The organism is Brucella daejeonensis (genome assembly GCF_014199265.1).
In the GTDB taxonomy this organism is placed as follows: domain Bacteria; phylum Pseudomonadota; class Alphaproteobacteria; order Rhizobiales; family Rhizobiaceae; genus Brucella; species Brucella daejeonensis.
Map to the genome: position 1 here is coordinate 1 of NZ_JACIJG010000020.1, position 57,671 is coordinate 57,671.

Sequence of the window (57,671 nt, forward strand, 5' to 3'; positions counted from 1 at the left end):
CATCGGCCATCTCGTCACAACCATCGAACCAGCAGAATGCGCAAACTACTTCGAAAGCGCCGGATACGCTTCCGTCAAAACCTGAAAGGCTCTAGTCATGGCAGCTAACGTCCATCTCGCCTGAGACAGCCGCAAAAATTGCAACAGATTCTTGGACAGCGCTCGAAATGTCGGGACGACTTGTTATGTCGCCAGTGAATAACCCAGATCGCGCAACGGCAGACGGCGGACACGTTCTCCGGTTGCCATGAAAATGGCATTTCCCAGTGCCGGCGCCAGTGCCGGGAAGGCCGGCTCGCCCATGCCAGTCGGCGGGTTGTCGGACTGAATGAAGAAGGCATCGATGTTCATCGGCGCGAACGGCATACGCAAAATCGGATAGGCGTTGTAGTTCTGTTCTTCAATCTCACCGTTCTCAATATTGATCTTGAGGCCCAAAGCCGTGGAAAGCGCGTCCGTGCTGGCGCCCTGCGCCTGCGCTTCGGAGCCGGCCAGATCAATGATCGGGCCGACGTCGAGCACGACAACGATACGATCGATCCTGATCCGCTTTTTGGCGTCCACACTCAGTTCTACCGCCTGCGCGGCATGGCCCGCGTGGGAATAGCACCAGGCCAGCCCCATGCCTTTCCCCTTCGACAGCGTTTTGCCCCAGTCCGCCTTGTCGGCACACATTCTGATGACGTCCGTGGCTCGCCTGGGGCTGAAATTGGCAATCGTGCCGTTGGCTCCCGGTTGGGGCGCCAGCTCGGGGACGTCGCGATTAACCGCGTCGATCAGAAACTCAACATGGTCACGGTCTGCGGCCAGCGACAGTTCATGCATGAAGCTTTGCGCGGCAAAGACCTGAACACAATCGCCCGGCGCTCGCCAAGCGCCGGTCGGAATTCTCAATGGAAACATCGTGGTGCCGCGACGCAGGTTCGGCGCCTTGATGGAGTATTTGATATTCTCGGTAAGCCCCGAGGCCGCAGCTTCCTTCTTTCCGTCCGCAGTGAAGGTGATGAAATGCTCTTGCCAGGCGTCGAGCCTGCCATTTTCATCAACCGCTCCCTTGAACTGGTGATAACCGGAGGGGCGAAAAAAATCGTGGCTGAAATCGTCCTCCCGGCTCCATTGCAGCTTGACCGGAGCGTCGACTTTACGCGCGATGGCCGCAGCCTCGCAGGTATAATCGTTGACCAGCCGCCGCCCGAATGCACCACCGACGCGGGTCTGGTGCATCACGATTTTTTCCTGCGCTATGTTCGCGACTTTCGCCACCAATGGCAAAGCGCGCACGGGCTGCTGGGTCGGAACCCACATCTCCATGATTCCGTCGTGCCAGTGCGCAGTCGTATTCATCGGCTCCAGCGGCGCATGGGCCACAAAGGGATATTCGTAATAGGCCTCGATGGTTTTCGCCGCGCCGGCAAATGCCTTATCCACATCGCCGACATTATCGTCGGCCTGGCTGGGGAATAGCGCCGCGGCCTTTCTGGCATCCCTTGAGAACCGGGATGTCGAATCCTTCGATGCTTCGCTTCGGTCCCAATCGACCCGGAGTTTCTTCTTGGCCTGAAAGGCGCTCCATGTATCTTTGGCAATGATGGCGACACCCGGCATCACTTCGGCCGGAATACCCGTGCCCTCCAGAATGAAAGCATCGAGCACACCGGGTTGCGCTGTGATCTCGTCGCGATTGAAGGATAGCGCCTTCCCGCCTGCCGCCGGACATTTGGTGTAATTGGCATAGACCATCCCGGGAAGCTGGACATCGATCCCGAACAGGGGCTGGCCAGTGACGACCTTGGAATCGTCAACGCCGTGATGGCGTTTTCCGATGAGGCCATATTCATTGCGGGCTTTCAGCTTCAACGCCGCGGGATCTGGCACCGGCATCTGCGACGCCGCAACCGCAAACTCTCCGTAGGTGGCGGATTTACCGCTTGCGGCATGGGACAGAACCGATTCCCTGGCGACGATCTGCGATGCATCGACGCCCCATTGTCCGGCTGCCGCGGCAATCAGCATCGCCCTGGCGCCGGCCCCTGCCTGGCGCAACTGGTTCCAGGCAAGCGGGATCGATGTCGAGCCGCCAGCCCCCTGATTGCCATAGACATCAGGTTTGATGGGCGCCTGCTCAACCACGACATTGTTCCAGTCGGCATCGAGTTCCTCGGCAATAATCACACCAAAGGATGTCTTGATGCCCTGACCGATTTCCGGCGCTTTGGAGAAAATGGTGATCCTGTTGTCAGGCGCAATCCGGATGAAAGCGTTTATCGCCCGATCATCGCCATTTTCGGTATTGTCCTGCGCTTCCTCGGCAAAGGCCGTATCACCAAGATGAAATCCGAGCACCAGCCCGGCAACCCCCATGCCCGCCAGCTTGAGGAAACCCCGTCGGCCTGTGGTAAATCCCGAATTGAGGGAGAAGTCGACGGCCGGTCGAGACCGCACCTCGCTTATAAGCGCGGAGAGATAAGCATCGGACTGTGCAAAACCGGACTGCGTATCAGTCATTATGCACCACCTCGTCGGATTTTGATTGCTGGGGTGCCTGCTTTCGCAGGCTGGCGATATCCTCACCCGTCAAACCTGCGCCCTGGGCACCGAAACGGGCTGTAACATAATTGGCGACGGCCGCTATATCTTCGTCGGAATAGCCCTGCCCGAAGGCGGGCATGAAGACAGGGCCTGCTTCCGTCTCGCGGTTGACGCCGTTGATGACAGCCTGCGCGACATTGGTGGCGCTGGGATCGTTGACTGCACGAATACCCGTCAGTGTCGCATGGTTGTTGACCGGGCTTATGCCAGTCCAGCTATGACAACTCGCACAGGCGCTGGCGAAGACCAGTTCGCCACGCCGATCGGACGTTCCTGTTTTCACGCCCTCCTTATAGGATACCGGCGCGGGCGTGGTGACAGGACGCGGCAAGCCGCTCGAACGGGCGGGAATGCTGCGCAGATAGGTCACCAGTGCCTTGGTATCCTGCGGCAACAGATAGGTCAGGCTGTTATCATAAGCCTCGCCCATCGGACCCGTCGGACTGCCATGACCGTCAGCATAGCCGGTGGAGAGATAGGCGCCGAGATTTTCAGCGGTCCAGTGGCCCAGACCCGAATCCGGATCGCTCGTGATGTTATAAGCGTGCCAGCCCGCAGTGATCGCACCGGCAAACTTTCTCGAATTGTTCAGAGCGAAGGCAATATTGCGCGGTGTGTGGCAGTCGCCGCAATGGCCCAGCGCCTCGGCAAGATAGGCACCGCGATTCCATTCCGCGCTTCGGTCAACATTGGGGCGAAAGCGCTCATCGGGGTTGAATACGAGGTTCCAGATCGCCATCAGGCCGCGTTGGTTGAACGGCCATGACAATTGGCTTGTCTTCGCTGGCTCGTGCACCGGCGTCAGGGTCAGAAGATAGGCCTTGATGGCCAGCACATCGGCATCGCTCATCAAGGTGTAGGACGTATAAGGCATGGCGGGATAAAGATGCGATCCATCGGCGCGAACGCCATTCCTCACCGCGGCCAGAAACTGGGCGTCGCTGTAATTGCCGATACCCGTTTCCTTGTCGGCGGTAATATTGGTGGAATAGATCGTGCCGAATGGCATGACGAAAGCGAAACCGCCTGCGAAGGGAGCGCCACCCGGAGCCGTATGACAGGCCTGACAGTCCGCCGCACGGGCGAGATATTCGCCGCGCTTCGCAATGTCCGCATCGGCAAGCTCAGGGGGAACGCCGGTGACATTGCCACCTTTGTAATCCTCCAGCGCGACCGTCGCTCCTCCGGCAAAAGACATCGGATCGCGGTCCGCATAAAACCACCCCGCAAGACCGATTGCGGCAACTGCGATGACAACGACGATAGCGGCGACGATTTTCTTCATCGGTCAGGCCAATTTGGATGCAGCGCTTTTGATAGCCCGGCGGATGCGAATATAGGTTCCGCAGCGGCAGATATTTCCGGCCATGGCGGCGTCTATGTCGAGATCGTCGGGATGAGGGGTCGTATTCAATAAAGCTGTCGCGGACATGATTTGGCCAGCCTGGCAATAACCGCATTGCGGAACGTCGGCTTCCATCCAGGCCTGCTGCACGGCGGCGCCGCTGGGCGTATCGCCAATTCCCTCAATGGTCACGACCTGGCGGTCGCCAATATCGCCAATCGTCAACTGGCAAGAGCGCACCGGCGCGCCGTCCACATGCACGGTGCAGGCGCCACACTGCGCAACACCGCAACCGTATTTGGTGCCGACAAGACTGAGATGATCGCGCAGCACCCACAGAAGCGGCATATCTTCCGGGACATCAACGCTGAAGTCTTTCCCATTGACAGTAAAGGTAAACATGCCTCGCTTCCTTCAAAGCGGTGAAATCGATATGCCAATGGCATATTATGTCAATCTGCACGGAATTCGGTGTTCAATTTGTATTGCAACAATATTACTGGAAAGTTTCGATTATTTTATTATAAAATGCTGAAATACAACCGTTTGCTTCGGTGCCGCGATTTGCCCCGACGCAAAAAAAACGGCGGAGCCATCAAGGCTCCGCCGCTTGTCTCTTCAAAGCCCCGATTTCACCGGGGCTTTATTGCGTTTACGCCAGATCGTAGCGGTCGGCGTTCATGACCTTCGTCCAGGCGGCGACAAAATCCTTCACGAATTTTTCCTTGCTGTCGTCCTGGGCGTAGACTTCCGCATAGGCACGAAGGATGGAGTTGGAGCCGAAAACCAGATCGACGCGGGTGGCGGTGAACTTGACGGCTCCGGTTGCGCGGTCGCGGATTTCGTAAAGACCATTGGCGGTCGGTACCCACGAATAGGCCATGTCGGTGAGCGTGACGAAGAAGTCGGTGGTCAGCGCCCCCTTGCGGTCCGTGAAGACGCCATGCGCCGTATCGCCATGATTGGTGCCGATCACGCGCATGCCGCCGATCAGCGCCGTCATTTCAGGCGCGGTGATGCGCATCAACTGGGCGCGGTCGAGCAGCATTTCCTCGGCTGAGACGACATAGTCCTTCTTCATCCAGTTGCGGAAGCCGTCGGCAAGCGGCTCCAGCGGCGCGAAGCCTTCCACGTCGGTCTGCTCGGCTGTCGCATCGCCACGACCCGGTGCGAAAGGCACTTCGATATCGAAACCTGCGGCCTTGGCGGCCTGTTCCACACCGTAATTGCCAGCCAGCACAATCGTGTCGGCAAGGCTTGCGCCGGATGCCGCCGCAATCGGTTCGAGCACGGAGAGAACCCGCGCCAGACGTGCCGGTTCGTTGCCTTCCCAGTCCTTCTGCGGGGCAAGACGGATGCGTGCGCCGTTTGCGCCGCCGCGATAATCTGAGCCGCGGAAGGTGCGCGCGCTGTCCCAGGCGGTGGAAACCATATCCGACACGGAAAGGCCCGATGCCGCGATCCTGGCCTTCAGGGCCTTGACGTCATAGCCGGTGCTTCCAGCCGGGACCGGGTCTTGCCAGATGAGGTCTTCGGTCGGGGCATCCGGGCCGAAATAACGCGATTTCGGTCCCATGTCGCGATGGGTCAGCTTGAACCATGCGCGCGCAAACGCGTCGGAAAATGCCTCGAAATCATCCTTGAAGCGGAGCGAAATTTCGCGGTAGATCGGGTCCACCTTCATTGCCATGTCCGCATCGGTCATGATGGGCAGGAGGCGGATCGACGCGTCTTCCACGTCGACCGGCTTGTCCTTGTCGGCAATGGTGATCGGCACCCATTGCGAGGCGCCTGCCGGGCTGTGGCTCAGTGTCCATTCGTGATTGAACAGCATTTCGAAGAAGCCGTTGTCCCATTTGGTCGGCTCGGTCGTCCATGCGCCTTCGATGCCCGACACAACCGTGTCACGGCCAATGCCGCGGCCCTTGGTGTTCATCCAGCCAAGCCCCTGATATTCCGGGCCTGCGGCTTCCGGATCTGGGCTGAGATCGGCCGCGCTGCCATTGCCGTGGCTCTTGCCGATGGTGTGGCCGCCAGCGGTCAGCGCGACGGTTTCCTCATCGTTCATGCCCATGCGGGCGAAGGTTTCGCGGATCTGCGCGGCGGTGGCCATCGGATCGGACTTGCCGTTGACGCCTTCCGGGTTGACATAGATCAGGCCCATCTGCACGGCGGCGAGCGGGTTTTCCAGCGTTTCCGGCTTGCTCACATCGCCATAGCGGCCATCGCTCGGCGCAAGCCATTCTTTTTCCTCGCCCCAATAGGTGTCCTTTTCCGGGGCCCAGATGTCTTCGCGGCCAAAGGCGAAGCCGAAGGTCTTCAGGCCCGCAACGTCATAGGCGATGGTGCCCGCGAGCGCGATGAGGTCGGCCCAGGAAATGCGATTGCCGTATTTCTTCTTGATCGGCCACAGCAGGCGACGGCCCTTGTCGGTGTTGACGTTATCCGGCCAGGAATTGAGCGGCGCAAAACGCTGGTTGCCGGTGCCGGTGCCGCCACGTCCGTCGGTGTTGCGGTAGGAACCGGCGGCGTGCCAGCTGACGCGGGCCATCATGCCGACATAGCTGCCCCAGTCCGCTGGCCACCATGGCTGGCTGTCGGTCATCAGGGCGCGCAAATCGGCCTTGAGCGCTTCCACATCGAGCTTCTTGAGCTCTTCCCTGTAATTGAAATCCTTGCCCAGCGGATTGGTCTTGGTATCGTGCTGGTGCAGAATGTCGAGATTGAGTGCATTGGGCCACCATTCCATCACGGAATTGCCAAGAGCGGTGTTGCCGCCATGCATGACCGGACATTTCCCGGCCTGTTTCGTCTTTACGTCCATGATTTTTCTCCGGTAGTCTTCTTCAAATAGCTTCGCTGATAAAGTGATTGGTTGAAAGTAAAATGCATGTTGCGACAAGGCGGCTGTTCCCGCCATGTTACATGGCAATAGTGACAGGATAACGAAGCTATCGATAATTTCCAATTGTATATTCTAAAGGCTGCGATATGATTATCTTATGATAGGATTATCGATGAAACATCTGCGCTATTTCGATGCGCTTGCCGGAATCGGTCATTTTGGGCGTGCGGCGGAGGCGTGTTCGATTTCCCAGCCGGCGCTGTCGGTGCAGATAAGAGAGCTGGAGGAACTGATTGGCGCTCCTCTGGTGGAGCGGGGCGGCAGGCAAATCCGCCTGACGAGTCTGGGCGAGGCATTTGCGGAACGCGTTCGCGGCATTCTGCGTTCGGTCGATGAATTGGAGGAACTGGCGCGCGCCACGCAAGGGGCGTTCACGGGAAAGCTTCGCCTCGGTATCATCCCGACGGTTGCGCCTTATCTATTGCCCGAAATCATCAAGACGCTGAACGTGACCTATCCCGGTCTGGAACCCCGGCCGAAGGAAGCGATCACGCAAAAGCTGATCCACGATCTTCTGGAAGCGCGTCTCGACGCGGCGATTGTCGCCCTGCCTGTTTCCGAACCTGCCTTGACGGAAATTCCACTCTTTGACGAGGAGTTTGTCCTGATCCGGCCGCTGGAAGATGCTGACAAGCCTGTTCCCAGTGCCGACAAGCTGCATGAGATGAAGCTGCTTTTGCTGGAGGAAGGGCACTGTTTCCGCGATCAGGCGCTGTCGTTCTGCAATATCGCCGCCGCGCCGCCGCGTGAATTCATGGAGGGGAGTTCGCTTTCCACCCTCGTCCAGATGGTGGGCGCTGGCATCGGCGTGACGCTCGTTCCACAAATGGCCCTTGATATGGAGACGCGCTCGGCAAGAATATGCATGTCGCGTCTTGGCCCGCCGCACCCGGTGCGGACCATCGGCATGGTGTGGCGCAAGACGAACCCCCTGTCGTCGCAATTGGCGGAGATTGCACAACTTGTCCGTCAGGTCGGGCTTGGCAATCAGGAAAAGACGGAAGGTCTGCTGGCCCCGACCAACGTTCAGGCCGGCAAATGAAGGTTCTTGCCGTTCCGATGTTTGATATGGGCTGAAATTCCGGTCCGTTTTTTCAAACTGCTCGCTATCTGTTTCGGCCCCATGAGGCTGAAAGCCGTGGCAAGCGCATCCGCCATCGCGGTGCTCGGCGCGACCACCGTCACCCGCTCATAGAGTGATGCGGAATAGCCGGTCTTCGGATTGAGAAGATGATTGAATCGACCGCTTTCCTCGAACTGAAAGCCCTCGAAGCTCGATGTCGCAAGCCCCCGATCTTCAATGTCGATAAATTCTTCCGGGCTGGAACCGGCTTCCAGATCGGCAATGCCGATGCGCCATGGCCTGCCGTCCGGCCCGGTGCCGATGGCCCGGTATTCTCCCATATCCACCAGCGCATGTTTCACGCCGCCCGCCTTGAGCAGAGCCGTGACCCGGTCGGTGACAAACCCTTGAGCAATACCGTTGAGCGTCAGCGCCATGGCCGGTCTTGCAAAGGCGATGCGGCTTGCATCGAACAGGACATGGCCGAAGCCGACCTGCGCCAGCGCCTTGTTCCATTCCTCCCGCGAAGGCCCGCTCGGGTCGGGATTCGGCTTGGAGAAATGGCTCTTCAGGCATTCCCAGAGCGGTTGCACCGTCGGGTCGAACAGGCCGTCGCTCAATTGCCAGCATGTGCGGCAGATGCTCAATAGCTCGACCAGTTCCGGCGAAGGCGATGCCAGAGCGCCAGCCCGGTTCAGTCGGGAAAGCTCGCTATCGGGACGATAGAGCGTAAAAATATCCTCAAGCCGCCCCGCTTCTCGGACGCTCTCGCGGATCAATCGTTCCGCGGTCTTCCAGTCCGGGTGATAGACGATAATTCTGGCTGGTGCGCCCATTGCCTGCCCGCGCCATGTTACGGGGTCGGGAGCCGTCAAGGCCGAAGCAAGACGCGGAGCGCCATAAAACGCCGCGGCTGCGATGCCACCGGCAAGCACAAGACGTCGATTGACAGGCATGGCGGTTTCCTCAATGGTTTTCGGCGACGGAACCCGTTTGTGGAACGCCCTGATCGCCCAGCACATAATCTTCCGGCATATCCTTGAAATTCACGATACGCCCACCCTTGTCGGCAACGAACCGTTCAGCGGCTTCCTGCGTCGAGAACGGAACGGCTTCCTTTGCGCCCATACCGCCAAGCACGGCGCTTTCGATCACGAAAAACGCCTTGCGCGCATCGACCCAGTTTTCCGCCCCCGGTTCTTCCCAGCTTGGCGCCTTGCCCATGTCGGAAACATAGATGGCGGCGATAGTCTTCGGTTCTTCCGGCAGCATGGTGAAGGCGAGCGTGTCACGCGCCGACGAAAACCAGACCGCTTCATTGGCGGGTGCGAGAATGATCTGTCCCTTGGGGCCGGGATGCTCCAGAACGTTCATGCCGCAATAGCGCCCCATTGCCGTTTCGGTCAGCGCGAAAGGCGCAATTGTCTCAACCTTCTTCTCCTGCGAGCAGCCAGCCAGAACGGCCACGAGAAACGCGGAGGCGACAAGCCAGGACTTCTTCATAGTTCTTTCCTCGAAAAGACCAGCATGGAAAGCGAAAGCGGCAGCAGGGTCCAGAGGCCGAGCGCCAGCGTGAGGCTGAGGGTTCCAAGCGTTGCATTGCCCGCCACGCCGCCCATGCCGGTGAGTGCACCGGCCTGACCGGTGCCGAAATTGAGAAGACGATAGGAATCCGCCGGATTGAACAGCAGAAAGCCGTTCAGCACGTGTGTGCCAATCATCCGGCCCTGATCGAAGACCAGCAGCGCCAGCAGGGCCGCATCGTAGATCAGGACAAAGAACAGCCAGACGCCGATGGCCACGCCCGCCGCCGTGCTGCGCTCGCGCACCAGCGTGCTGGCGAGAAAGCCGATGGCGATGAACACCGCACCGAGCAGGATCGACGAGCCGATCAGCTTGAGAAGCGACAGCCAGCTTCCCGCATCCACGCCCGCTCCGGTGGCGATCAGTGCGAGGGCCGCTGCGCCATAGCCGAACAGGGTTGCAAAGGCCAGAATGGCAAGCTGGCCGAGAAACTTGCCGAGCACCATCTGCGTGCGGCTCAGCGGATAGCTTAGCAGCAGGAGCATGGTGCCCCGCTCCATTTCGCCGACAATTGCGTCGTGCGAGATCAGAAGCGCGATGAGCGGGATGAGGAAAATGGTAAGGCTGGAAAGACTGACGATCACGATGTCAAGCCTGCTTGCGCCGATGGAACTGCCGGTCGGCGCGCTGCCAAGAAACGTCATGCTGAGCGCCAGCGCGGCCAGCAGCAGCGTGGTTGCCAAAACCCAGCGATTGCGCAGGCCTTCCTGAATTTCCTTGGCCGCGATAATGGCGATATTATTCATTCCGCCGCCTCCTGTTGCGCCGCATCGCCCGCATTGAGGAAATGGGCATAAAGTTCGTCGAGTGTCGGCGGGATGATGTCGAGTTCCGAAAGATTGTCGTTCATGGCCACGATGTCGCGCACGAGCGCCATCTTGCCGTCCGCCGGGGCTTCGGTTTCAAAGAGATCGGGGCCGAGACGATGCCAGCGAAGAGCGGTGTTTTCGCTCCCCGCAGGCAGACGTGACACGTCATGGGTCTGCACGCGAATCCGCAGCGGTAATTGCGAAATCCGACGCAGCGCATCGATGGAACCGTCGGCGATCACCCGGCCTTTATTGGCGATGATGACGCGCCCGACCTTGGTTTCCAGCTCGGTCAGCGCGTGCGACGACATGAGGATCGTCGCGCCGTCCTGCCGCAAATGCTCCAGAATATCGTAAAAACTCTGGCGGAGCGCCGGGTCGAGGCCGGTCGTCGGCTCGTCTAGAAGCAGCACCGACGGTTTTCCGAGCAGGGCTTGCGCCAGCCCAAGTCGCTGGCGCATCCCCTTGGAATAGGTGCCGACCCGGCGACGCGCAGCCTCAGCCAGTCCGACGCGCTCCAGAAGCTCTCCCGTCTGTTTGAGCGGAACCTGTTTCAGACGCGCATAAAACCTGAGCGTTTCGGCTCCCGTCAGCGCCATGTTGAAAGAGACGTGTTCCGGCAGGTAGCCAAGCCGCAGCCGAGCCGCGAAAGCACCCGATGCCGGGTCTTCGCCCAGCACGCGCACCTGGCCGTTCGTCGGGCGGATCAGGCCGAGCATGAGCTTGATCATCGTAGTTTTTCCGGCCCCGTTGTGACCGACCAGCGCGATGTTTTCACCGCCATGGAGCTTGAAACTCGCCTCGCTGATGGCGTTGAAGCCGCCATAGGACTTGGTGACCCGGTCGAGAATGACAGTCTCAGTCATTTTGTTTGCTTTCCTTGTCCTCTGCTCGGGCCAGCGACAGGGCAGGGGGCTTCATAAGGGGATGGCTGTCCACGACCCCGCCGGGAAGAAGTGCGGGGAACTGTGTCTGCGCCCAGCGGATCGTTTCGACAGCCGGGCTATTGATAAGGATTTTTGCCTGCGGCGCAGTCCACAACACCCGGTCGATGAGATCGTTGGGCCGGTAAGGGCTGTCCGCGATGCCGTCGCCGTTCAGATCGAAGGCCGGATTGTCGCTCCAGTAATTGCCGCGTCCTCCGACCGACCAGTCGAGATTGCGCGTGCCCACATATTTCACCTGATTGCGGTTGTTGATGAAGGCGTTGCCGCTCATGGCATTGCCTTCGGAACCCGCGGTGAAATGGATGCCGATGCTGCAATTCTTAAAACTGTTTCCGGTGAATGTGTTCTTGTTGGCATTGTAGATGAAGACGCATTTTTCCGGGCCGAGCCGCGCAGTTTCTCCCGCTACTGCTTCCGTCTGGTCACTCGCGGGCATGCCATGCTCGCCCGTCTGCACGCCTGCATCAAGCCAGCGGTCGATGGGCTGCATCCGACCGATCACACGGTTGCCGGAAATGGCGGAATTATTGGCATAATTGAGCAGAAGGCCGTGGTCGCGGTCGCCCTCGGACAGATTGTCCAATATTTTCAGCCGCTTGGTATACATGATCGCGAAACCGACAGAATTGTTGCGCGAAATATTGCCGATCACCGAACTGTCATCGGTGTACATGTAATGGACTGCGAAGCGCAGATCCTCCATCACGTTGTTCTTGAAGACATTCTTGCGGCTGGCATTGGTATAGATGCCGTCGCGCCCGTAGCGTATCGTATTGCCGATCACTTCGGCACCAGGCGCATTCCAGATCGACACGCCGCTGCCGGTCTGGGCCATGCGCACACCGCGCCGCCCGATGATCGTGTTGCCGCTGGCAACCGAATCCGCCGCGCCATGCAGATAGATGCCGTAAAGATTGTCCACCAGCCGGTTGTTCTCGATACGCGCGCCGGTCGCCGTCTTGGAGACAAAAATGCCGGAATGGAGATCGGGCATGTTATCGCCCGATCCGCGCACTTCCAGTCCGCGCACGATTGCACCCGGCGCATCGACCGTGATGGCGTTACCGGAACCCAGCCCGTCCAGAACTGCGCCCGGTTCGCCTTCGAGTTCGATGGCGCGATCGACAGTGACCGCGCCATCGTGCTTGCCCTTCAGGAGCCGGACGACATCGCCCGGCTCCGCTTGTGCAACAACCGCCTGCACGCTGTCTCCGACAGCCACGTCGATCTGCCTTGCTGGCACTGCATTGGAAAATGCAAGCACAGATACGACACTGGCACACAGAGACAGCGAGAGACGGAAGAGCATCATGGCATTCAGGCCTTCTTCGGTTCCACGAGCATCCGGCCCTTCATTTCCATGTGCATGGCATGGCAGAACCATGAGCAGTAATACCACCACACGCCGGGCTTCGAGGCCGTGAAGGTGACGGATGCCGTTGCCTGTGGTCCTACTTCCATGTTGACGCCGTAATTGATGATGGCGAAACCATGGGTCAGGTCTTCGATCTCATCGATATTGGTGACATAGACCGTTACTTCGTCGCCCTGCTGGACGGTGAAGTCGGTGAGGCCGAAGGCCGGGGCGGAGGATGTCATATAGACACGCACCTTGTTGCCGTCGCGGATCACCTCATTGGCTTCCGTCAGGTCAAGACCGTCGGCCTTTGCCTGAGCAACGGCGTCGGCAAAGAATGGATCCTCACGACTCCAGAAATTGACGGGATTGATCTTGGACCGGTGAACGATTGTTGCATCATGCGGTTCGGCAAAGCTCGGTCCATCATGAACGATCTCCATCTTGTCGCCGGAAATGTCGATGAGCTGATCGTTCTCCGGTTTGAGCGGCCCGACATTGAGATAGCGGTCCTTGGAGAACTTGTTGAGCGAGATCAGCCATTTGCCGTCCGCTTCCTTGGTCTGGCCCATGGAGGTGTGGTTATGGCCCGGCTGATAATGCACATCGAGCTTCTGGCGGATCGGATCGACCTTCTCGCCCTTGAAAGCGCGCTTGGCGTCTTCGATGTTCCACTTGCAGACCTGACTGTCGATGAACAGCGTCGTATAGGCGTTGCCCTTGCCGTCATAGGCTGTATGCAACGGTCCAAGCCCCAGTTCCGGCTCGGCGACCACCGCATCGCGCGGCTTGATCTTGTCGTCGAAAAGATCGTCGAACTTGCGCACGTCGAACACCGTAACGGTCGGCGACAATTTGCCGTTGACGACCACATGAATGCCGTCCGGCGCGGTATTGATGCCGTGCGGGCTGTTGGGCACGGGGATGTAGCGCGTGAATTTGGAGCCGTGGCGACCATCGATGACCGGCACGCCGCCCATTTCCTTGAACTCTCCCTTGGCGACCGCTTCCTCGATACGCTTCAGGTTGAAGACGACGATCCAGTCCTGCTCGCTCGACATCATTTCGGCGAGCGTCGACCCTTCCTCCGAATTGTAGCAGGTGGCGAAGGCATATTTGCCCTGATAGTCGCAGTCCACATTGTCGAGATTGCCATCGACCATGATTTGCCAGGCGACCTTCATCGTCTCGCCGTCCACGGCGCTGAAAATGGCGTGATACTGCTTGTGATCCGTCAGGTTGCTGCCGTCATTGGGGATCGGCACGCGATCTTCACCGTTACAGAAGACATAACCGGTCTTGGGATATTTCTGCACGCGCAGACCATGAACTGTATGCTGGTTCGGCAGCTGGATGATCTTGTCGCATTTCATCACATCGAGACGGATACGGCAGACGCGCGTATTGGCCTTGTCGTTGGCGTAGAGATAACGACCGTCATAGGTGCCGTCCGTAAAGGAGGGATGCGGATGGTGCAGATCGCCGTTGAGGAAGATGCCGCCCTGATCCTTCAGGAGTTCGCGATCCTGCGGCAGCAGGCCCTCGGTCAGCACCTTCCGGCTTTCATTGGTCTGGCCCCAGCCGGTTGCGCTGTCGCGATTGAAGACCGGAATGCGCATCAGTTCGCGCATGGAGGGCAGGCCGACAATACGCACTTCGCCCGATTGGCCGCTGGAAAAGAAGACGTAATATTCGTCGAGTTCGCCCGGCTTCACTTCGGCGCTGTGCGCTTCCCCTTTTGCCGCAGCCGCAAGCGTCGGCTCGCTCGATCCGGCAAGAAGGGCGCCGCCAAGACCGCTTGCGCCAGCCGCCGCCACAAAGGCCGAACTTCCGAGCAATTTTCTTCGACTGATCTGCGTTTTACTGATTTCGTCAGACATGGTTCTCTCCTTTGATAAATCAGGCAGTGGGGCCGGTATTGACAGGGAGTTCGACCGGCTTCCCCTTGACTGAGATGACGGGCCTGGCTGGGCCACCACCCCGCTCGGTGGCGGCTGCAAGCGGCGCATTGCGGGCGGCGAATTTTTCGCGCTTCACGCGCACCTGAATCATGTGCGGGCAGCGCTGGTCGTCGTGATAAAGCTCCTGGCAATGCATGCAGTAGATGCACTCATTGACATTGATCTGGCCTTCGGGGTGGATTGCCTCAACGGGGCATTCCTTGGCGCAGCGCTGGCAGGGCGATCCGCATTCGGACCAGCGCTTCAGCCATTCGAACATGCGGATGCGTCCGGGAATGGCCAGCGCCGCGCCCAGCGGGCACATGTAGCGGCAATAGAAGCGCTCGATGAACAGACCCGCCGCAAGCAGTGTCAGCGCATAGATCACGAACGGCCATTCGCGCGCGAATTTGAGGATGATCGAGGTCTTGAACGGCTCGACTTCCGAAAAAACCTCCGCCAGCGCCACCGAATAGAGCGACAGGCCAAACAGACCGAGGAAGATCATGTATTTGATCGGCCACAGGCGTTCGTGCAGGCCCCATGGCAGGGTGACTTGCGGCACTTTCAGCCACTTGGCGAGATTGTTGGTGAGTTCCTGCAAGGCGCCGAACGGGCACAGCCAGCCGCAGAACGGTCCACGGCCCCAGAACAGAAGGCCCGCCGCCACCGATGCCCACAGGATGAAGATCAGCGGCGAAGTGAGGAAGAACTCCCAGTTGAAGCCGGTAATCAGCGAATTGGTGAAGGTCAGGACATTGACCACCGACAATTGCGCATTGTTGTAGAAACCGAGCCACAACAGAATGAACAGGAGATAGCTGCGCCGTACCCAGACGAAGACACGCGGATGCCTGACGAGGCTGTTCTGGAAGAAGAAGATGCCGACAAGGACGAGGATCGCCAGCCCCGCGATGACCACATTGACACGGTTCATCTCCCACATTTTTACCCAGAGCGGGCTGTTTTCTCCCAATATGTCGGCAGCGGTCGCTTCGCCTACCGGCTGCGGCTGGCGCGGCGCGTCGACTGCGCTTGCAGGCTGTGCGGGTGCGGGTTCCGGCTTCTTGAGCATATAGGGTTCGGGCAGATTATAGCCGACGTCATAACTCACATTGGCCTTGTCGCGTGCGCCAAAGGCGCGCTGCACGAGAAGCTGCAAGTCCCACGGCCTGGTCACGTCGAAGGCGAAACCGTCGGGAACCTGAAACAGCGCGATCTCACGCAGGCGCGGCGCACCCTCGGCCATGATGTCGCCGATGCGGGTGTGGTTCTTGTCGCGGAAACGCACGCCCTGTCCATCCTGCATCAATTCGATGCGGTCGAAAATGCCGCCGCGCACATAGCCCGATCCCTTGAAGGAATAGGCGCCATCGCCCGCTACAAGAATGGCCGACCGGCCGGGCTTCAGCTGCTTTTGCAAACGGGCGAAAGCGTCCTCGCCAAGCAGGCTTATGCCGATGGAGGGCACGGAAACGGGAGCGAGATAAAGCTGGATAAATTCGTCTTCGGGATTGACGGTTTCCGGATTATCGGCGGCAGCATCGTGTTTTGCATCGCGGAACGCCTGCGTAACCTCTCCGACAGACAGTTTCAGGCTGCGTACCGATCCGTCGCCGATCAGCGTCTGCCAGTCCTTCTTCTCGCGCAGATCCATATTGAGGGCGCGCGGCGCATCGGCGGCGACATTTGCCACCGGCGCATTGCCGAGCCGTCCGCTGCGAATAAGCCCGACAGCCGAGCGCACCACGCTGTCGCCCATCACCAGAACGGTAACGGTCGCTCCGCTGACGATCTCTACCTGCGGCGGTTTCGCATCGCCTGCGGCGACTGCGCTCATATCGCTGTTGACCAGCGAATTCAGCGCCGCGACGACCTTGGGTTCGGGAATGCCGATCAGCACGATCGGTTCCTTGTGATCCACCAGCTTGATTCCGCGAATGACGCCCTTGGGGTCGATGCCGACAACAATGTGGATCGGCTTGCCGGAATAACCGATGGAACTGGTGAAATCGGAATTCAGATAGACATAGCCCAGAAGCTCATCGCCCTTTTTTACAGGTGCGATGGGTGGTTCGCCCTGCGGCGCACCGATGCTGTTCGCCCCTTCGAAGAGCGCATGCACGTCCACCTTGGGCAGATATTTCTGCAATTCTCCCGCCTGTGCGGGCACGGCGAAGAGCATGGCCAGAAGCAGCAGCAGGCCCGGTTGCCCAAAACGAAAGGGGCGGAAAAACCGGCGGATATTATGGGAACGCTGGAAAAAATTACGTCCACGATGCGGGGCGTTTGTCTTGTCGTAGAATGCTCGTATCACTTCCAACCTGCTTACATTCCGCTGCCAAACGGCGGATGTATCTTCCGCACGGAATGTAGCCCCGGAAGTTGCGAAGACATTGCTTTAGCGCAAAGAGCATCTGCTTTCGCACGATAGCCGAAAGTGGGGGCAAAACAGGATGGGGTGGTTGTCGATCCGGCAGTCAGGCGCTGGTGGTGGAAATGAATACGGGGGCCGGCGTCTCATGGTGAGCCTGGACCTTGCCGGTCCGCCGCAGGCGTCGATCATGCCGGATAATCGCACGATGTAAAAATAGCGCGCGCTTTGCGCGCTTCGTCATGATCGGCTGAGGTGTTTTTGTCTTGGAGCCTGTCCCAAAAGCCGCCATGTGTGCCTGCAAATGGCAATTCGTCTTGAGTTCCGGTACTCGAGAATTACCATTTTTGCACACACATGGCGCTTATTGATTCAAGCTCTTACAGGAACCCGTGAAGAAGGGAACCGTGAGAGTTGGACAGGTCGTGAATATCCGCTGTACCTAACAATGATTGCCCAATAAATGTCAGCTCTGGAACAATCGAGCCAAGAAGGCCTCCCGCATCGCTCATTGCATCCTGCGCGGCCTCAAAAATATCCGTCTGACCCTGATCGGCCACATCGGTCGACAAGCTGCTCTCCGCAACAGCCGGGGCATCTGATGCGGTGGTCTGAATATCTTCGGAGTGACCCAGAAGACCGCCAAGCAAGTCCGTGACACCACCGACCACGTCGCCAACGGCGTCAGTTACGCCGGTCAGCGTATCGTCAAGCACGTCGGTGACGCCGCCAACCACATCGCCAACGACATCGGTCACGCCTGTCAGGGTGTCGCCAAGCACGTCGGTGACGCCGCCGACCACGTCGCCAACGACATCGGTCACGCCTGTCAGGGTGTCGCCAAGCACGTCGGTGACGCCGCCGACCACATCGCCAACAACATCGGTTACGCCTGTCAGGGTATCGTCAAGCACGTCGGTGACACCGCCGACCACGTCGCCGACGACATCGGTCACGCCTGTTAGCGTATCGTCAAGCACGTCGGTGACGCCGCCAACCACGTCGCCAACAACATCGGTCACGCCTGTCAGGGTGTCGCCAAGCACGTCGGTGACGCCGCCAACCACGTCGCCAACAACATCGGTCACACCGGTCAGCGTATCGTCAAGCGCATCCGTGATGCCGCCAACGGTATCGGATATATCGGTCGGCGCGTCATCAGGCAGATCCGGTATATTGGAAACCGCATTGTGCGCCGTATCCACGACACCAGTCAGAGGTTGGTCCACATTCAGCGTCGGAATATGGACGTCGCCCGTTATGCTCCCGCCACTGGAGCCGACAACACGCACTGTCTCGTGGCCCAGATCCGATGTAGCCGCCATCTGTAGGGCAGCTTCCGTATCCGTCCCGGCAACATCGTTCGCAGCGTCAGCCACCGTGTGGGCTTCAATATTTGCGGCTGCATCGATCGAAGCGACATCAACGGTCTGAAGAGCGGCATCCTGTGCGGGCACAGCTGCGGGAATACTTGCCGAGACGGCATGATCGCCCGCTATCACATCGCTCTCCGGGACGGTCGCATGGACATCGGTCGTCGAAGTGTCGCTTGCGTCCGAAGAGGAATCCGGGTGTGCCGGTGCCGCAGCGACTGCCGCCGCCGCCTTTTCACTCTCCATGATCGTAATGCCAAGGCCGATAGCACCGGCGGCCAACGTGAACAGTGTGGAACTTTCTACATTGAAAGCAGTCGATCTGCCTGCATTTCTGGAACCTGCCTGTCGTTCATTTGAATTACGAGCTGGAGTTCCCTTTTCCGACTCACCCATAGTTCGATCCTCACTGTTCGCGGAACGCATGTCCGATTTCATCCAACAGCGGTCCAAGAAGATAACCAAGTAAAGTCCTTGAACTTGTTGTTACCACAACTTCGGCTGGCATTCCAGGTTGAAGCCGAACCGCTGAATTTTTTATATCGTCAAGATTTATTGACGCTCTCACCGAAAAGTAACTGGCTCCCGATTGCGAGTCCGTAATCTTGTCGGCCGAAACACTTATAATTTTCCCTCTCAGATTGGGACGCTTCGATCGCGGCACGCCCGTAAGGCGAATATCGGCATCGGCGCCCTGCTTCACCTCGTTGATGTCGGACAAGGGCAGTCGTCCCTCAACGATGATCGGCGTGTCGTCGGGCACGATATCCATCAGACGTGCACCGGCCTGAATGACTCCACCTTCCGTGAAGACGGACAGGCCAACGATCACCCCGCTGACAGGCGCTTTGATGACCGTGCGGTTCATGACGTCCTGCGCCGCTTCAAGTTTTGGCCGGGCCTCGGCCAGTGAAGCCTGCGTTTTGCGAATCTGGTCGGTAATGTCGCTGATCCTGTCGCGTTCGAGCTTGGCGATGGCCAGTTCGGTTTCCCCGATTTCCTTTTCCGATCCCGCAATGTCCGCAAGCCGCGATCCGCGATCCGCACGCAGTTGCGCGATCAGTCTTTCCAGTTCCAGAACACGCGTTTTCGGCGTGAACCCCGACACCAGCAGTTTCCGCGCTCCTTCGATCTCGAGGTCGAGGGATTCGCTTTGCTGCTCCAGGCCTTCGACCTGCGCCTTCAGTCCGGTAATCCGTTCCTGAAGCTGTTCGGTTTTGGAAAACAGGACCTTCTTTTCTGTCTCGTACTGCTGTTCTCTGGCAAGCAGCATGGCATGTTCGTTGGCGACGGCAGCCTTGATCAACGAGCGTGATGCATTCTTCTGCTCGAATGCTCCGAGGCAGTCGGCGCCGGAATTGTCCCGTTCGCAGATCAGCCGGGCCTCTTGCGCCAGCAGGGAGACCACTTCCGCATTGGCTATGTCCAGTTTGGCGCGGGCTTCGGTCGTGTCGAGGCCGATCAGGGGTTGGCCGCGTTCGACCTGTTCGCCCTCGGCGACCAGAAGTTCCGAGACAACACCCCCATAGGGATGCTGGACCGATTGCCTCTGCGCCTGCACCTGAAGACTGCCTTCGGCGATCGCGGCGGACGAAAGAGGGGCCGCATAGCCCCACAAGGCAAACAGCAGCACAAAAGCCCCGATGGCAAGCGCGCCAACCATGGCCGGCTTCAAGGGGTTGTTGTAGGCCTGATCCTCGGAAACGGGAATATTCGTCATTCGCGAGCCTCCGAAACCGAGGATTGGAGTCCACTCTGCTTCGCCCGGGCCGCAGCCAGTGCTTCCGATGAGCCGTGCCAAGTCATTCGGCCGGTGTTGAGAATGAGAACGGTATCGACGACATTCAGCACCGCCGGCTGGTGCGTGATGACGACGATCGCGGTTCCTTGCGCCTTCATGACGAACAGCGCCTTGCTCAGGGCCTCTTCGCCAGCCAGATCCAGATGGGCATTCGGTTCGTCCAGAATGAGCAGCTTGGGCCGTTCGAGCAAAGCCCTGGCCAGGCCGATGCGCTGCCGTTGTCCGCCCGACAATCCAAGCCCGCCGGGCCCCAGCATCGTATCATACTGCTTGGGCAGGTTGAGAATCATCTCGTGAATGCCCGCAAGCGTCGCCGCTTCGATGACCCGTTCCACCGACGTATCGCCGAACCGGGCAATGTTTTCGCGCACGGTGCCGGCAAAAAGCCCGACATCCTGCGGCAGATACCCCGTGATGCGGCCGAATTCGTTAGAATCCCAGTGTGTGTAGTTCAGCCCGCCGAACCAGATCTCGCCCTCGGACGGCTGCAACGCACCGATCAGCAATTTGGCGAGCGAACTCTTGCCGGAACCGCTCGGTCCGACAATTGCAAGCGCTTCCCCTTCACCGATCTTGAAGGATATTCCCTCAAGAACGGGTCTTCCGCGTCCAGCGACGCTATAGCCGACGTTCTTCACCTCCAGCGCGGTCTTGTTGATGGGAACGACCGTCTTGAGGTCAGAGACCGGGTTTTCGTTCAGTATGTCCCGGATGCGGTTATAGCCGCTGCGTGCGGCTGCGGCCTGTTTCCAGGCAGCCACCGATTGTTCGACGGGAACCAGCGAACGTCCCATGATGATGCTTGCGGCAAATATGGTTGCGGGCATGATGGCGTGGTCGATGGCCAGCCATGCGCCCGTCCCCAGCATCAGGGATTGCAGCAGCAGCCTGGCAAATCTCGTTCCTGCGGAGATAATGGCATTGCGGTCGCTTGCAAAAGCCTGCTGGCGATGCATGTCCGAACGACTGCCCTGCCAGTGCTGCTCGACCGAGGACTGCATACCCATGGCACGGATGACGTCCGCGTGTTGCATGATGTTCTCGGTGAACATGAAGGAGCGTCTGGAGGCGGTTTTTGCATCTTCCATCGGCTGGCGGGTAACGGACTCGTTCAGAAAAGCCAGTCCCAGCAGCGCTGCGGCGCCAAGGGTTGCGACAAGTCCCAGCACGGGATGGATTACATAAAGCAGCACAAGATAAAGCGGAATCCACGGCAGATCGAATGCAAAGAATATGCCGGGGCCCGTGACGAAGGTGCGGAACTCGTCCAGTTCGCGCAAGGGCTGCGCGCCCAGCGAATAGCCCTTTTTGGACGAGCGCTGAACCAGCGCCGAGAACACACGCCCCGCCAGCTTCTCATCGAGCAGGATGCCGCAACGGATCATGATCTGGGAACGGACAGCATCGAGAATGGCCATCACCAGCAGCGCCACGACAAGAATGACCGTAAGCAGCACCAGCGTCGGAATGCTTTCGCTTACCAGAACGCGATTATAAACCTGCATCAAATAGAGTGGCGAGCTCAGATACAGCAAATTGATAACGCTCGAAAAAATACCGACAAAAAGAAAATGCAGCCGCAAAGACTTCAATGCAGCCGTTATTTCGTTTTCTTTTCGCTCCTCGGAGGCGTCGATAGCTGTTACATCAGTCATTTTGGTTGGAACTTGCGAAGCTTTCTGTGTGAATAATGCGGGTTGGAAAATGGCTACTTGCCCTGCGAAACCGTCATGAGCCTCGCCTTGACCAGACGTATCAGTTCGTCACGGATGGAATCGATATTCACCGCCGGTGGATTCCAGTCGATCTCGGAAAAACTGGCGGGCGTATGAATGGGAAGCAGTTTATCGACCATACTGAACCGCACATCGTTTCTGACCCGGCAGATGATCACAGGAATACCAAACGCCAGACATGGCGTGGCAACATGGTGGAGCGGCGTTAGAACAAGTGTCGCCTCCTGCCTGTAACGGGCCATCAAAGCCCTTTCATAACGCTCCGCTTCCTCGCGCAGCTGCGCGTCGAAAGGAAAACGCATGGCGGGCAGGCGGTGATAAATGAACTGTGCATTGGCAAGCAGGTGTTCGGGAGTATGATGGAACACGGCCGGAGGAAGGTATCCGGCCCCGCTGCCATAAACCACCAGCAGCTTCGGCGATTGCGGCTTGCTTTCCCGTGGGGGAAGCGTGAGCGTCAGGCAACCGGTCGTAAAAGCTTCGATGCCGAATTCCTGCATGGCGGCGGTGGTCCCATCGTCCCGGCAGCCGATCGGCTGGTGACGAAGAAAAAAATCCCGCTGTTCTCTGATGACATCTTTGGTCGTGTGAAAGCCGATGAATATCGGGATGATCGAATCCGAGATTGGAAATGTGTCGCTGTAAAAAACACCGTTCATGATAACAATCGTCTTAGGCCCGGTATACTCGCAAAGAGCTTCCCTATCGACCTCGACGATTTGATCATCCGATATGCCGGATTGCTTGTATAAATTGCGTACCGCGATGGACTGGGCATTGTCGCCAAGATTGACGTCGTAATATCCGTCTTGCTCTCTTTTTTTCCGAAAGGCATCGAAATAAAGACTATTGTAACCGAACGTCAAAACACCAAACTTCATCTATTTTGAAACCTTATACGGACCAGTGTTTTCCTATCCGGCACTTGCATGACTTCTCCCGCTGCGAACAAACGCCACCGCCCGACGATGCCGGGCGGTGGCTTGGCAATGTCAGACGGGCTTAGCCCAGCAGGCCGCCGAGCAGACCGCCATCCAGATCAAGCAGGCCGCCATCGGTGCCCAGCAGACCGCCGGTCAGGCCACCAAGGAGGTCGCCGTCACCGCCGAGAAGACCATCGGTCAGGCCGCCGAGGAGATCACCCTCACCGCCGAGCAGACCACCGGTGACGCCATCGACAGTTCCGAGAACGGTGCCGAGAAGGCCTTCAACGCCAAGACCATGGCCATCGGCCAGGTTGTTGACGACGCCGCCCGGGCCAATGATGTCGAGATATGCATCGGCAACAGCGCCGGTCAGATCACCTTCAGCAAGATTGCTGAACAGATCATCGGTCAACCCGTTGTCGCCGATCAGGTTACCCGTCGTCGTGTAGCCGTTGGTTGCGCCAGGCGAAACCGATTCAGCCAGGCCGCCGACAGTGTCGTTTACGTCACCCAAAAGTGTGCCTACGCCACCCAAAAGACCAGACAATCCAAGCATTTTTTCATCCTCTTGTTTAAAAGACAGTATGGATAACTCCTTCAAGGGAGTGCGCAATGACGCAACCACAAGAAGATTACGCACTGCCTCTACACCTAGCTATTAGTTATCAATTTCAATTTTAAATATAGATAGAGTAGGTCTCATCAACTGTTGACGTGAGCAGTTGCATAATATTGAATATATCGATATATTAGCAATTCAATCTTGCGACTCGTTTGTTCTGCGATCGGTTTTCAACTTGCTGCCTGCCGCCGATGGCAGGTGCGCGACCCTTTCTTCCGCTGAAGACTGGCGTAGAAGATTTGTCCGCCTACGACTTCCGAATTTACAAGAACCGAAAGCCTTTCCGGTTCTGGCTGGCGGCAGGCTCTAGGACTACCCTGCGTTGTCGACCTGACCCAGCTCATTGAAGAGTACCGCGGCCTGGCTGCGCGATGCGACATTGAGTTTTCGCAGTATTTCACGCATATGCCACTCGACAGCGCGTTTCGACAGTCCCGTGATGGTTGCAATGTCGGTGTTGGACTTGCCTTTCGCCGCCCATTGCAGGATCTGGTTCTGACGGGCGGAAAGTCCTGCGTCCGCGAGCGGATTGGGAAATTTGCTGGCTGTTGTAATGCCAAGTTCCGACGCCTTTGTTATGGCGGTACAGGCAATGATCGAAATACAGTGTGCGGTATGCTCGCTGATCCCGGTGTCGCTGAAGGTCGTCGCCACGTTTATGAAGCTGGAGCCGCCCTTTAATGAAGGTAACGGCACGACAAGACCTTTGACGATCGTCTTCTCATAAGACATTTCGCCGACTTTGCTGGCTGAGGTGTCGTCGACCGCATGGCTCCAAACGAACGGTTTCTCCGCTGACGTACCGCCATTGTGAACGGTGTCCAGCTCATGGAGCTTGTGGCTGTCGTATTCGAGACGAAACATCTCCGGCCCTGCCGAGAACAGCGGCTCGGTGTAGGCTTCGAATGTGTCCTGAACATCGACATTCAAAACAAAGGAATTGAAACCAAAAGATTCAATTCCCAAAGCAAGACTTTTCGCCAGCGATTCCTTGGAAGTCGCAGCATAAATCCCCGCAACAGCTTGCGAAAGAGAGCGCAGTATTTCTTCAGACAAATTTCGATGATACCCCCAACCATACGAATGCTTCGTGTATCACCATTCTCTAACATAAACAACTACGTCTTTGGGAGCATTTGGAATTTCATTCTATGAGGGATGATTTCACAGAGCCCCGAAGCTGACCCGGCCATGAGACCTATGTCTCAGAACTGGACTGTTCGTCCGCTATGTCGAGGCGCCAAGATACTGCCGCGCCCATTTCTGGAAATGCTCAGTCGCCGCACGGGCATTGGTGTTCGGTATTAGGGCGTATCCGGAAAAGGCCCTTGCGTTTCCGTATTTCGCACTTTTCAACGAGCGGCTTGACATAAGCGGAGCCTCTCTTATTATTCCAATATAAAGAATATTATTCCATTATTAAAGAATAATGGTAGGAGGGGAACAGATGGAAAAGCTTAAATTCGCACTGCTTATCGGAACGGCGCTGATCGCCGGTTCGTCACATGCCTTGGCGCAACAGAAGGGCGGCGTCGTCAATGTTGCGACCATTGGCGAGCCGCCGACGCTCGATTCGATGGTATCCACCGCCGATCTCGTCGGCATCATCAGCCAGCACATTTTCGAGACGCTTTATACATTCGACAAAAACTGGAAGCCGACGCCGCTTCTGGCGGCGGCTCCGCCTGAAATCAGCGCCGACGGCAAAACCTATACGATCAAGCTGCGCGAAGGCGTGAAGTTCCACGACGGCACCGATATGACGTCGGAAGATGTGGTGGCATCGCTGGATCGCTGGACGAAGGTCGCCTCACGCGGCAAGCAGGCGGCAACCAATATCGAGAAAATCGAGGCCGTCGATCCGCTGACGGTCAGGATTTCCCTGAAAGCGCCTTATGCGCCTCTGGTCTCGCTTCTGGCCTTCAACAATTCGGCCGCCATCATCCTGCCTTCCGAAAAGCAGGCGGAACCCATGACGGAGTTCGTCGGAACCGGACCCTACAGGCTGAAGGAGCGCAAGCCCGACCAATATATCCAGCTTGAGCGTTTCGACGGCTATAAATCTGCCGAAGGCGAGACCTCCGGCTATGGCGGCGAGCGGCATCGATATGTCGACGAAATCCGCTTTGTGCCGGTGCCCGATGCCAATACCCGCGTCGAAGCCGCCATTTCGGGCCAGTATGATTATGTCGATTCCATTCCCGTGGAATCCTATGAGCGCGTGAAGGCTTCGGAGGCTTCCGAGCCTGTCATGCTGCAATCCTTCGGCTGGCCGGTTTTCGTGCTCAATTCCGGTCATGGCATCACCGGGAACAAGGAATTGCGGCGGGCGATCCAGCAGGCGCTGGGCGAGGAAGACATGATGGCGGCGGCTTTCGGCTCGACGGATTTCTACGCCATCGACGGCTCGCTCTATCCCGAAAGCTTTACCTGGGCCACGCAGGCGGGCGTCGAAGGGCGCTATAATGTCGCCGATGCGGCAAAGGCAGGCGAACTCCTGAAGGCCGCCGGCTACAAGGATGAGCCGTTGCGCATCCTCACCAGCCGTCAGTACGAATTCCATTACAAGATGGCGCAGGTTGCCGCCGAATATCTGAAAATGGCCGGTTTCAAGGTCGATCTTCAGGTGGTCGACTGGGCCACGCTGACCCAGCGCCGCGCCGATCCGAAACTCTGGGACATCTATATCACCCACAGCCCCTTCCTGCCGGAACCCTCGCTCATCGGCATGATGTCCACGAGCGCCCCCGGCAACTGGGACACGCCCGAGCGAGCCAGGGTCGTCAACGCCTTCAACACGGAATCGGACCCCGAAAAGCGCGTGGCGCTTTGGGCGGATGTCCAGAAGGTCATCATGGACGAGGTGCCCTTCATCAAGATCGGCGACTTCAACGCGGTTTCCGCGAAGTCGAAGAAGCTTGAAGGCGTCGTGCCCGCGCCGTGGCCCTACTTCTGGAATGTCTCGGTCAAGCAATAGATCGCTTGCGCAATTTCCGAACCGCCGCCGTTTCGCGGCGGTTCGGCAAAGCAGGAACAGCCGCCCCTATGCTACGATATATAATCCAGCGATTTATCGGCATGATCGTCGTGATGTTTCTCGTCGTCACGATTGTCTTCATCATCGTGCGCGTGACGCCCGGCGACCCGGCAGCGGTCATGCTTGGGCCGGAGGCGACGGAAGCCGATATCGTGCAGTTGCGGGCCAGGCTCGGCCTCGATCAGCCGCTCGTCGTTCAATATGCCTATTATATCGGCCAGCTTCTCAAAGGCGATCTGGGGCAGTCGATCTTTCTCAACCAGCCGGTGCTGACCGCGCTGGGCGACCGGGCGGAGCCGACCTTTTTCCTCACGCTGTTTTCCATCGTCATCGCCTGCGTCATCGCGCTTCCCATCGGCATTTATGCCGCTTATCGGCGCGGCTCCTTCATCGATCAGGCGGCAACCACGCTCGCCATGCTCGCCGCGAGCATTCCAAGTTTCTGGCTCGGCCTCATCCTGATGCAGATATTCGCCGTGCGCTTCGGCTGGTTTCCGGTGTCGGGCTATGGCGGACCGGATGCGGATTTCCTCGACCGCATGTGGCATCTGAGCCTGCCCGCTTGCGCCCTTGGCCTCGTGTCGTCGGCACTGATCCTGCGCTTCACGCGCGCCTCCATGCTCGACGTGCTGAGCGACGATTATGTGCGCACGGCCCGCGCCAAGGGGCTTAATGAAAAGCGCGTCATCCTCAAGCACGCGCTGAAAAACGCACTCATTCCGATCATCACGGTTATCGGACTTACCATGGCTGTGCTGATCTCCGGCGCTGTCGTCACCGAAACGGTGTTCGGCCTGCCGGGGGTTGGCAATCTTGTGGTCTCCGCCGTGTTGCGGCGCGATTATCCGGTCATTCAGGGTGCATTGCTCATCATCGCCGCGCTTTATGTGCTGATCAATTTTGCCATCGACATGTTCTATCTGCTGGTCGATCCGAGGGTGCGCTACTGATGACGAATCCCGCTATATCTTCCGCAGCAACGAGCGAAAGACGCCGGTTCATCCGCCGTGTCCTGAAACGCAAAACCGTCGCCATCGGGCTTCTGATCCTCGTCGTCTTCGCGCTTCTGGCTCTTCTGGCCCCCTGGATTGCGCCCTACAATCCCTACAAGCTCTCCATCGTCAATCGCCTCAAGCCGCCATCGGAACTGTTCTGGTTCGGAACCGACGAGTTCGGGCGGGATATTTTCTCGCGCACGGTCTATGCCGGGCGGCTGTCATTGTTGGTGGGTGCTGCCGTTGTGGTGCTTTCCTCGCTGATCGGCATCACGCTGGGGTTGCTCGCAGGCTTTTTCCCACGTCTCGATGCGCCGATCGCGCGGCTGGTCGATGCGATGATGGCCTTTCCCGACATCCTTCTCGCTATCGCGCTGGTGGCGGCTCTCGGCCCGTCGCTTGCGACGGTGATCGTTGCGCTTTCCATCGTCTATGCGCCGCGGCTGGCGCGCGTGGTGCGCGCCTCGACGCTGGTGATCCGCGAGCTTCCATATGTGGAAGCCGCCGTTTCCATGGGCATTTCGACGCCGCATATCATGACGCGCCATGTGCTGCGCAACCTGGTATCGCCGATCATGGTGCAGGCGACCTTTCTCTTCGCCAGCGCCATGCTGGCCGAAGCGGGGCTTTCCTTCCTCGGCCTCGGCGTCAGCCCTGAAATTCCGACCTGGGGCACGATGATCGCCGCTGGCCGCCAATATGTGGGGCAGGCCGACTGGATGACGCTCTTCCCCGGCATCGCCATCGTTCTTTCCGTGCTTTCCCTCCAGATGGTCGGCGACGGCTTCCGCGACCTGCTCGATCCCCGCCTGAAAAAGGACCTGTGATTCATGTCTGCGCCAGCAACCTCCAGCGGCACGCTTCTGATCGCCAATGTCAAACCCGTGGCTTTCGGGCCGCATGGCCATCAGGGTGCAATCGATATTCTTGTCGGCGCCGACGGCAAGATCGCCCGCGTCGGCAGGGACTTGCCGCGCGGCGACATCGCCCGGCTGATCGACGGCAAGGGGGCATGGATTTCGCCCGGCTGGGGCGATCTTCACGCGCATGTCTGGCACGGCGGAACGGATATTTCGGTGCGGCCCAATCTGTGCGGCGTGCAGCGCGGCGTCACCACGATTGTCGATGCGGGGTCGGCTGGCGAGGCCAATTTCCATGGCTTTCGCGAATATATCGTCGAGCCGTCGCGCGAGCGGATCAAGGCGTTTCTCAATCTCGGTTCCATCGGCCTTGTCGCCTGCAACCGCGTCAGCGAGTTGAGCGATATACGCTCCATCGATCTCGACCGCATCGTCGCCTGTTATGAACAGAACCGCGAGCATATCGTCGGCATCAAGGTGCGCGCCAGCCATGTCATTACCGGTTCGTGGGGCGTCACGCCGGTCAAGGTCGGCAAGAAGATCGCCAGAATCTTGAAGATACCCATGATGGTGCATGTGGGCGAGCCGCCCGCGCTTTATGACGAGGTGCTGGAAATTCTGGGCCCGGGCGATATCGTCACGCACTGCTTCAACGGCAAGGTCGGCAGCAGCATCATCGAGGACGAAGAGCTGTTCCATCTGGCCGAACGCTGCGCGGGCGAGGGCATTCGCCTCGATATCGGTCACGGCGGCGCGTCCTTCTCGTTCCGCGTGGCGGAAGTGGCAATCGAGCGCGGGCTGCTGCCGTTTTCGATTTCGACCGATGTGCATCTGCGCAGCATGAACCAGTCGGTCTGGGATCTGGGCACCACCATGTCCAAGCTTCTGAGCGTCGGAATGCCGTTCGAGAAGGTGGTGGAAGCCGTCACCCATGCACCCGCCGAAGTGATCGGGCTGCCGATGGACAATCTGCTTTCGCCCGGCGGGCGCAGCGAGTTCACGCTGTTCGATCTGGTCGCTTCCGATCTGGAAGTGGTGGATTCGCTTGGCCACAAGGCTTCCCTCGACAGGCTTTTCGAGCCGCGTTTCGCGGTGATCGGCAACGATGTGTTTCCGGCGGAACGCTATCAGCCGGATCGTGTCGAATGCGTCGATCACAGCCATGGCTACGACTATCGTTAGGAATTTGAAGGAGTTTCGTGTGCCCACACGCGCCGCCCCCACCACGCCGCAAAACCGCACCGGCCCTTATGAGCGCCTCGCCGCGCTCGGCATCGAGTTGCCGGAGGCGCCGCCGCCGATTGCCAATTTCGTGACCCATGTGCAGGAAGGAAACATTCTCTTTCTGTCCGGTCAGGGCCCGCGCGAGATGGATGGGCGGCTGCATACCGGCAAGGTTGGCGACGACCTGACGGCCGAAGACGCCTATTCCCATGCGCGGCTGACGGGGATCAATCTTCTGGCGGTGATGCACCATGCGCTGGGCGATCTCAACCGGATCAAGCGGATCGTGAAGCTCTTCGGCATGGTGAACGCCGCGCCGGAATTCGGCGATCATCCGCGCGTCATCAATGGCTGCTCCGATCTCTTCATCGAAGTGTTCGGCGATTGCGGACACCATGCGCGCTCGGCAGTGGGGCAGGGCTCATTGCCCGGCAATATCACCGTCGAGATCGAGGCGATCGTTTCCCTGAAAGACGAGGCTGCGCCGGATCAATGATTGCGCCAGCCCATCAGCTTCTCGATCTTCGCGGCAGATTGCTGGACACTTCGCGTGTAGTGCTCGCGATTGTCCAGAATCTTCTGTTCGGGCAGGACGATCGAAATGGTGGCCGCACAGGCTCCATCCTCGTCGCAGACCGGCGAGGCGATGCAGGCGACCGCATAGTCGGATTCTCCCGCCTGAATGGAAAGGCGCTGTTCGAAAGCCTGTTTCGCCGCTTCCGACAGGGTTTGCGGGTCGGTATCGGCGCGGCCGGTCGGCGAAGCGGTGCAGCAGCGCCTGAAGAGCGCCAGCCGCTCGTCATCGGGCAGATGGCCCGCGAGCAGTCGGCCCGATGCCGTCCAGTTGAGCGGAACCCGCGTGCCGACACGCGATGTGACCTGAAAATGGCCGGGTCCGTCCGCCATGGCCAGAACCTGCATGAAATCGCCGTCCCGTCCGCAAAGCTGGATCGTTTCGCCGATCTGACGGCAGAGATCGTGCATCTCGCCATTGGCGACGCTCAGAAAATCCAGCGCCCGCGCATAGGCGAGGCCATAGCGGTAAAGCCTGTTGCCGAGCCAGAGGTTGCCGTCGGCGCTGCGCGAAAGCAGGTTCTTCTCCACCATGTCATCCACGATGACATAGACGGTGGAAAGGGGAGCGCCAATCGCCTTCGCGATGGCGTAGGCCCCGCTGGGATTGCCCGTTTCATAAAGAAAATCAAGCACCTGCAAAACGCGGTCGATGCCGCTGACGCGGGAGCGGCGGGCGGTCTTTTCTTCTTTTCGGGGCGGGGCGGTATCGGTTTCAACGGTGGGATCGGTTGGCAAGAGACGGCTCCAGGAGAAAGATCGAAACAAAGGAGAAAGATCGAAACAAATCGGATTGCATTATTTCATAATTGGGCAATCAATGCCAGTTTTATGGAATATATATTGAACTGAAATGCCGGGCCGCGTTGCGCGCCGACTGGAGGAGAGAATGAGCGAGATCGATATCCGTAAAACCCTCGGCCTGCGAGAGGTTATCAATGTATCCGGCACCATGACGGGTCTCGGCGCGTCGATTGCCGTGCCGGAAGTTGCGCAAGCCATGGCGCGGATATTGCCGCAATTCGTGGAAATCAACGATCTGCAACGCAAGGCGGGCGCCGTGATTGCGCGGCTGACCGGCGCGGAGGCGGGTTTCGTCACGGCCTCCTGTTCCGCCGGGATCACGCTTGCCGTCGCGGGCTGCATGACGGGCGACGACCTTGCGGCCATCGAGCGGCTGCCCGATGCCTCCGGCCTTGGGAACGAAGTCGTCGTGCAGATGGGCCATGTGGTCAGTTATGGCGCGCCGGTCGATCAGGCGATCCGTCTTGCAGGCGCAAGGCCGGTGCTCATCGGTCAGGCAACGAGCGCTTATGACTATCATCTGGAAGGGGCGATCAACGAGCGCACTGCCGCCGCCGTCTATGTCGTTTCGCATCACGTCGTGGACTACGGCCTGATCGGCCTCACGCGCTTTGCCGAAATCTGCCATGCGCATGGCGTGCCTGTTATTGTCGATGCCGCATCGGAATATGACCTCAGGGGCTTTCTGGAAGCAGGCGCCGACATGGTGCTTTATTCCGGCCACAAGTTTCTGGGCGGTCCGACGAGCGGTATCGTTGCCGGCAGCAAGCAACTCGTCCGTCAGGCTTTCCTGCAGAACGCCGGTATCGGCCGCGGCATGAAAGTGGGCAAGGAAAGCATTTATGGCGTCATGGCTGCGCTGGAAGCCTGGGAAAAGCGCGATCATGCGGGCATTCGCGCGCGTGAGAAATCCTGTCTCGATCTCTGGCGCTCGACGCTCGATCCCTATCCGGGCGTGACGGCGACAATCGATCCCGACCCGACGCATAACCCGCTGGATCGGCTGCGGGTCACGATCGATCCGGCACAAGCGCATATTACCGCATGGGACCTGGTGGATGCGCTTGGCCGCGGCAATCCGCCGGTGATCGCCCGCGATCACGAAGTCGAGCATAATTATTTCCATCTCGATCCGTGCAACCTGCATCCCGGTCAGGAAACCGTCGTTGCCAGCCGCCTGCGGGAAGAGCTGGACAAGGCGCGGACCTCGAACGAGATCGTCGCCACGCCGCTTGCCGAGCGCAGCAGGCGTCGCTTCGACAGCCTGCGCCGCTGGCCGGACTGAAAATCCCCGAGGAGAGCGACATGAGCAAGGCCAATACGGAAAGTCCGATCCTGTCGGTGGAAAATCTCACGACCTCCTTTCTGGTGGACGGGAACTGGAAACCGGTTGTGCGGGATATTTCCTTCACCGTCGACCCCGGCGAAACGGTCGCGGTGGTGGGTGAATCCGGTTCCGGCAAGAGCGTGACGTCGCTTTCCATCATGCGGCTGCTTGAAAAGGATACGAGCCGTATCGAAGGCCGCATCAGGCTCGACGAGCGCGATATACTGACGCTTGACGAAACCGCCATGCGGCAGGTGCGCGGCAATGAAGTATCGATGATATTTCAGGAACCGATGACGTCCCTCAATCCGCTTTTCACCATCGGCGACCAGATTTCCGAAGCCTTGATGTGCCACAAGCCGACGAGCCGGAGCGAAGCCCGCGCCGAAACCATCCGGCTTCTGGATCGCGTGCGCATTCCCTCCGCCGCCAGCCGCTTCGATGAGTATCCGCACCGTTTTTCCGGCGGTATGCGCCAGCGCGTGATGATCGCCATGGCGCTCGCCACCCGTCCCAGGCTTCTGATCGCGGACGAACCGACCACGGCTCTGGACGTCACCATTCAGGGCCAGATTCTCGACCTCATCAAGACTTTGCAGGAAGAGGAAGGCACCTCCGTCCTCTTCATCACGCATGATATGGGCGTGGTGGCCGAAATTGCCGACCGGACGGTGGTGATGTTTGGCGGCGAGGCGGTGGAAGCGGGCAATACGACGGACATTTTCCACCATTCCAGACATCCCTATACGCGCGCGCTGCTTTCCGCCGTACCGATGCTTGGCTCGATGAAGCCCTATGACAGGCCGCTTCGCTTTCCCGATCTCGATCAGAAAACGGGTCTGCCCGGCGCGCCGGTCATATCCGCGGACACGGTGGATCACGATGCCGCGCCGGTTCTGGACGTGCACAAGCTCGTCAAGCGCTTCGATATCCATGCCGGTCTCATGGGGCGGCTGCAGGGCCGGGTCCACGCCATCGAAAATGTCAGCTTTTCGCTCCAGCCGGGTGAAACGCTTTCGCTGGTGGGCGAATCCGGCTGCGGAAAATCGACCACGGCGCGCGCCATCATGCGTCTCATTTCGCCGGATAGCGGTTCCGTGAAGCTGGATGGCGAGGAGGTGCTGGACCTCGACAACCGGGCCTTGCGCAGGATGCGCCACAAGATGCAGATGATCTTTCAGGACCCGTTCGCAAGTCTCAATCCGCGTATCCGGGTGGGCGACGCCATTGCCGAACCTTATCTCGAACACGGCATGGGAACGCGGGCGCAGGCGCGTGAAAAGGTGGCTGATCTGCTTCGCCGGGTCGGCTTGCAGCCGGATATGGCAAGCCGTTTCCCGCATGAATTTTCCGGCGGGCAGCGCCAGCGCATCTGCGTGGCGCGCGCGCTCGCCATGGACCCGAAAGTGATCGTCGCGGACGAATCCGTTTCCGCGCTCGACGTGTCGATCAAGGCGCAGGTCATCAATCTGATGCTGGAGCTTCAGGCCGGTCTCAAGCTGGCCTATCTTTTCATCAGCCACGACATGGCGGTCGTGGAACGTGTCAGCCATCGCGTGGCGGTGATGTATCTGGGCGAGATCGTGGAGATCGGCAGGCGAGCCGAAATCTTCGAGAACCCGCAGCATCCCTATACGAAGAAGCTGCTTTCGGCGGTGCCCATTCCCGATCCCGACCGGCGGCATTTGCGCCGCGCCATGGATGTCGAGGAATTGAAAAGCCCGATCCGCCCGCCGGATTACGCTCCGCCGCCGCGAGAATATCGCCAGCTCAGCGAAAACCATTTCGTGCAGATGTGAGTCTGGAGCCTGACCCTAAAGCCTGCCATTGACGAAAGTCTGGTTGAGCGTCGCCAGAAAGCGGGAGACTTTCGGACTCACATAGCGCCGTGACAGGTGGAGAGCCCAGTATTCCACGCTGCTGTCGGGCAGGCTCCCAAGGATTACAAGACGTCCCCGCGAGATGTCTTCGGCAACGCTCAGCCGGGGCAGGAGGGCAACACCGGCACCCGCGCTAACGGCATCGCGGACCATCGGCAGGGACGACAGGCACAGCCGGACATCGGGATCGATGAAGCGTGTGGTCGAACCCCGGTCCACCGTCCATGGCGCATCGACACGGGCTAGGGACATCTCGACCGCCGGCAGGCGTACGATTTCGCTCTCGTCTGTTTCAAGGGCGGATGCGTGGTCCGCATTGCCGACCACAAGCATCTCGTCACGGGCGAAACATCGCCCGACGAGCATGTCGTCCGCGCGCGGATTGACACGTATCGCGATATCGAACCCCTCCTGCACCAGATCGACGAAGCGGTCCTCGGCGGAGATTTCCAGCGTTATTTCGGTGTTCTGCTGGATGAAAGCCGTGGCGATTGCCGGCATCAGCGTATGAGAAAACAGGACCGGCGCCGTTACCCGAAGGTGGCCGCGCGGCCTTGTCTGTCCGGTCGTCAGCCCCGTTGCAATTTCCTCGATCTCACCGAGAAGGTGCACGGTGCGTTCATGGAGCTGACTGCCTTCCTCGGTCAGGCGCAGCCCCCGATTGCCGCGCTCGATTAGCCGGACGCCGAGCGAAGCTTCCAGATCGGCCACCCGGCGCGAAAGCGTCGCCTTGGAGCGGCCGCTGATCCGGCTTGCCCTGCCAAATCCGCCATGCAGGGCGACGAGGTTGAAATCCTTGAGATCGTCGAGGTCCATGATGTGTTTCAAATATGATCCAATGTGTCTCGATTATCGCGTCTGTGCAGCGAAATTGCAACAATCTACATTGAACCTGTCATTCAAACATTCACTTTATTTCGCTGAAACGGAGGTTCAAATGTCAACGATCTGGGATCCAATCACTGTCGGACGGATATCGCTTTCTCATCGGCTGGCGCTTTCGCCGCTGACACGCAGCCGCGCCTTGCCCGATGGCACGCCCGGCCCATATGCCGCCGAATATTACGCGCAACGCGCTTCTCTTGGTCTTCTGATTTCCGAGGGCACACAGCCTTCGGCCGACGGGCAGGGCTTTCCCGACACGCCGGGCATCTATACCGACCATCACGTCGCCGGTTGGGCGAAGATCGCCAGGGACGTTCATGACAAGGGCGGCCATCTGTTCATCCAGCTGATGCATGCCGGCCGTATGGCGCACCCCGACAACCGCCCGCATGGCCGTGTGCCGTTGGCTCCTTCCGCGATCCGCCCGGACGAGAAGATGTTTACGCATGACGGGCTGAAGGACGTGCCCGTGCCGCAGCCGCTCTCGGAAGCGGGGATTCGCGACACCGTCGCGGACTTCCGCCGTGCCGCCGCAAAGGCCATCGAGGCCGGGGCCGACGGTGTCGAGATCCATGGCGCGAACGGGTATCTCATCCAGCAATTCCTCTCCCCCAACGCGAACCGGCGTTCGGACGCTTATGGTGGAAGCATCGAGAACCGCGCCCGTTTCGCGCTTGAGGTGGCAGCGGCGGTTGTCGATGAAATCGGAGCGGACCGGGTTGGTATCCGGCTTTCGCCCGGCTCGCGGCTCGGCGGCATCGATGAAGGCGAGGAATATCCGGCACTTTACCGCTATCTGACCGGGGAACTGGCAAAGCTCGACCTTGCCTATCTGCATATTGCCCATAACGGCAATGACGAACTCCTGCGCGACATCCGCGCGCGCTGGTCGAACCCCCTTCTGGTCAACCGTGGAAACCGGCCCATCGAGGCGGTTGGGGCGGATATTGCCGCCGGGCTTGCGGACATCGCGCCTGTGGGGCGCTGGGCCTTGGCCAACCCGGATCTGGTTGAGCGGCTGCGCCGCAATGCGCCGCTCAACACGCCCGACCAAACGACATTCTATGGCGGCGGCGCGCGCGGATATACGGACTATCCGACGTTAAAGCATGTCTCCCGAAAGTGGGAACCGGTTTCGGGATAAAGACATGCGTCAAAACAAAAACTTAAAGTATGCCGCCTGAACACGATTGAACGCAACACGCTTTAGATGAGGTTGCTGCATAAGCGGTGAGGGGGATTCCAAGTGAGATCGGCGGGACCTGTTGCAGGTCCCGCCGCTTTTTCATTTGATGGCCCATGGTCTCAACTGAAACGCCGGACGATCTCGGCCAGCCGGTCGCAATGTCTCGCCAGTCCCTTTGTCGGCGATGTCGCAACACCCAGCAAAAGACCCGGTCCGCCGGTCTCCGGCGATGCATGAAAGGGCGAAAGGGGTGCGGGAAACATGCCGAAGGCGAGCAGCTCGCGCATGATGGTGAGATCGGACGCGCCTTCCGGCAGCCGCAGCATAACGGCCAGACCCGCCGCCGCAAGATCATCGGGGTCGAAGTGGGAGCGCAGCTCGGTCAGCAGGTCTTCCCGCTTGGCGGCATAGGCGCGCTTCAAACGGCGGAGGTGGCGCAGATAATGTCCTTCCCGCATGAATTCGGCAATTGCGAGTTGCGCCGAAGGTCCGGGCGGCGGGGCGAGGCAGGCCGCCACTTCGGCAAAGCGGGCCATGAGATCGATTGGCGCGACGATAAATCCGAGGCGGAGCGTCGGACCGATGGTCTTGCTGAACGAGCCGATGTGGATGACCCGCCCGGCGCGGTCGAGCGAGGCCAGCGCAGGCGCGGCCCGGCCCGTCAGCTGCAATTCGCTGAGATAGTCGTCCTCTATCACCCAGACTCCGTTCGCGTCGGCCCAGTCGAGCAGTTTCAGGCGCCGTTCCAGCGATAGTGTCGATCCAAGCGGCGCCTGCTGGCCGGGCGTCACGACCACCAGTCCTGCGTCCGGGGCGTGGTGCAGCCCGTGGTCGATGTCGATACCGTCGGCATCGACGGGGATCGGCGAGAGAAATAGGCGTGCAAGTTCCAGCCCCTTGCGGGTGAAGGGAAATCCGGGGTCTTCCATCCAGACTTTCCGCCCTTCAAGGCCGAGCACCCGGAGCGCCAGCCCCAGCCCGGCGGCATATCCGCCGGTGATGACGATCTGCGACGGTGAACAGTCGATGCCGCGGGCAACCGCGAGGTAGCCCGCGATCTCTCGCCTCAGCTCCGGCTCGCCGCGCGGGTCCGGGTAGTTGGGGGCCGCGCTCGCCTCGACCCGGATTGCATGTGCGCGGATGCGCGCAAAAAGCGTCGCCGGAAAGGTCTCCGTTGCTGGAACGCCCATCTGAAAAAAGGCCGGTCCCTGGGTCATCTCCTGATACATTGCCATAAACGAGCCGGGGTCCGGTCGCTGCTCGCTCTTCGTGGCCGGGCGGGGGCGCGGGGCGACACGGGTTCCGGTCGCGCGGGAGGCGACGATCAACTGGGCTGCGTTCAGCTTTTCATAGGCTGTCCGCACCGTGCCCCGAGCCACGCCGATCTGGGCGGCAAGGTCCTGCCAGGAGGGCAGGCGGGCGCCGGGTTCGAGCACGCCGCTTTCGATCGCGGTGGCAATTCCATGTCGGATCTGCTCGGCGAGCGTCGTTCCGGCGGAGCGGTCGATATTCAGGTTCAGCGATTTCGTCATTCCACTGTAGTACACTATTCTTTCGCATTCTTGGTGCTTTTTTTTAGGCCACGGAATGGGCATCTTCCTGTCAGTTCACGGCGATGGACATGACGACGGCCCCGACGGATGGCCCCGACGGATGGTAATGTCCGTTTCGAACAGGGAGAAAGCTCATGAGAATGCGATCCATCATTGTCGCAACCGGCGCAGCCCTTGCAATTGCGACGGCGACGGCGGGTCCGGTTGCCGCCCATGACGGCAAGACGGAAACCGTCACGCCGAACTTCGAGGCGGCCATTCCCAACATTCCCGGCAAGTCGCTGCTTGCCGTGGAGGTCGAGTATGCGCCGGGCGCGGCCTCTCCGGCCCACACCCATGCTAAGTCGTCTTTCATCTACGCCTATGTGATCTCGGGCGAGATCGAGTCGAAGGTGAATGACAGCGAGACCCGCATCTATCGGGCAGGCGAGAGCTTTTCCGAACCGCCGGATGCAACCCATTCCGTCAGCCGCAATGCCAGCAAGACCAAGCCGGCGAAACTGCTTGCCGTCTTTGTCCTCGATACGGGCGACAACCCGCTGACCACGCCCCTCAAATAACCTTCAGGAAAAGAAAATGACCAAACGACTGGACTATAACCAGATTGCGCCGAATGGCGCCAAGGCGCTTGGCGGCGTGTATGGCTATGTCATGCAGAGCGACCTGCCGGCCGAACTGGTGGAGCTTGTCTATCTGCGCGTTTCGCAGATCAACAACTGTGCCTTTTGTCTCGATATGCACACACGCGATCTGATGAAGAAAGGCGTGCCGGTCGAGAAGCTTGCCCTGGTGCAGGCGTGGGAAGAGGGCGGCCATCTCTTCAGCGAGACGGAACGCGCCGCCCTGGCCTGGGCCGAGACGGTGACGCGTATCGCGCAGACCGGCGTGCCGGACGATGCCTATCAGGCCGCGCGCGCGGTCTTCGGCGAGAAGGAACTGGTCGATCTCACGATCGCGATCAGCCTGATGAACACCTATAACCGCATGGCGATCAGCTTCCGCAACACGCCGCAGGCGGTCGTCACGGCCTGAACAAAGCGCACCGTACCGGGCGCTCACTTGTCGAAGGAGTTTTCTCATGAAAATCTTTGTTGCCGGCGCAACCGGTGCAGTGGGTCTTCCTCTGGTTCGCGCCCTGTGCACGCTCGGTCACGAGGTTACAGGTATGACCCGTGCCGGGCCGGGCGTCGACCGGTTGGTTGAACTCGGCGCATCCCCGTCCACTGCCGATGCGTTCGACCGGCAGTCGGTGCGCGATGCAATCGCCGCCGCCGCGCCGGATGTGGTGATCGACCAGCTTACCATGCTGCCCGCCGATCCGGCGGACATCATCAAGGCCATGCCCAGGGACACGCAGCTTCATGAGGTGGGCGGCGCCAATCTGCTTGCCGCGGCGGAGGAACTGGGTGTCCGGCGCTACATCATGCAATCGCGCGGTTTCTTTCTCGACGCTGCGGCGGGGCAGCTTGCGGACGAGACGGCCCGGCTTCGCTACGATGCGCCCGGTCCGGTCGGCGAGGGCACGCGGGTGATCGGCGCCTATGAGGACCGGGTTCTGGGATCGGCGCTACAGGGCATCGTGCTGCGCTATGGAATGTTCTACGGTCCGGGCACCTGGTATCGGCCGGACGGCGCTGTCGCCGAACAGTTTCGCAAGGGCGAGGCAGCGATCATTGGCGATGGCAAGGCGGTCTGGTCTTTCGTCCATATCGACGATGCTATCGCGGCGACCGTGGCCGCGATCGACGCCGAACCGGGCACCTACAATATCGTGGACGACGATCCTCTGCCGGTGGCCGAATCCTTGTCGGCATTTGCCCGCTGGGTCGATGCACCCGCGCCGCCGCGCTTGAGTGAAGCGGATGCGCTGGCAATCGCCGGAGAGGAAGCGGTCTACTATCACAAGAGCCTGACCGGGGCGTCCAACGCCAGAGCCAGGGAAAAACTCGGCTTCAACCCGCGCCGCCTGCTCTGGGCGAACGCCCACTGATCAGGAGAATCGGTTGGAAAGAGGCGCCGAGCGTCGAGCCTGGACATAAGGTGAGACTTGGCGAATTATGCTTACGTCCAGTTTCACGCGCTCGGCGAATGCCGCCAATTCCTTCCTTCTCCCTTAACAGTCGGCCGTATCCTGCCTGGCACCGGTCAAATTGGGGGATGACACTACATTTTATGACGCGCACGATATAATGAAGGGAAGCTTGATGACACCACAGGAGAATACATCCGACTTCTGGGAAGTGGTCGTCGCAACCGACCCCACCAATCCTCATGGGCTGGTTGGGCGTGTTGGCGCAACTCAGTTTTCTATCGGCGTCAAGGATGGAGCCAGCGGCATGTCTCCCGATCTCGATCCTTACGACCTTCTCAACGCTTCTTTGGCTGCATGCACCGCTATGACCGTCCGCTTTCAAGCTCAGCGCCGGGAATTGTCGCTTGAGCGAGTTGAAGTGGGGGTCAGCTTTCAACACGCTGCGGACGTCGATAAAGCTTCATTCCAGCGCATGCTCGTGTTGGAGGGAGACCTCGACGAGCAAGAGCGTGCATTCTTGCTAGAGGCCGCCAACCTCTGCCCTGTTTCCAAAATCCTCCGCACCGGCGCGGATATTCACACACGCTTGGACGCCGCTACTTCGGATTATAACGCAAGCACCTCTTCCAGCTATGCAGATGATCTGGCTGAACTCGAGATACCGAATATCGATCCGGATTGATCATATTCATTTGGATTTCTGCGGCTTGACGAAGCGCGGATCCTTGACGACGGTGTTGTGGCCAGAATTAACGAAGATTTCGGAGCGCTGATGGCGTTCCGGTAATGAAGGAGCGTTACTTGAAACCGGTTCTTTCACGCAGGGATTTCCTGAAGGCGAGCGTCGCGACAGGAGTCGCGATCAAGGTTTCGTTCCTGGCGCCTTCGGCCGAGGCGCAATTGATAGAGACGCCACCGCATCCGGGTCTTGACTGGCTGAACAACGAAGGCAGGCCGAAATATCGTCTCGACGCCATCGCCAAGGTAACAGGCCAAAAAACATTCACACGCGATTACCGGGCTCGCGATCTCGTGGGATGGCCGAAGGAGCAATCACATGCCTTCCTGCTGCATGCGACGCGGACGGACCTGGCTTTTGACGGCGTCGATCTCAAGGTGCTGGGCGAGGATTTGAAGCCGGATCGCCTGGTGCTGCATGAAGACGTCATCGCCGACGGCATCGAAATCCCCGTGCCGGGCTTTTATGGCGATGTCTTCCTCGTGCCGAAGGGGCAGACGGCGCGGCTCTTGGGTCAACCGGTGGCGCTGCTCGTCTACCATGACTTCGCCCGTTACGATGCTGCCAAGCGCATGGTGCGCTTTAACGAGAGTGTAGTGCGCTACGGCACCAAGGCGACACCGACAACGCCCCCCAATTATGCCACCGCACGCTACGTCCGCATCGACGGTGGCGATCCCTATGCCGAGGACCGCTATTCGTCTCTGAAGGACACAGTGATCCGCGCCGGCTTCAAGGGCGACGACCCGCAATGGCCGCAGCCGGGGGAGGGCGATGCGATGGCGCGCGGCATGGCCGCGGCAGCCAAGATCGAGAAGGAGATCGCCGACGCCGGGGATGATGCACTGGTCCTGAAACGGCAGTATTTTTCCCAGTCCATCGATGCGTCGGCGATGGAAGCCGACAACGGCAACGTCTGGTATGAAGCGTCGACCGGCACTTTGCATGCGATGATCGCCACCCAGTCGCCCTATGAGGTGGCGACGGTTGCCGCGCATATGGTGTCAAAATCGAAATATCCGCTGAAAGAGGTCGATCTCAAGGTCGGTTATACGGTTGGCTACGGCAGCAAGGATCACGCGATCTTCCCATTCTATTGCGTGCTGGCCGGGCTTTACGGAGATGGTCGCGCCGTGCGTCTCGCCAACGACCGCTACGAGCAGTTCCAGATGGGACTGAAGCGCCACGCCTTCTGGATGGACAATGTTCTGGTCATCGACCGTAAGACAGGCCAATTCCGCGCCATGACCGGAAACTACAGGAACAACGGCGGCGGACGGGAAAATTTCTCGGCTTCCGTGGGCGCGGTTGGCGCGACGGCAGCGCAATCGATCTACTATCTGCCGAAAAGCGACTTCGCCGTCGCGACAGTGGCGTCGCGGGCCGTTGATGCTGGCTCCGTGCGGGGCTACGGCACGTTGCAGACCATGGCGGCAACCGAGATGATGGTGGACGAAGCCGCCGAAATACTCGGTATGGACCCTATGGACCTCAGGCTGAAAAATCTCTTTCGTGCCGGCATGAAGAACACGCAGGGCGCTATTCCCGCAGGTGCCATGCGCCATGAGGAAATAATAGAGAAGGCTCGCACGTATCAGCTATGGAGCGAACGCCGGAAAAAGAAGATTGATTTCGAGGCGGCCAATCCCGGCAAGAAGTACGGCGTCGGCTACGGTCATGTGCACAAGGACTATGGCACCGGTGCGGAATCGGCGCTGGCCACGATCGAGTTCGATGCGAAGGGACGTCTCAAGCTTGCCCATGTCGCGCACGAAATCGGCACGGGGGCGACAACATCGCAGGCTATCATGGTGGCCGACATTCTTGGCGTTGCGCCCGATGAGACCGAATTCGGCAAGGTGAAGTGGCCGCAAATGCCGCTCGAAACCGCTGACGAGCCTTATACGACACCGCAGGATGAAGAAGATCGACTGAAACTCAATCCACGCTGGACGCCTTCCTTCACCTCGCCGATGAGCGCATCGAACAGCGTCTATTATCTCGGCCATGCAACGCGCGAAGCCGCACGTGCGCTGATCGAGTTGACGATCTGGCCGATGGCAAAGGCCATCTGGTCGCGCGGCATCGGTGGTGGACAAATTGCGCCGGAGGTGGTGAGACGCGAGGATCTACGGCTCGCTGGCGGGATGGTCAACGCTTCTGGAATGCAGCCGCTCTCTTTCGCCGAAGTGGCGTCCGAGGCGCATCGGCAGGGACTGATCACCGGCGTGACTGTCCATACTTTCAACCGCTGGCAATGGGCGGAAGCGGAATTCGATCTTGGCTCTCACGGGCAGCGCCGCTTCGCGATCGATGCGCTTGCCGTCAAATATGGCAACGGCGCTACGCCTGACCATAAGGCCGAAATGGACATGGCCGGATGGCGCTTCGTGGAGCGGACAGATGTTTTCTATCCCCCTGTCCAGCGTAACAATGCTGGCGTAACCTATTACGCGCCCATGGCCACGCTTGTAGAAGTCGTCGTCGATACGGCAACGGGCGAAGTATCGCTTCTGTCGCACCATTCGATCATGGATTGCGGAACGCAGGTGGTGCCCGAACTGGTGTCGGGCCAGATCCAGGGTGGCCTTGCCATGGGTATCGGCCATGCGCTCAAGGAATATCTGCCGCTTTACGAGGACGGTCCGGGCGACGGTACCTGGAACTGGAACCGTTACGAGTTGCCGATGGCACGCGACGTCGCCGTTTGGTCGCAGACTGCGGAAATCTTGCCACGACTTTCGGAGACCGATCCGCCGAGAGGAATGGCGGAGGTGGTGATGATCGCCGTGGTCCCGGCGATCGCCAACGCGGTCGCGCACGCTATTGGTAAACGCTTTTACAGCTTTCCCATCACGCAGGAAAAGATATTGGAGGCTCTGGCATGACACTATCCTCGATGCAGCTTTCGCTCACTGTCAACGATAAGCCGGTCGGCCCCATCGACGTTCCGGATGCGATGATGATGCAGGATTTCCTGTATGAATATCTGAACCTCACCGGATCGCGCATGGGCTGTGGCCAGGGCATCTGTCATGCCTGCACTGTGATCGTGGAGGAAGACGATGGCTCGCTTTCTAAAATGCGCACTTGCATCACCGGTGCGCACTGGTTCGCCGGCAAGAAGGTGCGAACCGTCGAGGGACATGCAAAGCGCGATGAGGCGGGTTCGATCATCGAACTGACGCCCGTCCAAAAAGCTTTCATCGAGCATTTCTCGTTCCAATGCGGCTATTGTACGCCGGGTTTCGTAACGGCGGCCACCATTTTCATGGATCAGCTCAAGCGTGAGCCGATAGGCCGCGCCGAGCTTGAGCCGGCGATCAACAATGCGCTCGGCGAGCATATCTGCCGCTGCACAGGTTATGTGCGCTATTTCGAGGCCGTACGCGACCTTGCGCTGCAGACACCCGGCCTGGTGAAGGCGTAACGCGAGATGACCAGAAGATTGCTTTGGACGGCGGCGAGCCTTTTCATACTTGCTGCATTTGTTGTTGGCGCCATCTTCGCCGGCCTGTTTGAAAAAAGCGTCGTGGCGGAGGATGTCGCTCAGCCGTTGACATCCAACCAGATGGCGACGCTCGCCAAGCGCGGCGCCTATATCGCCGTCGCCGCCGACTGCTATGCCTGCCATACTACGAAAGGCGGCGCCCCCTGGGCCGGCGGCCTGCCTGTCGCAACACCCTTCGGGACAATCTATTCCACCAATATCTCTTCAGACAAGGAAAACGGCATCGGCAACTGGACTCGTTCCGACTTCCATCGCGCAGTGCGCGACGGTATCGGTCCGAACGGCCATCTCTACCCAGCCATGCCCTATGTCTCTTACCGGAAAATGACACCTCAGGATGTCGATGCGCTCTATGCCTATTTCATGACGCGCGCGCCGATGAAGGTGGCTAACCGCAACAACGAACTCGTCTTTCCCTTTAACGTCCGGCAGGCGATGACTTTCTGGAACCTTCTCAACCTGCCCGCTGAAGCCACGACAGAGGATTCATCCCGCTCGACAGTCTGGAACCGTGGTCGCCATCTGGTCGACGCGCTGGCCCATTGTGGCGAATGCCATACCCCCCGCAACATCACACAAGGTTCGAAAGAGGACGCCTATCTACGCGGCACGGTGCTCGAAGGCATCACGGTGCCTGACATTACCAGGGAGGGGTTGGAGCGTATGGGCTTCACTCCACAGGTGCTGGCCGCCTTCATGAAATCCGGCATTTCCGCTTTGGGAGCCATGACCAACCAGATGTTCGACGTCGTGCATTTTTCGACGCAATACATGACACCTGACGATCTTGATGCACTGTCGGCCTATCTTTTCGATCTCGATGAGATGCCGAAGGAGGCCGCGACGCTCACCGCGTCAGCGCCTGTCGCAATCCCGCCAGAACTAGCGGCTTCCGCGAAGCCGACTTATCTGGCGCTGTGCTCTGGTTGCCACGGCGTCGATGGACAAGGCATTCCACATGTAGTGGTGCCGTTGACAACGAATGCCTCGCTGAAACTCGCAAGCCCGCGTAATTTGATCCATACGATACTGGAAGGCATTCCCGCACAGCGCTTTCCCGGACTTGAACGCATGCAGCCCATGCCGGGTTTCAAGGATGAGCTGAACGATCAGCAACTTGCCGCCTTGGTAAACTGGTTGCGTATGAATTGGGGCGGCACGGCGTCTAAGGTAGATGCGGAGCACGTTTTGCGTCTTCGCCGAAGTGACTGATGCAAAATAGTCCACTGACAACCACTATGTGCGCCAGCAATCAACCGCGGTATCAAGGGGGCCTTTCCTAAACAGCTTGTCGAATTCGCCTTTAAACCCGCGTTCTTTTGGGCGGTAACAAAATCGAATTGATCTCATTCTCATCCCGGTGGCCTGGAACCCTTTCGCGAAGCCCCTCAATGAGGTCACGGTGCTTGCTGATCTCCTTTATGCAGTATGTCATGAAAGCGTATATTCGTTCCGATTTCCGAATATCCGGATGGGTCAGCACCCAGAGCTCATCATTGAGCTCTGGTTCGATCGCGCCGATACGTACGAGATCCGGGGAGAGGTCACCAAGCATACAAGGCAAATAGCTCACCCCCAGACCTGCGGAAATGGCGGCGCCGGCGCCGGCAACCGAATCCGTCTGGTAGGCGATGTTGTTGATGTCTATGCGTTCTTCAATGAACTTACGTGCTTTGAGATTGTACAGTTTTCCACTGTAGGATACCCATTGGCGATCATAAAGCGTATCCTTGCCAAGCGAGGTCGAAATAGGGTCGCGAAGGCATGCATAGGGCGCCCAGGCAATGTTGGCGACTTTCCGACCAAAGAGATTTTCCGGGGGCTTGCTGGTCGCTCTGATTGCAATGTCCGTTTCCCCTCGCGCCAGGTTCAACGGTCTGTTTCCAACGATCACCTCAACTCTGACCGACTGGTGGGTCGCCTTGAAGTCGGCAATTATCGGGGTGAGAAAATGTAGGAGGAGAGAGTCACTGGTCGTGATGCGCAAATCGCCAACAGGGCCTTGGACAAGACCTGAAATTTGTCGAGCCACGCTTACGACGTCCAGTTCCACACGTTCAGCGAGCGCAATCAACTCTTCCCCCTCCGCAGTCGGCCCAAATCCTGTTCGGCGCCGATCGAAGAGGGTTACTCCCAGTGTCTCCTCGACCTTGGACAATCGCCGGGCGATGGTCGAGCTGTTGACGCCCAGTGTGTCGGCCGCCGCCGCGATAGCCCCATTTTTGCCGACCGCACGAATGATGCGAAGATCATCCCAGGAAAGCATATCGATAGGATCTCTCATAGTGTTCTTTCATTTTACGTGCCCTTGCAGGCCGTCGATAAAGCGACGGCCTGCAAGGGCAGCAGTAATGTGGCCTGAATATTGATCTTACACAGTAGATAAACTTTCGCTAGTCTGGAAAAGAGAGCCATCCACGGGAAGTGATAGGTTTCGCTGCAAAAAATTGTTCCGCGTGGAGCCGATCCTAACCGTGGACGCAGTTATGCCGCAGATGACGGGAAGAATTGAGAAAAACAAATGCGATTGACGCTCTATACAGACTTTTCGCTTCGCGTTTTGATACATCTCGCAGTTCACGAAGACAGCTTGTATTCGATCGGAGAAATAGCCAAGACCTATATGATATCCCACAACCATCTGATGAAAGTCGTCAACGGGTTGGTGAGCGGCGGCTTTATTGAAACAGTTCGCGGACGCCGCGGAGGTCTGCGTCTTTCACATGCCACAAATACAATATCCGTAGGCGCCGTCGTCCGTCATTCTGAAGAAGGACTTCACCAGTTGGCCGATTGTCCCAGTTGTGTGCTTTCATCGGCTTGCGGCCTTACGGGTATCCTCGCCAAAGGCGTCGAGGCGATGCTCCGCGTCTTCGATAGTTACACCGTTGAAGACTTGCTCGCCGACAAGGCCGTCATGCATCGATTGGCAAAACGAAAACCGCCGCTCAGTTTTGGTTTGGCAGAATAACGCAGGGGACAGATTCGATCTGTTCCCTGCTCCTACTGCGTAGATGGTTGAGAGCCCCCTCAAGCCGCTAGAAGTTCGTCCGCAGGCCCGAAGAACTCATAATGAATACGATCGGATGGAACGCCAGCGAGCGATAGAGCCTTAAACAGCTACAGATACGTCCACTACAGCGCGCCGCACATACCATCATAGGACGTGCTTTCAAATAAGCGACTATATTTATAGGGGGTGGGATCAACGATCGGTTTATCGCCCGAGACAATATCGGCGATCAGATGGCCTGCGGAGGGGCCAACTCCGAAACCATGGCCGCTGAAGCCTGATGCGAGATAGAGGCCCGGCAACTTTTCGATCGGCGACATGATCGGAAGGGAATCCGGTGTCCAGTCGATGGCTCCTCCCCAGGCTTCTGCAACACCCAATCCGGCAGCGCCCGGGAATATCTTTTGCAGCTCAGCTTTCGCGGCGTCAATCAATGACTGTTCGGGAGACGGGTTCAGCGTCCGCACTTTTTCGAAGGGCGTTATCTGATCCAAAGCCCAGTCGCGGCTCATGAGACCGGAAATGAATGTGCGACCGACCTTGATTCTGAGATCCTTGCGCCGCGCCAGAAACATGGGCCAGAATTTGCGCGCATAACGTATCGAGTCCGGCGCCATATCAAGCGTTCCCTTGCCCTTGTAGGCAACGGTCACGCTGCCATCGAGGCGCTGGCGGATACAGACTGTTGGAGTTCCGACTGCTCCGTTTGCAATGGTGAGATTGCCGGCCGTTCTGAAAACCGTCGCATTGACCACGGCCTGCGGGAAATCGATGCCGTGATGGCGACAGAACATGCTCGACCAGGCGCCCCCGGCCACGATCACACTGCTGGTTCTGACAGTGCCCAGTTCTGTCACCACGCCAGAAACGCGGCCATTGCTGGTCTCGACGCCGCGCGCAGCGCAATTTTCCAGGATGACAGCGCCTGCATCGCGGGCATATCTGGCAATGCCAAGGGTTGCGAGAGACGGTTCAGCCCGTCCGTCGGTGCTGGTGAGCATACCGCCGATCCAGTTCTTCATGCTCCCCGGCATGCGTGCGTCAACGTCGCTTTTTCGCAGGATCTGACTGTGAACGCCGAAATCGCCTGCCTTGGCTGCCCAATTCTCCCAGACTGCAAGCTCTTCAGCTTTGTCTGTCGCCCACAATATGCCCGATGTTCGGAAACCCAGCTCCTGTCCGTTCTCCTGCAATTTGGCCCATAGACCCAAACCTTCCCGCGCAAGAGGGATTTCGATCTCGTCCCGGCCTTGCTGGCGTACCCAGCCCCAGTTGCGGCTGGATTGCTCGGCGGCGATCCGGCCCTTCTCGACCACCAGAACGGAGATGTTGCGTTGCGCCATATAGTAAGCCGCGCAAATACCAATGATCCCGCCGCCGATGATAACGACATCCGCCGACGGCGGCAGCGTGGATTGTGAATGATAATGGACAGACGGAGAGGAAAGCATCGTTAATCCTATCGAAATCTGATGTGTCTCGGGGAGCATGCAGATCCCGGTTCAAGGCGGCATACGAAGATGCCGCCTTGAACCGGCAGGCCTGGGAGGCCACCGGTCACGCGCTTTGGGCATAGGGAATGTTTTTGCCGCCATATTGCCGCAAGCGGATATTGGCTTGTTCCGCATGTCCGGCGAAGCCTTCGAGCATGCACAGTCTGGAGCAGTATTCACCGATGCTGACGCTGGCTTCATCGGTCAGCACTTTTTGGTAAGTGCAGGTCTTGATGAACTTTCCGACCCACAATCCGCCCGTGTAACGCGCGGCGCCCAAAGTCGGCAATGTATGGTTGGTGCCGATCGCCTTGTCGCCGTAAGCAACATTCGTGCGCGCGCCGAGGAAAAGAGCGCCGTAGTTCTTCATCAGATCTTTGAATATATCAGGATCCCTGGTCATGACCTGAACGTGCTCGGAGGCAATCCGATCAGCCTCGGCGATCATCTCTTCTTCGGTGTCGCAAAGGATGACCTGTCCGTAATTGCCCCATGACTGACGGGCAATGGCTGCCGTCGGCAGGATTTCGAGAAGACGGTCGATTTCGCGCAATGTTGCATCCGCCAGCGAGCGTGATGTTGTCAGGAGGATCGCAGGAGAATCCGGCCCGTGTTCCGTCTGGCCCAACAGATCGGTTGCACAAATTTCCGCATTGGCGGTTTCGTCCGCAATGACTAGCGTTTCCGTCGGCCCGGCAAACAGATCGATACCGACCTGTCCGAACAGCTGACGCTTGGCTTCAGCCACATAGGCATTGCCCGGCCCGACCAGCATGGAAACCGGATTGATCGTCTGCGTTCCGACCGCGAAGGCAGCCATGGCCTGAACGCCGCCAAAACAATAGATTTCGTCTGCGCCGGCCAGATGTTGCGCAGCGACAATTGCGGGCGCCGGTTTTCCGTGGAAGGGCGGAGCACAGGTCACGATCCGGTCGACGCCCGCGACGCGCGCCGTGATAACCGACATATGTGCCGAAGCCAGGAGAGGATATTTGCCGCCAGGAACATAGCACCCCACGGAATCGACCGGAATGTTCTTGTGGCCCAGAATGACACCCGGAAGCGTTTCGACTTCAAGGTCGAGCAAGCAGGATTTCTGGTGCTCGGCGAAGTTTCGGACCTGCTCCTGCGCGAACCGTATGTCATCGAGCGCCTTTTGCGGAAGCTCGGCAACGCAATCCAGAATTTCTTTTCTGGTCAGCCGGTAGTCGCTACGATCCCAATTGTCGAACTTGACGGAATAGGCACGCACGGCCTCGTCGCCTTTCTGGCGGACGTCATCGATGATCGATTGTACGATGCGCGGAACATCGTTGTTCCGCTGAAATTCCTTTGCGGATGCCGTGCGATCTTTCAAGACTCTTATCATGTCGTGATCCTTGCGTAGATTATTCGATTCAAACTTGCAGATCCGGGCGGGTATCAGGCCACAGAGAACCCTTTGGGGGAGCCGGGAGCTCCTCCATTCCGAAATTGCGTAAGGTTTTTTGCAGGGCTTACGTCATGCCGAGACGCACAGTCTTGCGAATGATCAATCGGCCCGGCTCGCGGTGGAAGACGGACTTCATATCCGGGTTTTCGATATTGGCCTTCAATATATCGAGGGTAGCGCCGATCATCCTGTCGCCTTGCTGCTGTACCGTGGTCAGCTCCACGCCCGACCAGCCCGCCATTGCGATGTCGTCGAAACCGACAAGCGAGATGTCCTCGGGAACGTTCAGTTTGAGGTCAATCCGCAGGCCATCCAGCGCTCCGATAGCCATGATATCGTTCGCGCAGAAAATTGCGTCGGGCTTGTCGCCCTGAAGGATCAGCCGCTTTACCGCTTCGCGTCCGCCCCCATAGGTATAATCGCCATGTTCCACAGTGGGCATAGGAAAGCCCGCTTCGGTCAGCCGCTCGGTAAACCCCTTGAAGCGGTCGCGGTTGGTTGACGTGTCTTCCGTGCCCGAAATATAGCCGAAACTTTTATGTCCGGTCTTGATAAGAAGTCTGGCAACGTTGCGCCCGCCCTCGATATTGTCACAGCAGACGGCATTGAGGTCGCTGTCGTCGATATGTCGATTGAACAACACGACAGGCAGGCCAGCCTGCTTGCATTGTGTGATCGCCTTCGAAGAAAGCACTGCCGACAGGACAATCAGGCCATCGACCTGATATTGCAGAACCTTGTGCAGGATATCGTCAAAATTGTCATTTGGGCCAACGGAAAACAGCAACACCTGAAGATCGAGCATCTGTAGGCGTTCGCTGGTCTGGCGCACGATATCCCAATAGAAGGGGTTGTCCATGAAGCCGCAAACCACGGCAATCAGGCCCGATCGCTGGAGGCTAAGGCTGCGCGCCATGGCGTTCGGGCGATAGCCAAGGGAAGCTGCGATTTCCTGAACGAGCTTTCGTGTTTTGGGAGAAACCAGAGGATTATCCGCGAGCGCGCGCGACACCGTCGGCTGTGATACGCCGGCAAGCCGGGCAACGTCCGCAGCGGTCACGATGCCCTTCTTGCTGGCATTCAACTCATGGAAAGTCGTCACGGGAAACCCTTTGCCTGGAATATTCACAATGGCTTTTCGCGCGTTTGAACGCTGAGCAGGGCTTCACCGGTTAGCACTGTCGTCGGGCCGCAAGCGCAAACCGTGTCGAGGATCACGCGCCTGCGCTCGGGGATCAGTTCCCTGATCGTAACCGTGGCGGTCACGACATCGCCGGGCTTCACGGGTGCCTGAAATTCCAGTGTCTGCTTCAGATAGATATTGCCCGGTCCGGGCAGTCTGGTGCCCATGACAGCGGAAATCAGACCGGCAGTCAGCACGCCATGGGCGATACGCCCCTTGAAGCGTGTTGTCTGTGCCCAGTCCTCATCGATATGAACGGGATTGCGGTCGCCCGTAACGGTCGCGAACAGATTTATGTCCTCCTGCGATATCGCCTTTGTGAGCGACGCAGTCATGCCGACGGTCAAATCCTCGAAATAATACCCTGAGATTCGCATATCGGTCATTTTTCACTCTCTTCCACGGCTTCGTGCACGAAGCCGGACAGCCGGACGCGTACATCGTCAGGAATGCGCAGGGATTGCTGCGCCTGATAATCGAAATAGACGTAGACAATCGCGCCTTTCGCGCAAATGACGCCATTCTGACTCGCGGTTTCGCGGATCGTCAGGCTCTTGTTGCCCAGCTTTGAAACCCAGGTGGATATCTCCACGTCGGCGTTCAAATAGATCTGCTTCAGAAACGACACGTTCATTTCAACGAGGCTGAGCTTCCAATCCGAAAAATTCATGGAAGGCGTGATTGCCTCGAAAATGCGGCGCCTTCCCGCTTCGAACCATACCGGCAGGGTCGTATTGTTGATGTGGCCGCACCCGTCTGTCTCGGATACGCGCGGGGTGATGATTGTGCGGGTCGCCCGGGAGGGGATCGGCATTGCGGATTTCCTGTTGGTCTCCTCAAGAATGCATACGTATTCAATTTCTGTCAACACGGAAAAATGGCCTAAATGTGCGGTTTAATGTTTTTCACTACTCAATGCAGATTTCATATTGACATAAAGTTGGAAATAAAATTGCATACGGATGCAGAACCTGCAACGACATGAGGTTAGGGATGTTGAATGTCAGTATGGGGAAGCTCCTCAGGCCGACGAGCATCGCGGTTATTGGCGCGAGCGCGAAGCCTGGCAATGTGGGAGGTCGCATTGTCGGGGAGCTGGAAGGGTGCGGATATCAAGGACAGGTTTATGCCATTCACCCACGGGCCGAGAGAGTTTTGAATGCCGAAGGGTTTGCCGAGGTCGGCAGCATTTCTTCAGGCGTCGACTTTGCCGCATTATGCGTTCCTGATGACGCACTCGTTCCCACGCTGGAAAGTCTGGCAAGCGACGGTGTGAAGGGCTTTTTCATTCCGTCCCGTGCTTTCGACAGAGCGTCCGGCTCTCATACCAAAATTCCCGACGCCATGGCCGCCATTGCCAGGGCAAGCGATCTGGCGATTTGCGGTCATAACTGCATGGGCTTTGTCAATTTTCGCGACAAGGTGACCATGACGTTCGGCGTGCCCGCGACGGATGCGAAACCCGGTGGCGTCTGCGTCGTATCGCAGAGCGGCTCGACCTGGTCCGGTATCGTCGGGAGCCAGAGAGATCTCGGTTTCGATATCATCGTATCGGCAGGCGGCGAAATTGCCACCGGCGTTGCCGATTATCTCGAATATTTCGTGTCGCTGCCGGAGACGCGCGTGATCGGTCTTGTGATCGAGACAATTCGCGAGCCGGAGCGTTTTATTGCTGCCCTGAGCGAAGCCGAACGTCGGGGGATTCCGGTCGTCGGCCTGTTCGTCGGCCTCAGCGAGGCGGGCGCGCGGTTTACCGCAGCCCATTCGGGAGGGCTGGCCAGCCCGCGCCAGATCCTCGATGCAATCTCGCGTCAGCACGGACTGATCGTCACGAAGAACCCCGATGAGTTTCTCGATTGCATCGAAGTTTTTCGCACCGACCGGCGCCCGATGGGGCACGAAGCGGCCATTGTGAGTGATTCAGGTGGCGAGCGCCAATTGATTGCCGATGTTTCCTCGCGCACGGGCCTGATCCTCAGTCAATTCACGTCGCAGACCGAACAAGCCCTTACGGATATTCTCGATCCCGGCATGGTCGTGGGCAATCCGATCGACTGTTATGGTGATGGCCAGTTGCTGATGTCGGAATCGGGCATCATTGCCGCCAGGGATCCGAATGTCACGCTGGTCGGCGTCGGCACCAATCTGGTGCATGGGCGCAAATTCCTGGAAACGACATCCAGTGCTTGCGTCGATATCTATAACGCCACCGACAAGCCGGTGATCGTCTTCGGCAATATGTCCTCCACGGTGTCGCGTGAGGGCGCGCGCAAGCTGCGGGAAAAGGACATCCCGGTGCTGATGGGGACGGAAACTGCCTGCTATGCCATCGGACAGTTCATCGGCTGGCATTTCCGGCAGCTGAATTCTGGCGCGGATCGTGCGGCGGTCGACATATCGCCTGCTCGGATCGTGCAGGATTTCTCCGGTCTGTCGACCCATGAGACGCTCGTTTATGCGCAGAATCTCGGGCTGCCGGTCGCGCCCTTTGTCATTGCGGACAATGCCGCCGATCTGCTGAAGGCCGCGGAACGAATCGGCTTTCCGCTGGTTCTCAAGACGGCCAATAGCGAGATCGCGCACAAGACGGAAGCTGGCGGCGTCATCGTCAATATCCGCGACCGTCGCGAATTGGAGCAGGCCTATGAAGGCTTGGCGGCTCGTTGTGGTCCGCTTGCCCTGTCGCAGCCGTTCCTGACGGCCGACTTCGAGCTGATCGTAGGCATGTATCGCGACGAGCGCTTTGGCCCGGTCATCACCGTTGGCCTTGGGGGAATTTTCACGGAAATTCTCAAGGACAGCGTTTCGATGCTGTTGCCTCTGGATGAGCGCGATCTCAGGCAGGCGACCGCAACCCTGCGGGCCGCCGGTGTGCTCAATGGCGCGCGGGGCAGGAAAGGCATTTCCCATGCCGATCTTCTGCATGTCGTGCGCATCGTGGGTGCCATTGCTGAGCACAACCCGTCCGTTACCGGGATCGACTTCAACCCCATCATGGTCAGCGACGGCAAAATGTCGATCGTCGACATGCTCGTTACCACGGAGTGATTTGAATGGACTATGAGACGATCAAGGTAACCAAAGAATCCGGCATCGGTTATCTCACCTTCGCCCGCCCGCAAATCCATAATGCGATCTCCGTCGAACTGATGGCGGAATCCCGCGATGCGCTGCAAAAGCTGAATGAAGACAATGACGTGCGGGTCATCGTCGTATCCGGCGAGGGACGTTCTTTTTGCTCCGGCTTCGATCTCAAGCAGAGCGCGGTGCGCAATACCAAGGGCGTCGATGCGTGGAAGCAGCGCTATCAGGAAAATTTCGATTTCATGCTGAGCTTCTGGGATAGCCCAAAGCCCACGATTGCTTCGATCCATGGCAATTGCCTTGCCGGTGGCTTTGAAGTGGCTCTGGCTTGTGACATGAGTGTTGCCGCCGAAAGCACCCGCTTCGGGATGCCCGAAGCCAAATTCGGCTCGGCAAGCGTCAATCTGATGCTGCCGTGGCTGGCAGGCCCCAAGGTCGCCAAGGAAATTCTGATGAGCGGCCTCGAGAGCTTCGATGCCGCGCGCGCCAGAGAGGCACATATCGTCAATCACGTCGTTCCCGATGCGGAACGGGAGGAATTCGTCCGCGAAATGGCGTTGCAGATTGTCAGTTCGTCGCCGGTTTCCGTTGCCTATTTCAAGCGCGTTATCAACCAGTCCTTCGACATGATGGGAATGCGCAAGGCGCTTCTGGCTTCGCTGGAGGCGGGCGCGGAAATCGAAGCGGAAGAAGGCGAAGAGAAGCAGGAATTCTCACGCATTCGAAAAGAAGGCGGCCTCAAGGCAGCGGTTGAGTGGCGGAAGAGCCGCTCGGTGTCGAAGGCATAGGTGGATGAGTTTTACGAAAACTTCAACGAGGTGTGCACGATGACGCAAGCGGGAGGACGTATCGAGTTCAGGGATGTCCAAAAACTGTACGGCGATGTCGCTGCTGTGGAAAAATTCAATGCGGTTATAAAGCCGGGCTCCTTCGTGACCCTCCTGGGGGCGAGCGGTTCGGGGAAAACCACACTGTTGAACATGCTCGCGGGCTTCATAGAGCCCACCGATGGAGACATCCTGCTGGACGGTCGTTCGATCGTTTCGATGAAACCGGAAGCACGCAATATTGGCATGGTCTTCCAGAATTATTCCCTCTTTCCGCATATGAATGTCCAGCAGAATGTCGGCTTTCCTTTACGGATGCGGAAAGTCGCCAAATCGGAAGCCGAGCACAAGGTGATGAAGGCGCTGGAGGCTGTCCAGTTGAGCACTTTTGCTCAGCGTATGCCCCGCGAGTTGTCTGGCGGCCAGCAACAGCGAGTTGCGGTTGCGCGGGCGATTTCCTTCGGCCCGCGCGTCCTTTTGATGGACGAACCGCTTGGCGCGCTGGATCTCAAGCTCCGGGAGAGCTTGCAATATGAAATCAAGCGGATTCAACGGGAGACTGGCAGCACCGTCGTCTACGTAACGCACGATCAGTCTGAAGCCATGTCCATGTCGGATGAAATCATCATCCTCAGCAGCGGTCATTTGGTGCAACGCGGGACGCCGCGGAAAATCTACGACGAGCCAGTCAATGGCTTTGTCGCGTCATTTGTCGGCCACTGCAACAAGTCGCGCCTGAGTATCCGGGAGAACCGCCTTTTCGCCGACGACTGGGGCGCCAGCATGGGCGACATCGGGCGCGATCATGTCTCCGGCCAAGGGCAGGACTGTGTCGCCGTCGTGAGGCCCGAGAAAATATCCCTCAGGCCCGCCTCCTATTGCCCGGATGATCAGAAAATAACCATCGATGTGTCGGTCGACAATGTCCAGATGATGGGAAACAACCTGATGGTTTATCTCGCGACTGCAAGCAAAACCAGCATTGTTGCCCAGATATTCAGGACGTCTGAAAACATATCTGACGATATTTTGCAAATAGGCGGGAAGATAAAAGCAAGCATATCGAAATCGGATATTGCAATATTGGGAAAATAAAATCGGAAAAAATGGGAGAGTAAAATGAAAATCAGCAAAAGAAAATTTGGCGCCACCGTCCTATGTCTATTGATGACTTGTGCTTATGCGCAGGCGCAGGATGCCAAGACGATTGTTCGCGCCTCCGCAGGTGGCTCGTTCGGCGAAGCGCTGCGCAAGGTGTGCGATGACCCTTTCACCAAGGAAACGGGTATCGTCATCCAGCCAGCCAATACCGACGATTCCACGCCGCAGATCCGTGCCCAGATGCTTACCGGCAATGTGATCTGGGACATTTCGAACACGTCGGCTGAAACATTGCCGGTTGCGGCACAGAGTGGCTGGCTGGAGAAGATCGACTGGGATCTCATCGATCCGGAACACAAACTGCCCGATATTGCGCGTCAGCCCTATGGAGTCGGAATCAATTCTTATTCCGAAACAGTCGTTGTCCGTACCGACAAGCAGCCGGAAGGCAAACAGATGTCTTCCTGGGCGGATTTCTGGGACACCAAGACATTCCCCGGTCCGCGCAGCCTGCATGATACGCCGATCAAGAACCTGGAATTCGCGCTTCTTGCAGATGGTGTGCCAGCGGATCAGATTTACAAACAACTCGCGACCAAGGAAGGCGTGGATCGCGCCCTCAACAAGCTCAGCGAGATCCGGCCCAACATCACAATCTGGTGGACGTCGGGTCAGCAGCCCCTGCAGCTTCTGGCCAGCGGTGAGGTTTACTATGCCACGGCCTGGAACGGGCGCGTCGCTCCACTTCAGCGTGAAGGCGTTCCCGTCAAGATCGTCTGGAATGGCGGAGCCATTGTTCCCGGATATCATTCCATCCTCAAGGGATCCAAGCATGTGGAAGAAGCGCATAAGTGGCTGAAATATTGCTGGAACGATGCCGCGCGTGGCGCGGAACTGACCAAGCTTCTGCCTTATCCGGGCTTTGCGCCGGGCCTGATAGAGCAACTGCCGGAAGACTTGAAAAAGGAACTTCCGACATATCCCGACAATCTGAAGGTTCAGTTCGTTTTTGACGGGCAGTTCTGGGCGGATCACAGGGCTGAAATACAGCGCGCATGGGATCGCTGGCGTCTGGCCGGAAAGTAACCGGCTGCTCAAAACATGCATCGTGGGAAATGAAAAATGCTTAAGCTATCCAAGCCGGCATCCGGCGCAAGACGCTATTCGGTGTTGCTATGGCCATCTGTTGTGCTTCTGGCGGTCTTCTTCATCATACCGATGTGGGAGGTATTACGCTGGAGCGTCGCTGACGAGCAGGGATATGGCGTAAGTCTGTTCAACTTCTTCGATGTCCTGACGGCAGGCGTCTACGTAAAACTGCTGCTGCGAACTTTCCTTGTCGCAGCAGTGGTTGCGGTTTTTTGCCTCGTCCTCGGCTATCTGATCGCCTTGCAGGTTTATAAGCTGCGTTCGGGTCTTCGCACATTCGTTCTGCTGGCGATCATCACGCCGATGTGGCTGAGCGTTCTCGTCAGAACCTATGCCTGGATGGTCCTCATCGGACGCGAGGGACTGATCAACCGCGTTTTGCTTGATGCCGCAATCATCGAGGAGCCGCTGC

The 57,671-nt window shown here is 58.6% G+C and carries 48 protein-coding genes (1 of these 48 running past the window's edge); 22 read left to right on the forward strand and 26 right to left on the reverse strand.

Features of this window, described 5'->3' with window-relative positions:
- Positions 1–183 precede the first annotated feature (183 nt).
- The 4 genes from FHS76_RS18660 to katG form a co-directional block, all read right to left on the reverse strand.
- Positions 184–2,505, reverse strand: coding sequence for a xanthine dehydrogenase family protein molybdopterin-binding subunit (locus FHS76_RS18660; protein ID WP_183656426.1), 2,322 nt, complete (start codon positions 2,503–2,505; stop codon positions 184–186).
- Complete coding sequence (locus FHS76_RS18665) at positions 2,498–3,874, reverse strand: cytochrome c (RefSeq protein WP_183656429.1); 1,377 nt, start codon at positions 3,872–3,874, stop codon at positions 2,498–2,500. The genes FHS76_RS18660 and FHS76_RS18665 overlap by 8 nt, the downstream gene beginning before the upstream one ends.
- Positions 3,875–3,877: 3 nt before the next feature.
- On the reverse strand, positions 3,878–4,336 hold the full coding sequence (locus FHS76_RS18670; RefSeq protein ID WP_183656432.1) for a (2Fe-2S)-binding protein: 459 nt from the start codon (positions 4,334–4,336) through the stop codon (positions 3,878–3,880).
- Between the two features lie 250 nt (positions 4,337–4,586).
- Positions 4,587–6,758: a catalase/peroxidase HPI gene (gene katG, locus FHS76_RS18675; protein WP_183656435.1), complete on the reverse strand. Its 2,172-nt coding sequence runs from the start codon at positions 6,756–6,758 to the stop codon at positions 4,587–4,589.
- A gap of 178 nt (positions 6,759–6,936) precedes the next feature.
- Here katG and FHS76_RS18680 point away from each other — a divergent pair, with 178 nt between their 5' ends.
- A complete protein-coding gene (locus FHS76_RS18680; RefSeq protein ID WP_183656438.1) occupies positions 6,937–7,881 on the forward strand; it encodes a hydrogen peroxide-inducible genes activator in 945 nt (314 codons plus the stop codon).
- Here the strand turns inward: FHS76_RS18680 and FHS76_RS18685 are convergent.
- The 13 genes from FHS76_RS18685 to FHS76_RS18745 all read right to left on the reverse strand — a co-directional run bounded on the left by FHS76_RS18685 (position 7,866) and on the right by FHS76_RS18745 (position 24,427).
- Complete coding sequence (locus FHS76_RS18685; RefSeq protein WP_183656441.1) at positions 7,866–8,858, reverse strand: FAD:protein FMN transferase; 993 nt, start codon at positions 8,856–8,858, stop codon at positions 7,866–7,868. The genes FHS76_RS18680 and FHS76_RS18685 overlap by 16 nt on opposite strands.
- Positions 8,859–8,868: 10 nt before the next feature.
- Positions 8,869–9,405, reverse strand: a complete 537-nt coding sequence (locus tag FHS76_RS18690; RefSeq protein WP_183656444.1) for a nitrous oxide reductase accessory protein NosL — start codon at positions 9,403–9,405, stop codon at positions 8,869–8,871.
- Positions 9,402–10,232: an ABC transporter permease subunit gene (locus FHS76_RS18695; protein ID WP_183656448.1), complete on the reverse strand. Its 831-nt coding sequence runs from the start codon at positions 10,230–10,232 to the stop codon at positions 9,402–9,404. Before FHS76_RS18695 ends, FHS76_RS18690 begins: the two co-directional genes overlap by 4 nt.
- On the reverse strand, positions 10,229–11,161 hold the full coding sequence (locus FHS76_RS18700; RefSeq protein WP_183656451.1) for an ABC transporter ATP-binding protein: 933 nt from the start codon (positions 11,159–11,161) through the stop codon (positions 10,229–10,231). The genes FHS76_RS18695 and FHS76_RS18700 overlap by 4 nt, the downstream gene beginning before the upstream one ends.
- Positions 11,154–12,554, reverse strand: coding sequence for a nitrous oxide reductase family maturation protein NosD (locus FHS76_RS18705; RefSeq protein ID WP_183656454.1), 1,401 nt, complete (start codon positions 12,552–12,554; stop codon positions 11,154–11,156). The genes FHS76_RS18700 and FHS76_RS18705 overlap by 8 nt, the downstream gene beginning before the upstream one ends.
- Before the next feature lie 5 nt (positions 12,555–12,559).
- Positions 12,560–14,479, reverse strand: a complete 1,920-nt coding sequence (gene nosZ, locus FHS76_RS18710) for a TAT-dependent nitrous-oxide reductase (protein ID WP_183656457.1) — start codon at positions 14,477–14,479, stop codon at positions 12,560–12,562.
- Positions 14,480–14,498: 19 nt separating this feature from the next.
- Positions 14,499–16,724, reverse strand: a complete 2,226-nt coding sequence (locus tag FHS76_RS18715) for a regulatory protein NosR (protein WP_210306175.1) — start codon at positions 16,722–16,724, stop codon at positions 14,499–14,501.
- A 569-nt stretch (positions 16,725–17,293) separates the two neighbouring features.
- Positions 17,294–18,532: a hypothetical protein gene (locus FHS76_RS18720; RefSeq protein WP_183656463.1), complete on the reverse strand. Its 1,239-nt coding sequence runs from the start codon at positions 18,530–18,532 to the stop codon at positions 17,294–17,296.
- 160 nt (positions 18,533–18,692) lie between these two features.
- Positions 18,693–20,006 (reverse strand): HlyD family type I secretion periplasmic adaptor subunit, encoded by a 1,314-nt coding sequence (locus FHS76_RS18725; protein ID WP_183656466.1) that lies wholly within the window; start codon positions 20,004–20,006, stop codon positions 18,693–18,695.
- Positions 20,003–21,742, reverse strand: coding sequence for a type I secretion system permease/ATPase (locus FHS76_RS18730; protein ID WP_183656469.1), 1,740 nt, complete (start codon positions 21,740–21,742; stop codon positions 20,003–20,005). Before FHS76_RS18730 ends, FHS76_RS18725 begins: the two co-directional genes overlap by 4 nt.
- A gap of 53 nt (positions 21,743–21,795) precedes the next feature.
- Positions 21,796–22,704: a polysaccharide pyruvyl transferase family protein gene (locus FHS76_RS18735; protein WP_183656474.1), complete on the reverse strand. Its 909-nt coding sequence runs from the start codon at positions 22,702–22,704 to the stop codon at positions 21,796–21,798.
- A 121-nt stretch (positions 22,705–22,825) separates the two neighbouring features.
- On the reverse strand, positions 22,826–23,305 hold the full coding sequence (locus FHS76_RS18740; protein ID WP_183656476.1) for a hypothetical protein: 480 nt from the start codon (positions 23,303–23,305) through the stop codon (positions 22,826–22,828).
- A 378-nt stretch (positions 23,306–23,683) separates the two neighbouring features.
- The gene (locus tag FHS76_RS18745) at positions 23,684–24,427 is read right to left on the reverse strand and encodes a helix-turn-helix transcriptional regulator (protein ID WP_183656479.1); all 744 of its coding nucleotides are present in this window, start codon (positions 24,425–24,427) and stop codon (positions 23,684–23,686) included.
- A 391-nt stretch (positions 24,428–24,818) separates the two neighbouring features.
- Between FHS76_RS18745 and FHS76_RS18750 the strand changes: the two genes are divergently transcribed.
- From FHS76_RS18750 to FHS76_RS18770, 5 genes are all read left to right on the forward strand, one after another.
- Entirely contained in the window at positions 24,819–26,348 is a 1,530-nt protein-coding gene (locus tag FHS76_RS18750; protein WP_183656481.1) for an ABC transporter substrate-binding protein, read from the forward strand.
- Between the two features lie 68 nt (positions 26,349–26,416).
- The gene (locus FHS76_RS18755; protein WP_183656484.1) at positions 26,417–27,358 is read left to right on the forward strand and encodes an ABC transporter permease; all 942 of its coding nucleotides are present in this window, start codon (positions 26,417–26,419) and stop codon (positions 27,356–27,358) included.
- Entirely contained in the window at positions 27,358–28,230 is an 873-nt protein-coding gene (locus tag FHS76_RS18760) for an ABC transporter permease (protein WP_183656487.1), read from the forward strand. The genes FHS76_RS18755 and FHS76_RS18760 overlap by 1 nt, the downstream gene beginning before the upstream one ends.
- A 3-nt stretch (positions 28,231–28,233) precedes the next feature.
- Positions 28,234–29,445 carry an amidohydrolase/deacetylase family metallohydrolase gene (locus FHS76_RS18765; RefSeq protein ID WP_183656490.1) on the forward strand — a complete coding sequence of 404 codons (1,212 nt, stop codon included), beginning with the start codon at positions 28,234–28,236 and terminating at the stop codon, positions 29,443–29,445.
- Positions 29,446–29,464: 19 nt separating this feature from the next.
- Positions 29,465–29,983 (forward strand): RidA family protein, encoded by a 519-nt coding sequence (locus FHS76_RS18770; protein WP_328700531.1) that lies wholly within the window; start codon positions 29,465–29,467, stop codon positions 29,981–29,983.
- Here FHS76_RS18770 and FHS76_RS18775 read toward each other — a convergent pair.
- Entirely contained in the window at positions 29,977–30,798 is an 822-nt protein-coding gene (locus FHS76_RS18775; RefSeq protein ID WP_183656497.1) for an IclR family transcriptional regulator, read from the reverse strand. The genes FHS76_RS18770 and FHS76_RS18775 overlap by 7 nt on opposite strands.
- Before the next feature lie 151 nt (positions 30,799–30,949).
- Here FHS76_RS18775 and FHS76_RS18780 point away from each other — a divergent pair, with 151 nt between their 5' ends.
- Positions 30,950–32,149: an aminotransferase class V-fold PLP-dependent enzyme gene (locus FHS76_RS18780; RefSeq protein WP_183656500.1), complete on the forward strand. Its 1,200-nt coding sequence runs from the start codon at positions 30,950–30,952 to the stop codon at positions 32,147–32,149.
- A gap of 20 nt (positions 32,150–32,169) precedes the next feature.
- Positions 32,170–33,990 carry an ABC transporter ATP-binding protein gene (locus FHS76_RS18785; protein ID WP_183656503.1) on the forward strand — a complete coding sequence of 607 codons (1,821 nt, stop codon included), beginning with the start codon at positions 32,170–32,172 and terminating at the stop codon, positions 33,988–33,990.
- Positions 33,991–34,005: 15 nt separating this feature from the next.
- Here the strand turns inward: FHS76_RS18785 and FHS76_RS18790 are convergent, their stop codons facing one another.
- Positions 34,006–34,887: a LysR family transcriptional regulator gene (locus FHS76_RS18790; RefSeq protein WP_183656506.1), complete on the reverse strand. Its 882-nt coding sequence runs from the start codon at positions 34,885–34,887 to the stop codon at positions 34,006–34,008.
- 121 nt (positions 34,888–35,008) lie between these two features.
- On the opposite strand from FHS76_RS18790, the gene FHS76_RS18795 reads away from it, so the two are divergent.
- Positions 35,009–36,100, forward strand: coding sequence for an alkene reductase (locus FHS76_RS18795; protein WP_183656509.1), 1,092 nt, complete (start codon positions 35,009–35,011; stop codon positions 36,098–36,100).
- Positions 36,101–36,261: 161 nt separating this feature from the next.
- Here the strand turns inward: FHS76_RS18795 and pdxR are convergent, their stop codons facing one another.
- A complete protein-coding gene (pdxR, locus tag FHS76_RS18800; protein WP_183656571.1) occupies positions 36,262–37,674 on the reverse strand; it encodes a MocR-like pyridoxine biosynthesis transcription factor PdxR in 1,413 nt (470 codons plus the stop codon).
- A gap of 155 nt (positions 37,675–37,829) precedes the next feature.
- Here pdxR and FHS76_RS18805 point away from each other — a divergent pair, with 155 nt between their 5' ends.
- The 7 genes from FHS76_RS18805 (at position 37,830) to FHS76_RS18835 (ending at position 45,189) form a co-directional block, all read left to right on the forward strand.
- Positions 37,830–38,255: a cupin domain-containing protein gene (locus tag FHS76_RS18805; protein WP_183656512.1), complete on the forward strand. Its 426-nt coding sequence runs from the start codon at positions 37,830–37,832 to the stop codon at positions 38,253–38,255.
- A 16-nt stretch (positions 38,256–38,271) separates the two neighbouring features.
- Positions 38,272–38,727 carry a carboxymuconolactone decarboxylase family protein gene (locus tag FHS76_RS18810; RefSeq protein WP_183656515.1) on the forward strand — a complete coding sequence of 152 codons (456 nt, stop codon included), beginning with the start codon at positions 38,272–38,274 and terminating at the stop codon, positions 38,725–38,727.
- Between the two features lie 46 nt (positions 38,728–38,773).
- Positions 38,774–39,685 carry an NAD-dependent epimerase/dehydratase family protein gene (locus tag FHS76_RS18815; RefSeq protein WP_183656518.1) on the forward strand — a complete coding sequence of 304 codons (912 nt, stop codon included), beginning with the start codon at positions 38,774–38,776 and terminating at the stop codon, positions 39,683–39,685.
- Positions 39,686–39,899: 214 nt separating this feature from the next.
- Complete coding sequence (locus tag FHS76_RS18820; protein WP_183656521.1) at positions 39,900–40,409, forward strand: OsmC family protein; 510 nt, start codon at positions 39,900–39,902, stop codon at positions 40,407–40,409.
- 119 nt (positions 40,410–40,528) lie between these two features.
- Entirely contained in the window at positions 40,529–43,354 is a 2,826-nt protein-coding gene (locus FHS76_RS18825) for a xanthine dehydrogenase family protein molybdopterin-binding subunit (RefSeq protein WP_235992766.1), read from the forward strand.
- A complete protein-coding gene (locus FHS76_RS18830; RefSeq protein ID WP_183656526.1) occupies positions 43,351–43,896 on the forward strand; it encodes a (2Fe-2S)-binding protein in 546 nt (181 codons plus the stop codon). Before FHS76_RS18825 ends, FHS76_RS18830 begins: the two co-directional genes overlap by 4 nt.
- A 6-nt stretch (positions 43,897–43,902) precedes the next feature.
- The gene (locus FHS76_RS18835; RefSeq protein WP_183656530.1) at positions 43,903–45,189 is read left to right on the forward strand and encodes a cytochrome c; all 1,287 of its coding nucleotides are present in this window, start codon (positions 43,903–43,905) and stop codon (positions 45,187–45,189) included.
- Positions 45,190–45,280: 91 nt separating this feature from the next.
- Here FHS76_RS18835 and FHS76_RS18840 read toward each other — a convergent pair whose 3' ends face one another.
- On the reverse strand, positions 45,281–46,261 hold the full coding sequence (locus FHS76_RS18840; protein WP_183656534.1) for a LysR family transcriptional regulator: 981 nt from the start codon (positions 46,259–46,261) through the stop codon (positions 45,281–45,283).
- 237 nt (positions 46,262–46,498) lie between these two features.
- Here FHS76_RS18840 and FHS76_RS18845 point away from each other — a divergent pair, with 237 nt between their 5' ends.
- Positions 46,499–46,948, forward strand: a complete 450-nt coding sequence (locus FHS76_RS18845) for an Rrf2 family transcriptional regulator (RefSeq protein ID WP_183656536.1) — start codon at positions 46,499–46,501, stop codon at positions 46,946–46,948.
- Positions 46,949–47,112: 164 nt separating this feature from the next.
- Here the strand turns inward: FHS76_RS18845 and FHS76_RS18850 are convergent, their stop codons facing one another.
- The 5 genes from FHS76_RS18850 to FHS76_RS18870 all read right to left on the reverse strand — a co-directional run bounded on the left by FHS76_RS18850 (position 47,113) and on the right by FHS76_RS18870 (position 51,912).
- Complete coding sequence (locus tag FHS76_RS18850; RefSeq protein WP_183656540.1) at positions 47,113–48,441, reverse strand: NAD(P)/FAD-dependent oxidoreductase; 1,329 nt, start codon at positions 48,439–48,441, stop codon at positions 47,113–47,115.
- Positions 48,442–48,547: 106 nt separating this feature from the next.
- A complete protein-coding gene (gene hisD / locus FHS76_RS18855; RefSeq protein ID WP_183656543.1) occupies positions 48,548–49,852 on the reverse strand; it encodes a histidinol dehydrogenase in 1,305 nt (434 codons plus the stop codon).
- Positions 49,853–49,979: 127 nt separating this feature from the next.
- Complete coding sequence (locus FHS76_RS18860; protein ID WP_183656546.1) at positions 49,980–51,017, reverse strand: LacI family DNA-binding transcriptional regulator; 1,038 nt, start codon at positions 51,015–51,017, stop codon at positions 49,980–49,982.
- 23 nt (positions 51,018–51,040) lie between these two features.
- A complete protein-coding gene (locus FHS76_RS18865; protein ID WP_183656548.1) occupies positions 51,041–51,484 on the reverse strand; it encodes a MaoC family dehydratase in 444 nt (147 codons plus the stop codon).
- Complete coding sequence (locus FHS76_RS18870) at positions 51,481–51,912, reverse strand: acyl-CoA thioesterase (RefSeq protein ID WP_183656551.1); 432 nt, start codon at positions 51,910–51,912, stop codon at positions 51,481–51,483. Before FHS76_RS18870 ends, FHS76_RS18865 begins: the two co-directional genes overlap by 4 nt.
- A gap of 179 nt (positions 51,913–52,091) precedes the next feature.
- Between FHS76_RS18870 and FHS76_RS18875 the strand changes: the two genes are divergently transcribed.
- The 5 genes from FHS76_RS18875 to FHS76_RS18895 all read left to right on the forward strand — a co-directional run.
- Complete coding sequence (locus FHS76_RS18875; protein WP_183656554.1) at positions 52,092–54,146, forward strand: acetate--CoA ligase family protein; 2,055 nt, start codon at positions 52,092–52,094, stop codon at positions 54,144–54,146.
- A gap of 5 nt (positions 54,147–54,151) precedes the next feature.
- Complete coding sequence (locus tag FHS76_RS18880) at positions 54,152–54,970, forward strand: enoyl-CoA hydratase/isomerase family protein (RefSeq protein ID WP_183656557.1); 819 nt, start codon at positions 54,152–54,154, stop codon at positions 54,968–54,970.
- A gap of 39 nt (positions 54,971–55,009) precedes the next feature.
- Entirely contained in the window at positions 55,010–56,104 is a 1,095-nt protein-coding gene (locus FHS76_RS18885) for an ABC transporter ATP-binding protein (RefSeq protein WP_183656560.1), read from the forward strand.
- Between the two features lie 72 nt (positions 56,105–56,176).
- Positions 56,177–57,196: an ABC transporter substrate-binding protein gene (locus FHS76_RS18890; RefSeq protein ID WP_183656564.1), complete on the forward strand. Its 1,020-nt coding sequence runs from the start codon at positions 56,177–56,179 to the stop codon at positions 57,194–57,196.
- Between the two features lie 36 nt (positions 57,197–57,232).
- A protein-coding gene (locus tag FHS76_RS18895) for an ABC transporter permease (protein ID WP_183656567.1) crosses the window boundary here: on the forward strand, positions 57,233–57,671 show its 5' portion. It continues 434 nt past the right edge of the window; 439 of the gene's 873 nt are visible here — the first part of the coding sequence; the start codon lies at positions 57,233–57,235; the stop codon falls past the right edge of the window.

Bases quoted from the DNA above. Each gene is read 5' to 3' on its own strand.
- FHS76_RS18660 (WP_183656426.1), bottom strand. From the start codon at position 2,505: ATGACTGATACGCAGTCCGGTTTTGCACAGTCCGATGCTTATCTCTCC.
- FHS76_RS18665 (WP_183656429.1), bottom strand. From the start codon at position 3,874: ATGAAGAAAATCGTCGCCGCTATCGTCGTTGTCATCGCAGTTGCCGCA.
- FHS76_RS18670 (WP_183656432.1), bottom strand. From the start codon at position 4,336: ATGTTTACCTTTACTGTCAATGGGAAAGACTTCAGCGTTGATGTCCCG.
- katG (WP_183656435.1), bottom strand. From the start codon at position 6,758: ATGGACGTAAAGACGAAACAGGCCGGGAAATGTCCGGTCATGCATGGC.
- FHS76_RS18680 (WP_183656438.1), top strand. From the start codon at position 6,937: ATGATAGGATTATCGATGAAACATCTGCGCTATTTCGATGCGCTTGCC.
- FHS76_RS18685 (WP_183656441.1), bottom strand. From the start codon at position 8,858: ATGCCTGTCAATCGACGTCTTGTGCTTGCCGGTGGCATCGCAGCCGCG.
- FHS76_RS18690 (WP_183656444.1), bottom strand. From the start codon at position 9,405: ATGAAGAAGTCCTGGCTTGTCGCCTCCGCGTTTCTCGTGGCCGTTCTG.
- FHS76_RS18695 (WP_183656448.1), bottom strand. From the start codon at position 10,232: ATGAATAATATCGCCATTATCGCGGCCAAGGAAATTCAGGAAGGCCTG.
- FHS76_RS18700 (WP_183656451.1), bottom strand. From the start codon at position 11,161: ATGACTGAGACTGTCATTCTCGACCGGGTCACCAAGTCCTATGGCGGC.
- FHS76_RS18705 (WP_183656454.1), bottom strand. From the start codon at position 12,554: ATGATGCTCTTCCGTCTCTCGCTGTCTCTGTGTGCCAGTGTCGTATCT.
- nosZ (WP_183656457.1), bottom strand. From the start codon at position 14,479: ATGTCTGACGAAATCAGTAAAACGCAGATCAGTCGAAGAAAATTGCTC.
- FHS76_RS18715 (WP_210306175.1), bottom strand. From the start codon at position 16,724: ATGCTCTTCGCCGTGCCCGCACAGGCGGGAGAATTGCAGAAATATCTG.
- FHS76_RS18720 (WP_183656463.1), bottom strand. From the start codon at position 18,532: ATGGAGAGTGAAAAGGCGGCGGCGGCAGTCGCTGCGGCACCGGCACAC.
- FHS76_RS18725 (WP_183656466.1), bottom strand. From the start codon at position 20,006: ATGACGAATATTCCCGTTTCCGAGGATCAGGCCTACAACAACCCCTTG.
- FHS76_RS18730 (WP_183656469.1), bottom strand. From the start codon at position 21,742: ATGACTGATGTAACAGCTATCGACGCCTCCGAGGAGCGAAAAGAAAAC.
- FHS76_RS18735 (WP_183656474.1), bottom strand. From the start codon at position 22,704: ATGAAGTTTGGTGTTTTGACGTTCGGTTACAATAGTCTTTATTTCGAT.
- FHS76_RS18740 (WP_183656476.1), bottom strand. From the start codon at position 23,305: ATGCTTGGATTGTCTGGTCTTTTGGGTGGCGTAGGCACACTTTTGGGT.
- FHS76_RS18750 (WP_183656481.1), top strand. From the start codon at position 24,819: ATGGAAAAGCTTAAATTCGCACTGCTTATCGGAACGGCGCTGATCGCC.
- FHS76_RS18755 (WP_183656484.1), top strand. From the start codon at position 26,417: ATGCTACGATATATAATCCAGCGATTTATCGGCATGATCGTCGTGATG.
- FHS76_RS18760 (WP_183656487.1), top strand. From the start codon at position 27,358: ATGACGAATCCCGCTATATCTTCCGCAGCAACGAGCGAAAGACGCCGG.
- FHS76_RS18765 (WP_183656490.1), top strand. From the start codon at position 28,234: ATGTCTGCGCCAGCAACCTCCAGCGGCACGCTTCTGATCGCCAATGTC.
- FHS76_RS18780 (WP_183656500.1), top strand. From the start codon at position 30,950: ATGAGCGAGATCGATATCCGTAAAACCCTCGGCCTGCGAGAGGTTATC.
- FHS76_RS18785 (WP_183656503.1), top strand. From the start codon at position 32,170: ATGAGCAAGGCCAATACGGAAAGTCCGATCCTGTCGGTGGAAAATCTC.
- FHS76_RS18790 (WP_183656506.1), bottom strand. From the start codon at position 34,887: ATGGACCTCGACGATCTCAAGGATTTCAACCTCGTCGCCCTGCATGGC.
- FHS76_RS18795 (WP_183656509.1), top strand. From the start codon at position 35,009: ATGTCAACGATCTGGGATCCAATCACTGTCGGACGGATATCGCTTTCT.
- pdxR (WP_183656571.1), bottom strand. From the start codon at position 37,674: ATGACGAAATCGCTGAACCTGAATATCGACCGCTCCGCCGGAACGACG.
- FHS76_RS18805 (WP_183656512.1), top strand. From the start codon at position 37,830: ATGAGAATGCGATCCATCATTGTCGCAACCGGCGCAGCCCTTGCAATT.
- FHS76_RS18810 (WP_183656515.1), top strand. From the start codon at position 38,272: ATGACCAAACGACTGGACTATAACCAGATTGCGCCGAATGGCGCCAAG.
- FHS76_RS18815 (WP_183656518.1), top strand. From the start codon at position 38,774: ATGAAAATCTTTGTTGCCGGCGCAACCGGTGCAGTGGGTCTTCCTCTG.
- FHS76_RS18820 (WP_183656521.1), top strand. From the start codon at position 39,900: ATGACACCACAGGAGAATACATCCGACTTCTGGGAAGTGGTCGTCGCA.
- FHS76_RS18830 (WP_183656526.1), top strand. From the start codon at position 43,351: ATGACACTATCCTCGATGCAGCTTTCGCTCACTGTCAACGATAAGCCG.
- FHS76_RS18835 (WP_183656530.1), top strand. From the start codon at position 43,903: ATGACCAGAAGATTGCTTTGGACGGCGGCGAGCCTTTTCATACTTGCT.
- FHS76_RS18840 (WP_183656534.1), bottom strand. From the start codon at position 46,261: ATGAGAGATCCTATCGATATGCTTTCCTGGGATGATCTTCGCATCATT.
- FHS76_RS18845 (WP_183656536.1), top strand. From the start codon at position 46,499: ATGCGATTGACGCTCTATACAGACTTTTCGCTTCGCGTTTTGATACAT.
- FHS76_RS18850 (WP_183656540.1), bottom strand. From the start codon at position 48,441: ATGCTTTCCTCTCCGTCTGTCCATTATCATTCACAATCCACGCTGCCG.
- hisD (WP_183656543.1), bottom strand. From the start codon at position 49,852: ATGATAAGAGTCTTGAAAGATCGCACGGCATCCGCAAAGGAATTTCAG.
- FHS76_RS18865 (WP_183656548.1), bottom strand. From the start codon at position 51,484: ATGACCGATATGCGAATCTCAGGGTATTATTTCGAGGATTTGACCGTC.
- FHS76_RS18870 (WP_183656551.1), bottom strand. From the start codon at position 51,912: ATGCCGATCCCCTCCCGGGCGACCCGCACAATCATCACCCCGCGCGTA.
- FHS76_RS18875 (WP_183656554.1), top strand. From the start codon at position 52,092: ATGTTGAATGTCAGTATGGGGAAGCTCCTCAGGCCGACGAGCATCGCG.
- FHS76_RS18880 (WP_183656557.1), top strand. From the start codon at position 54,152: ATGGACTATGAGACGATCAAGGTAACCAAAGAATCCGGCATCGGTTAT.
- FHS76_RS18885 (WP_183656560.1), top strand. From the start codon at position 55,010: ATGACGCAAGCGGGAGGACGTATCGAGTTCAGGGATGTCCAAAAACTG.
- FHS76_RS18890 (WP_183656564.1), top strand. From the start codon at position 56,177: ATGACTTGTGCTTATGCGCAGGCGCAGGATGCCAAGACGATTGTTCGC.